This is a genomic window from Rhodovulum sp. ES.010, assembly GCF_900142935.1.
In the GTDB taxonomy this organism is placed as follows: domain Bacteria; phylum Pseudomonadota; class Alphaproteobacteria; order Rhodobacterales; family Rhodobacteraceae; genus Rhodovulum.
Window position 1 is genome coordinate 2289036 of sequence record NZ_FSRS01000001.1, and the last position, 53605, is coordinate 2342640.

The following is a 53605-nucleotide window of genomic DNA, read 5'->3' on the forward strand; positions in this document are numbered from 1 at the left end:
CGCACCGGGAGCAACATGCCGCAGGGCGGCGAAAGCCCTTGATCGCTGGGCTCAGGCGGGTTCGGCGCCGGGCCGCGGCAACCCTTCGAGCACCCGCAACGGGCGCGGAAGCTCGTCCCGCACGGACAAGCCCGTCGGGCGGTAGACCCGCTTGGTTGCCTCCACCATCAGCACGCCGCCCGCGTAATAGGCAGAGATGCGACGCCCCGCATTTTCCCACATCGGCGCGGTCTTGAGCCAGAATCGCCGCGCCGTGGGCGGGGAAAACAAGGCGGCGCGGTGGGTCTGCGGCTCGAAGGCATGGCGGCGCAGCTGCGCTTCGAGCTGGCCGTTGGAATAGGGCCGGCCAAAGCCGAACGGCGTGCCGTCGCGGCGCGCCCAGAGCCCGGAGCGGTTCGGCACGATGAACAGCGCCCGTCCGCCGGGGCCGAGGACGCGCGACGCCTCTTCCAGCACGGCGGCCGGGTTCTCGCTGGTCTCCAGCCCGTGGAGCAGAACCAGCTTGTCGACGAAGCCGTCGGGCAGCGGCCAGGCGGTTTCCTCCGACAGCACCGAGATGTTGGGCTCGCCGGCCGGCCAGGGCATCACCCCCTGCTGGCCCGGCATCAGCGCGATCACCCGGCGCGAGTCGGCCAGGAACGGCCGCAAGAGCGGCACCGCGAAGCCGAAGCCCACCACGTTCTGCCCGCGCGCCTCGGGCCAGAGGTCCAGCACCTGGTCACGGATTGCCCGCTGCGCGACGCGCCCCAGATTGGTGCGGTAGTAGAAGTTCCTCAGGTCCAGGACGTCGAGGTGCATTGCGTCGGGCGCTGCCTCCGGGCCAGGGTGTCGGGGATAAAGATAGCCATGCGGAGCGAGATTGCCATGCCCCTCGAGATCGTCACCGTGCCGTGCCTCAGCGACAATTACGCCTACCTTCTGCATGACGCGGACAGCGGCGCGACGGCGGTGGTTGATGCGCCCGAGGCGGAGCCGGTCGAGGCCGCGCTGGCCGCGCGCGGCTGGCGGCTGACCGACATCCTGATCACCCATCACCATCATGACCATATCGGCGGCGTCGAGGCGCTGCGCGACGCGCACGGCGCCCGCGTCGTGGGGGCGGCGGCCGATGCCCACCGCCTGCCCCCGCTGGACCTGGCGGTCGCCGAGGGCGACAGCGTGGCGGTGGGCGGCGAGACGGGCCGCGTGCTCGACGTCTCGGGCCACACGGTCGGGCACATCGCCTATCACTTTCCTGGCACCGGCGCGGTGTTCACCGCCGACAGCCTGATGGCGCTGGGCTGCGGGCGGGTGTTCGAGGGCACGCCGGAGATGATGTGGCAAAGCCTGTCCAGGCTCGCGGCCCTGCCCGCCGACACGCTGGTCTATTCGGGCCACGAATACACCGCGAAGAACGCCGAATTCGCCCTGACCGTCGAGCCGGACAACCCCGCACTGAACGCCCGCGCCGAGGAGATCGGGCGGCTGCGCGCCGAGGGCACGCCCACCGTGCCGGCGCGGCTGTCCGAGGAGATAGAGACGAATCCGTTCCTGCGCGCGGACCGGCCCGAGGTCAAGGCGGCCGTCGGCCTCGCCGATGCGTCCGACGCGGAGGTCTTCGCCGAGATCCGGGCGCGGAAGGACCGCTTCTGAGCGAAGGGCGAGCGCCGAAAAACAGGGCGTTTGCGTGACGGCGGCCAAGATTTGAACAGAAAAAACTTGAAGCGTCGTCACAAACACCAAAACTTAATCCCGAGAGGCCACGGTCAGGACAGGGCGAAGCCCCGTCGGCCACAGGAAGAAAGGAGCACGTCTCGTGCCTTCGTTTTCGAACACACTCGAGCAAGCCATCCACGCCGCGCTCGCGCTGGCCAACGCCCGACGGCACGAGCTTGCCACGCTTGAACATCTGTTGCTGGCCCTGATCGACGAGCCCGACGCGGCCAAGGTGATGCAGGCCTGCTCGGTCGACCTCGAGGAGCTTCGCAAGACCCTGTCGGAATTCATCGAGGACGAGTTGTCGACCCTGGTGACCGACATCGAGGGCTCCGAGGCGGTGCCGACCGCCGCGTTCCAGCGCGTGATCCAGCGCGCCGCGATCCACGTGCAGTCCTCGGGCCGGACCGAGGTGACGGGGGCCAACGTGCTGGTCGCGATCTTCGCCGAACGGGAATCGAACGCGGCCTATTTCCTGCAGGAACAGGACATGACGCGCTACGACGCGGTGAACTTCATCGCCCATGGCGTCGCCAAGGACCCCTCCTTCGGGGAGCATCGCCCGATCACCGGCGCCAGCGAGTTCGAGGAGGAGGCGCAATCCCCGGGCCAAGGCGAGTCGGGCGAGGCGCGGGAATCCGCGCTGGCCAAGTACTGCGTCGACCTCAACGCCAAGTCGCGCAAGGGCGACGTCGACCCGCTGATCGGCCGCGAGCACGAGGTGGAGCGCTGCATCCAGGTGCTGTGCCGCCGCCGCAAGAACAACCCGCTGCTGGTCGGCGACCCGGGCGTGGGCAAGACCGCCATCGCAGAGGGTCTCGCGCGCAAGATCGTCTCGGGCGAAACCCCCGAGGTGCTGTCGAACGCGACCATCTTCGCGCTCGACATGGGCGCGCTGCTGGCCGGGACGCGCTATCGCGGCGATTTCGAGGAGCGGCTGAAGGCTGTCGTCTCGGAACTGGAAGAGCACCCCGACGCGATCCTCTTCATCGACGAGATCCACACGGTGATCGGCGCGGGCGCCACGTCGGGCGGCGCGATGGACGCCTCCAACCTGCTGAAACCCGCGCTGCAGGGCGGCAAGCTGCGCTGCATGGGCTCCACCACCTACAAGGAGTTCCGCCAGCATTTCGAGAAGGACCGCGCGCTCAGCCGCCGGTTCCAGAAGATCGACGTGACCGAGCCCTCGGTCGATGATGCTGTGAAGATCCTCAAGGGTCTCAAGCCCTATTTCGAGCAGCATCACGAGATCAAGTATACCTCGGACGCGATCAAGACGGCGGTGGAACTGTCCGCGCGTTACATCCACGACCGCAAGCTGCCCGACAAGGCCATCGACGTGATCGACGAGGCCGGCGCGGCGCAGCACCTGGTCGCGGAATCCAAGCGGCGCAAGACCATCGGCACCAAGGAGATCGAGGCGGTCGTCGCCAAGATCGCCCGGATCCCTCCGAAGAACGTCAGCAAGGACGACGCCAAGGTACTCAAGGACCTGGAAGGCACGCTCAAGCGCGTGGTCTTCGGCCAGGACAAGGCCATCGAGGCGCTCTCGGCCTCGATCAAGCTGGCCCGCGCGGGCCTGCGCGAACCCGAGAAGCCCATCGGCAACTACCTGTTCGCCGGTCCCACGGGCGTCGGCAAGACCGAGGTCGCCAAGCAGCTGGCCAGCACGCTGGGCGTCGAACTGCTGCGCTTCGACATGTCGGAATACATGGAGAAGCACGCGGTCTCGCGCCTGATCGGCGCGCCCCCGGGCTATGTCGGCTTCGACCAGGGGGGCCTCCTGACCGACGGGGTCGACCAGAACCCGCATTGCGTGCTGCTGCTCGACGAAATCGAGAAGGCGCACCCGGACGTGTTCAACATCCTGCTGCAGGTGATGGATCACGGCAAGCTGACCGACCACAACGGTCGGCAGGTGGATTTCCGCAACGTGGTGCTGATCATGACCTCGAACGCCGGCGCCACCGAACAGGCCAAGGCCGCCATCGGCTTCGGCCGCGACCGGCGCGAGGGCGAGGATACCGCCGCCATCGAGCGGACCTTCACACCCGAGTTCCGCAACCGTCTGGACGCGGTCATCAGCTTCCAGCCGCTGCCGAAATCCGTCATCCTGCAGGTCGTCGAGAAGTTCGTCCTGCAACTCGAGGCGCAGCTTCTGGACCGCAACGTCACCATCGAGCTCACCAAGCCGGCGGCGGAATGGCTGGCCGAGAAGGGCTACGACGACAAGATGGGCGCGCGCCCGCTGGGCCGCGTGATCCAGGAGACGATCAAGAAGCCGCTGGCCGAGGAGTTGCTGTTCGGCAAGCTCGCCAAGGGCGGTGTCGTGAAGGTCGGCATCAAGGATGGCGAGATCGACCTGCAGGTCGACGAGCCCGAGAAGCGCCGGCTCGACTCGAAGAAGCCGCCGCTGCTCACCGCCGAGTGATCTTCCGCGCCCTCCAGGCGCTCGCTCTGTCCCTCGCGGCTCCGCCAGCCGCGGGGGACATTCTTTTGGCGCTGCCGATCGACTGCTGGCCCGGCTATGACTGCAACCTCGCCGCCCATGTCGACCGCGATCCCGGCCCCGGGGCGGCCGACTACACCTGCGGCCCCCTCAGCCGCGACGGTCTCGTGCGGACGGAGTTCGCGGCCCCGCCCGGCACGGCAATCCTCGCCCCCGCCCCCGGCAGCGTCATCGCGACACGCGACGGGCGGCCGGACGGCCCGAACGCGGCCCCCGCGCGCCCCGGAGATTGCGGAAACGGCGTGATCCTCGACCACGGCGCCGGCTGGCAGACGCGCTACTGCCACCTCGCCCCCGGCAGCGTCGCGGTGCCTGTGGGCCGGCGCGTCGCGCGGGGCACGCGGCTGGGGCGCGTCGGCACCAGCGGCGCGGCGGCGCGTCCCATGCTGGGCTTCGAGCTGCGCCACCGCGGCCGCGCCGTGGACCCCTTCGCCCCGGACGATCCCGTCATCTGCGACGCGCCGCGCGGGCGCACGCTCTGGCAGGATCCGCCCCCCTATCCGCGCCCGGGCGGCGCGTTCTAGCGCTCCGTCAGCTTGAGTTCGATCCGGCGGTTCTGCGCGCGCGCCTCGGCGCTGTCGCCCTCTGCCACGGGCTGGAACTCGCCGAACCCCGCCGCCGCGAGGCGTCCGGGCGGAAAGCCCAGGTCGTCGACCATGTAGCGCACGACCGACAGCGCGCGGGCCTGGCTGAGTTCCCAGTTGTCGGCGAATTCCGCCCCCTCGGCCAGCGGCACATCGTCGGTATGGCCGTCGACGCGCAGGATCCAGTCGATGTCCCTTGGAATCTGGTCCGCCACGTCGCGCAGGATCGCGACGACATTGGCGATCTGGGCGCGCCCGTCGGGCGACAGCGTCGCCTCGGCGGGGCGGAACAGCACCTCGGAGGAGAAGACGAAACGATCGCCCACGATCCGCACGCCCTCGCGCCCCGCCAGCAGGCGCCGCAACTGGCCGAAGAATTCCGAGCGATAGTTCTCGAGGTTCTTCTTCTCCTCTTCGAGCCGGCGCGCCTCTTCCTCCAGCCGCCGGCGCTCGGCCTCCTCCAGCTCGGCGCGCCGGCGTTCCTCGGCCGCCGCCCGGGCCAGCGCGGCGTTGAGCCGTGTACCAAGCGAGTCGATCTGCACCTGGGCCGCGGCCTCGCGCTCCTCGGCGTCGTCCAGAAGCGCCTGAAGGCTGCCCAGGTCACGGCGCAGCGCGGCGACCTGCCGGTTCAGCAGGGCGACACGGCGCTGGCTCTCGGCGGAGGCGGCCTCCTCCTCGGCAAGCAGGCGGTTGGCCTGGTCCAGCAGCGCGGAGCGGCGCTCGGCCTCGCTCAACCGCCGTACCGCCAGCGCCTCGGCCTCGGCCTCGGCCGCGCGGGCCGCTTCCGCCGCGGCCTCGGCGGCCTGCCGTTCGGCCTGCGCCTCGTCGCGCGCGCGATCCGCCGCGGCCAGCAGGGTCAGCGTCTCTTCCGCCCGGCGCCGTTCGTCCTCCAGCGCGAGCGTCATCGCCGTCAATTCGTCATCCGCGCCGGCCAGCCGCTCCCGGAGGGCCTGGGCTGCGGCCGCCTCGGCCAGGCGCGCGGCCTCTTCCTCGGACAGGGCCTCTTCCAGCGCCGTGACCTTGCCCGCCAGCGCGGCGCGCGCCTCGTCGCTTTCGGCGGCCTCCGCGCGCAACTCGGCGATCAGCGCCTCCAGCGCCTCGCGCCGGGCCGCCGCCAGCCGCGCGGCCTCGGCCTGGGCGTCCACCTCCGACCGTGTCGCTGCCAACGCCTGCGAGAGCCGGTCGCGTTCCGCCGCCAGTTCGGTGCGCCGCGCCTCCAGGGCCGCGACCTCCTCGGCGAGCGTCGCACCCCGGTCGCGCGCGGTGTCGCGCTGCGCCACCAACTCGGCCACCCGCACCTCGAACTCCGTGATCGAGGCGCGCGCAGACTCGAGATCGGCCTCCTGCGCCGCGACACGGCCGCGAAGCGACTCGATCAGCGCGGCGCGTTCCTCGGCCTCGGCGCGGGCCGCGCCGAGCGCCGAGCCGAGTTCGCCCACCTCCGCCTCCAGGTCCGCCGTCCGCCGCCGTTCCATGCCCAGCGCATCGGCCAGCGCCGTGACTTCGGCGTTCAGTTGCGAGAGTTCGCTTTCCTGCCCGGTGATCGTCTCGCGCAGCATCTCCTGCACGATCATGAAGATCGACAGGACGAACATCAGCACCAGCAAGAGCGCCGTCATCGCGTCGACGAAACCCGGCCAGATCGACGCCTGGAACCGTTGCCCGCTGCGCCGCGTCAGGGCCACCGCGTCAACTCCACCGCTCGCCCTCGGGCGACAGCTTCGACAGCGCCCGGCCCAGCGCCGCGAGATCGCCACGCAGGTCGGTCACGGTTTCCTGCCGTCCGGCGGAGATTTCCTCGAGGATGCGCAGCAACTGCACGTCGATCGAGCGCAGCCGCATGCGCGCCTCGGCATCGGCCATCGCGCCCTCCTCGCCCATCCGCGACTCGATGGCCGCCGCCGCGCGTTCCTGGCCCTCCGCGACCCGGTTCAGCGCGGCGGTCACGGCCTCGCTCTGGCCGAGCTGGCCCTCGAGCGCGCGGCCCAGCGTCTCGACCGCGTTGGCCAGATCGCCGACCCGCCCCTCCAGCGCCTGCCGTCCATCGTCGGCACGGGAAAACAGCGCGTGCAGCCCCTCCATCTGCTCGGCCAACTGGTCGAGCGTGGCCGCCAGCAGCCCCGTCTCGACCCCCGCCTCGGACTCGCCGTCGCCGGAGGTGAAGCCGAGCCGGGTGATCGAGGACAGCCATTCCTCGAGCTCGCGGTAAAAGCGGTTCTGGCCGTGCCCCGCGAAAAGCTCCAGGAGTCCCACCACCAGCGAGCCCGCAAGCCCCAGGAGCGACGAGGCGAAGGCGGTGCCCATGCCGCCAAGCTGCGCCTCGAGCCCGGTCATCAGCCGGCCGAACACCTCGACCCCGCTTTCGCCTTGTTGCGGCGCGAGCGACTGGATCGTTTCGACCACCGCAGGCACGACCGTGGCAAGCCCGTAGAAAGTGCCCAGAAGGCCGAGGAAGATCAGCAGGTTGACGATGTAGCGCGTGATGTCGCGCGCCTCCTCGATGCGGGTCGCGACGGACTCGAGGATCGAGCGCGCCGAGGCCGCGCCGATCTGCATCCGCCGCCCGCGCCGCTTGCGCATGAGCGCGGCGAGCGGCGCAAGGAGCCGCGGCGCGCGGGTGACCTCGTGCCCCGGCGTGCCGGCGGCGAAATCCTCGATCCAGCGCACCGAGGCGATCAGCTGGACGACCTGAAGGAAGCAGGCCAGCACGCCGATCACGAAGACGAGGAAGATCGCGCCGTTGAGATAGGGGTTGGCGAGGAAGACCGGCGCGACCTGCGGATAGGCCAGATACGCCCCGGTCGAGAACAGCACGATCGAGGTGAGCATCAGCAGGATCTGGCGCAGCGGTCGGGAAAACTGCGGCTCGGCCTCGCGGTCGGTCATGTCCATGGGTGGGCCTACCCGTTGTGTTCGCCCCAAACTCTAGGGGATCATCCCCGGTCGAACAACAATCATTGCCCTTTCAGCGTCCGGACCCGCGCCGCCAGCCACGACAGGTCCGGGTCCTCGATCCCCAGCTCGATGAGGTGCTCGACGGTATTGAAAAGATATTCGTCGTTCGGCCCCATGCCGCCGGCCGCCCGCGCGATGATCTGCGCCTGATCCTCCAGCGGCAGGCCGCCGCAATACTGCACGTGGTCGGGATCGATCACATAGGCCAGAGAGGTCAGCCCGTCGCTTGCGTCCTCGAAGACCACGTCGAGCTCCGTCTCGAAATAGGCCGACGAGATCAGCTCGCGCTCGCGCAGATAGGCCAGCGTCGCCGCCTCGCTGCCGGGTTCGGCACGCAGCACCACGCCATGGCAGGCCGCCCCCGCCGCCGCGTCGAGCGCGAGCACGAGACCCGGCTCGGTCTCGGTGCCGCGGTGGTGGATCGAGCGCATGCAGAAGCTGCGGTGCCAGCCGTCGAGCCGCGCCAGCCGCCGCTCGGCGACCGGAAATCCCGGATTCCACAAAAGCGAGCCGTAGCCGAAGACCCAAAGTGCGTCGCGCATCCTGCTGGTCCTTGTCTCCCGACCCCTGTAAACCTCATTCGGGGGACAGGCGAAAGGGGGCCAGATGCGGCTTCTGTTGACCTTGGCGATCGCGGCGGCGGTGCTGTGGACAGCCTACTGGGCGCTTGCCGCGCGTGGCCTGGAACGCGGGCTGGCCGGATGGATCGAAACCCGGCGCGCCGAGGGCTGGGCGGCCGACTACGCCACCATCGAGGTCACGGGCTATCCGCTGCGCTTCGACACGGCGCTGAGCGGACTGATGCTCGCCGACCCGGACACCGGCCTTGCCTGGACAGCACCCACGTTCCGCATCGAGGCCGAAAGCCACCGGCCGCAGCGGGTCACGGCGATCTGGCCCGCCTCCCAGCAGATCGCGACGCCCGACCAGAAGATCGCGCTGGGCGCGGGCCGGATGGAGGGGCGGCTGGGCTTCCGGCCCGGCGTGGCGCTGGAACTGGCCGAGGGCGCCTTCACGCTGGAGCGGGTGTCGCTCGCCTCGACGGCGGACTGGAACGCCGCGCTCGCCCGGGCCGACCTGGCGGTGCAGGCTGTGGAGGGGCGGCCCGCGACCTACGCGGTGGACTTCAACGCCGAGGAGATGCGCCCGCCCGCCCCCCTCGTCGCGCTGCTGGACCGGGCGGGCCTGCTTCCCGAGGTCTTCCAGCACATGCGCGTCGACGCGGTGCTGGCCTTCGACGCGCCGTGGGATCGCACCGCGATCGAGGATCGCCGGCCGCAGATCACCGCGGTCGATATCGGCAAGCTCGACGCGCGCTGGGGCGATCTGGCGCTTGAGGCGGCGGGCGAGCTGGACGTGAACGCGGACGGCCGGCCGGCGGGGACGCTGACGGTGCGGGCGACGAACTGGCGCGAGATGGTGGAGATCGCGCGCGCCTCGGGGCGGCTGCCCGAGGGGCTGGCCGACCGCGTCGAGCAGGGGTTGGGGCTTCTCGCGGGGCTTTCGGGGCGGCCCGAAACGCTGGACGTGGCCTTGCGCTTCGCCGCCGGGCAGACCTGGCTGGGCCCGGTGCCGCTCGGCCCCGCCCCGGATTTCACGATCCGCTAGGCGCGGTCCACGCGGCTGGCGCCTCGGGGGCGCCGTTCGGCCCCGCCCCTAGCGGCAGTAGGCCCCGCTGCGGTAACGCGCCGTGTCGAGGTGGAAATGGTTCTGGTGGAAGCGGTCCGAGTCCGGCCCGAGCACCGTTCCGAACGGCCCGCAGGCCGCCTTGTGCATGGCCCGCAACAGCCGCCCCTGTTTCGGGTCGCGCCAACCGTTGAGCACGCTGATCGACGCCCCGTTCCGCAGGTTGATCGCGGCGACATCGACAGCCCGCCCGCGCCCGTGTTCGGAGAGCTTCGCGCCGGGCTGGTTGTTGCGCGTGCGGCAGGCGTAGTCGGCGACCACCTTGATCGAAGCGACGCCGCCGCCCGTCCGCCCGACCACCGGCTTCACGCCGCTCGCCACCCAGGCGCGCAGCGCGCGGGCCGTGGTGCAGTCCACCGTCGCGGGCCGGGTCAGCGGCACGCCATCCACCGCCGTCACGCGCACGGGTCGTTCGACGCCGCAGCCCCGTATGCGGCCCGCGATCGGTGCCAGCACCTCGCCCCGGATGGCCGGATCGCCGCAGATCGCGCCGCGCTTGCGGGTCAGGACCGCAGACGGTTGTGTGCGGATTCCCGCCGATGTCGCCGCGACGAGCGTGGGAAGCGCGGGCCGCGGCACCGGCCGGAGCGAACGGCCCAGCGCCGGCAGCACGGCGTGCGACAGACCTTTGGCCTGCGCGGGGCGCGGTTCGGGGCGCGGGGAGGCTTCGGTGGCGGCCGCCGCAGCGGACCCCGCAAGCAGCGAGAAACTCAGCAGAATTGGCAAGAGACGCGTCATGAATGCACCTTCGTCCGGCCGAAATCCGGGGCGTCGGTGTCCTGCCCGGCCTCGATGATGCCGCGCCGGATCGCCCTTGTCCTCGTGAAATACTCGAAAAGTTGCTCGCCGTCACCTGTGCGGATCGCGCGTTGCAGCGCGAAGAGCTCCTCGGTGAACCGGCCGAGAATTTCCAAGGTCGCGTCCTTGTTGGTCAGGAACACGTCGCGCCACATGGTCGGGTCCGAGGCGGCGATCCGGGTGAAGTCGCGGAAGCCGGCGGCCGAATACTTGATGACCTCGCTGTCGGTGACGCGCCGCAGGTCGTCGGCGACGCCGACCATCGTGTAGGCGATGAGGTGCGGCGCATGGCTGGTCACGGCCAGGACGAGGTCGTGGTGGTCGGGGTCCATCTCGTCGACATGGGCGCCGATCCCCTCCCAGAGCGCCCGCAGGCGGGCGACCGCGTTCCGGTCGCTTCCGTTGACGGGCACCAGCAGGCACCAGCGGTTGTCGAAGAGTTCGGCAAAGCCCGAGCGCGGCCCCGAATGCTCGGTGCCCGCGAGCGGGTGGCCGGGGATGAAATGCACGCCCTCGGGGATATGCGGCGCGACCGTATCGATCACCGCCCGCTTGACCGAGCCGACATCGGTCACGGTCGCGCCGGGTTTCAGATGCGGCGCGATCTCTTCGGCAAGCGCCGCCATCGCACCGACCGGCACGGCCAGAACCACGAGATCGGCGCCCTCGACGGCCTCGGCGGCGGTGTCCACCACCCGGTCGACCAGCCCGATCTCGGCGGCGGTGGCGCGGGTCTCGGCCGAGCGCGCGGTGCCCACGACCTCGCCCGCCAGCCCCGCGCGGCGCATCGCCAGCGCCATCGACCCCGCGATGAGCCCCAGCCCGATCAGCGCGACGCGATCGTAAAGCGGGCTCATCGCGCACGCTCCACGAATTGCGCGATGGCATGGACCACCCGGCGGCAGGCGGGCTCGTCTCCCACGGTGATGCGCAGGCAGTTCGGCAGCTGGTAGCCGGCCACCTGCCGCACGATGAGCCCCTGCGATTTCAGGAACGCGTCGCAGGCGGCGGCCTCGTCCGGGTCGGCGAAGCGCGGCAGCACGAAATTGGCGAAGCTCGCGTCGGTCGGGACACCGATCCCGTTCAGCGCCTCGACCATCCAGGCGCGCAGCCGCGCGTTCTCGGCCCGGCAGCGGTCGGTGTAGTCGGTGTCGCGCAGCGCCGCCTCGGCGGTGTCGAGCTGCGTGGTCGACAGGTTGAACGGCCCGCGCACGCGGTTCAGCACCGCGATCACCTCGTCCGGCCCGTAGCCCCAGCCGATGCGCAGGCCGCCGAGCCCGTGGATCTTGGAAAACGTGCGGGTCATCACGACGTTCTCGCGCGCCTCGACCAGCGCCTTGCCGCCATCGAAGCCGTCGACGAATTCCGCATAGGCGCCGTCGAGGACCACCAGCGCGCCGTCGGGCACGCCGTCGGCGAGCCGCGCGGTGTCTTCCGCCGGAATCATCGTGCCGGTGGGATTCGCCGGGTTCGCGATGAACACCAGCCGCGTCGCCTCGGTGCAGGCGGCGAGGATCGCGTCGACATCGACGGTACGGTCCCGCTCGGGCACCTCGACGGGCGTGGCGCCGGCCGCGAGCGCCGAGATGCGGTACATAGAGAAGCCGTGCGCGGTATAGATCACCTCGCTGCCGGGGCCGGCATAGGCCTGGCAGAGGAAGGTGATGATCTCGTCCGAGCCCACCCCGCAGATCACGCGGGCCGGGTCCAGCCCGTGCACCTCGCCGATGGCCGCGCGCAGTTCGGCATGGTCGGTCGAGGGGTAGCGATGCAACGATCCGGCCGTGCGCGCGAAGGCGGCCTTGGCCCGCTCCGAGGGGCCGAAGGGGTTTTCGTTCGACGACAGCTTGACCACGTCGTCGCGGCCGGCGATCCGGGACTGTCCGCCCACATAGGGGGCGATCTCCAGGATCCCGGGCTGGGGCGTGATGCGGTTCATGGGTCTCTCCTTGGCGGGCATCCCTAGCCGAAGGGTCCTTTCAAGGCCAGTCCGAAGAGCGGGGCGCGGGCGCCGCAGACGCGAAACGGCCCGCCCTGCATCCAGGACGGGCCGCCAATGGCCGTTCGGATGCGCCGACGCCTAGTTCTGCGCGTAGAATTCGATGACGAGGTTCGGTTCCATCATGACCGGGTAGGGCACGTCCGACAGGCCGGGCGTGCGCACGAACGTCGCGGTCATCTTGGAATGGTCGGCCTCGAGATAATCGGGCACGTCGCGTTCGGCCAGTTGCACGGCCTCGAGCACGGCGGCCATCTGCTTGGACTTCTCGCGGACCTCGACCACGTCGCCTTCCTTGACGCGGTAGGAGGGGATGTTCACGCGCTTGCCGTTCACCAGCACGTGGCCGTGGTTCACGAATTGCCGCGCGGCGAAGATCGTGGGCACGAACTTGGCGCGGTAGACCACGGCGTCGAGCCGGCGCTCCAGCAGGCCGATGAGGATTTCACCGGTATCGCCGCGGACCCGCTCGGCCTCGGCGAAGATGCGGCGGAACTGCTTCTCGGTCAGGTCGCCGTAATAGCCCTTGAGCTTCTGCTTGGCGCGCAGCTGGATGCCGAAGTCGGACAGCTTGCCCTTGCGGCGCTGGCCGTGCTGGCCGGGGCCGTATTCGCGGCGGTTGACCGGGGATTTCGGACGGCCCCAGATGTTCTCGCCCATCCGGCGGTCGATCTTGTACTTGGCAGACGTGCGTTTGGTCACGGCTGATCTCCTTCAAAAGGGCACCGCCCAAGGGCGGCCATGAAGGGCGTTGTCCTTTGGCCTTTCGGCCCGACAGGCATCCCCTTGCGGGGGCCACCAACACCAATGAAAGACCCGGCCGCGGGGGCCGGGATGGGCCGCTTATACGGATGCGCGCGAAGGTGTCAATGCCCCCTGTCCGACCGGCGCGGCCGCGCGGACGCCCCGGCGCCCGCTACCCCTCGGGCACGACCAGCCCGCGGAAATCGCCCGCCGCCACCTCGCGCACGATCTCGGCGAACCGGCGATACCCCGCCTCGTCGCCCGCCGTTGCCCGCCAGGCCAGGCCGATGGACCGCACGAAGCGGTCGCGGCGGAAGGTCAGGACCGCGACATCGTTGCCGCGACCGGTGATTTCGGACTGGACGTAGAGCGCGGGCAGGAAGGCCAGCCCCATGTCCATCGCCGCCATCTGGCGCAGTGCGTCCAGGCTCGTGCCCTCGTAATCCTGCAGCAGATTCGCGCCCACCTCCCGGCACAGGGCCTCGATCTGGCCGTGCAGGGTGAAGGCGCGGGAGAGCGAGAGCACCGTCTGGCCCGCAAGGTCGGCATCCGTGACGCGCGCCGCACGGGCGAGCGGATGGGTCCGCGCGACGGCGAGTTTCAGGGGCTCGCGGAACAGCCGCTCGACCGTGACGTCCGAGGACTGCAAAGGCAACTGGGTCAGGATCAGGTCGTGGCGCCCGGCCAGCAGGTCCTCGAGCAGGCGCCGGGGCGCCCCCTCGTGGATGTAGAGCCGCAACTCGGGGAAGCGTTCGTGCAGGCGGCGGACGACGTTGGGCAGGATGTAGGGGCCGAAGGTCGCCGTCGCGCCCAGGCGGATCGTGCCGGCCATGCCGGTGCGCATCCGTTCCGACATGTCGCCGAGCGTGCCCACATCGCCGATGATGCGCGCCGCGCGGGCCAGCACCTCGCGCCCGGCGGGCGTCAGCACGGCGCCCGCGCGCCCGCGCTCGACCAGCACCAGGCCGAGGACCTCCTCGAGGTTGGCGATCTGCAGGCTGAGCGAAGGTTGCGTGATGCCCAGCCGTTCGGCCGCCTTCCGGTAATGGCCGGATTCCGCGAGGGTCACGAAATAGCGCAACTGCTTGAAGGTAGGTTCCCGGCTCATCAGGGGCCCCGTGCGCGGCGTTTCCGATAGGTTTTTCCAATCGGACTCAACAAGAGCATAGGATACCATCCGCATCCGACCACCCCCACATTGTCGGTAAGGCGGGATCGCCATCACCGCAGGGAGGTTCCATGCTCGACCAGTCCGGCCTGACCCAGATCGCCGCCGCAACCGGGGGCCCGGCGGCCGGGCATGTGGGCGAGATCCATGTGGCCCGAGCGCGCGACACCCGGCGAGAGCGTGCCGCATTGGCGCTGCCGGTTCCTGGCCACGCCGCACGAGGCGGAGATCGCGCGCGAGATACCGCGCCTGCTCCACCGTATCGACGGCAGCCTGCGCTGGCCCAATGTCGAGACGATCGAACGCTACAATGGACTGCCGGCCTATGCCGGCGCCACGCCGCACGACTGATTTCTCAACCGCCACGGATGGATAGGAGGCTTGGACATGCCCAGACAGATCGCCGGAGACGGCCTCGGCGCACGGATCGAGACCTTGCGCGCCCGACACCGCGCGCTGGACGAGGAGGTGCGCGCCGAGTATCGCCGCCCCCTGCCCGACCTTGCCCGGCTGACCGCGCTCAAGCGCGAACGTCTGCGGCTCAAGGACACGCTGTCGGACTATGACGGGGCGCTTCGCACCATTGCGCGGGCGCAGCGTACGACGGCGTGAAAGCCGACGGAACGGTGCCGCCCCCCACCGGCACTGTTCCGTCGCACCGTTTCCCTCCACATGGAAGGCCATGACTCATGTATTTCGGCTCCCCCTTCGATCTGCTGGCTGCCGGCCGGATGTTCCACAGCGCCGAGATCGACGAATTGCAGGAGGCGATGGACTGGGCGACGCCCAATGTCGGCCATGTCCCGTCGCCCCCGGACCACTCCGACCCGCAGGTCACGCCGATATTCCGGCACCGCGCGTCGCCCGAGGACCGTCTCGTGGGGTGACGCGGGGCGCGCCGGTTGCCGGGCCCGTTCAGCCGTCGGCGTGGTCGTGATCGTGCGGCGGCGCGGGGGCGAGCCGGCCTTCCACATAGGCCCGCGCCGCTTCGGCCGGGTCGGTCTCGGCAGTGGCCACCGCGGCGATGCCGCGGGCGGCCATGCGCCGATGGAACCCCTCCCCGACACTTCCGGCGATGATGGCCTCGGCCTCGTAGAGCGGGTGATGTCCCTCGCCATGGAAGTCGTGCAGCGCCATCCCCCTGGGCAGATCGATCCGGTCCACCTCGCGGGCGGGCGCGTCCGGGTGCGCCTCGAAGACGAAGAACCGGCGCGTCCGGCCGGCATGGGACGTCACGGTGCGAAAATTCTGGCTGGCAACGGCAATGCGCATGAATCCTCGGCCTCTGTTGTGATTGCCCGCCGCGTCGCCCGGTCATCGGGGCCGCAGTCGGCGGGAGACGGCTTCATGGGACACGATCCGGCCGGAAAGTCTGTGACTTCGTCACCGGGTCCCTTGCCGAACCCCGCCCGAGGCGTCGCCCGACGATCGCGCGGTCGGGGGCAAGGGCCCCGTCCACGTGCACGCGCCCGCCATCGGCCCGCGCATCGGGGCCGGCGAGCGCGCCCGCCCGATCACGCCTCGTCTTCCAGGCTCGCACGGGCGAGCGTCAGGTCGTCGGGGCGCCCGACATCGAGCCAGGGCTCGTGCATCGGGAAGGCGACGGTGCGCCGGCCCGCCTCGCGCAGCCGGTCGAACAGCGTGGGCATGTCGCAGGGGCTGTTCCGCTCCAGGTGGTCGAGAGCATCGGGCAGGAAGGCATAGATGCCGGCATTGATATGGCTACGGATCACCGGTTTCTCGACGAAGCCCGCGATGTCCACCCCGTCCATCTCGACCACGCCGAACGGATTGGCCCATTCGTAGACCCGAACCGCCATCACCGCCGCGGCCTCGTGCCGGGCGCGGAATTCCAGCACCTCGCCATAGTCGATATCGGTCAGAACGTCGCCATTGGTGACGAGGAACGGCAGCTCGGGCCGCGGATCGAGCAGCGCGAGCGCCCCGGCGGTGCCGAGGGGCGCGTCCTCGGTGACGTAGTCGATGCGGACGCCAAGGGCCGCGCCGTCGCCGAAATGGTCGCGGATCATCTGGCCGAGATAGTTGAGCGAGATCACGAAGCGGCTGATCCCCTGGCTCCGCGCGCGCTCCACGATATGCTGCAGAAGCGGCTTGCCGGCCACGGGCAGCATCGGCTTGGGGCAGCTTTCGGTATAGGGGCGCAGGCGGGTGCCCTTGCCGCCGGCCATGATGACCATGACATTGTCGCGCTCGGGCGGGGTGTCGAGCGTGTCCCAGAGGTGCAGGCCGACGGGGCGGCCCGCGGGGTCGACCACGGGGACCTGCTGCACCTTGTTTGCGACCATCAGCGCGCGCACGATCTCGCGGTCGGTGCCCTCGGGCACCACCAGCGGGTTGGGGTTCGCGATCTCGCTGACCGCGTCCTCCATCGACAGCCCGCGCAACAGCCCGCGGCGCAGGTCCCCGTCGGTGACCGACCCGTAAAGCCGCCCGTCCGCATGCACGCACAGCACAAGCCGGATGCCGACCGCGTTGAGATTCTCGATGGTCTCGGTCAGCGTCGCGGTCTTCGGCAACAGCGCGCGGCGCCAGCGGGCTTCGAGATCGGTCATCGGGCGCGCTCCTTCTCGGTCGGGTCGACCCCGGCGGCCGTGATCGCCCCGATCCGGGGACGGCCGCCGCATGTGATCGGCAGGGCAATCTCGGCCACCCTCATGCCGATGCGCCCCCGAGATGCGCCGAGGAGGGCAGGTTCACGATCCGCGCGGCGAGATCGGCGGTCACCGGAAGCTCCGCGCGCGGGGCGTCGGCATAGATCGGCAGGCTGTGCAGCGGCTCCCAGACCGGACGCGCCATGATGCCGGCGGCGTTCAGCGTCTCCAGAACCGTATCGCGGGCGTCGGCCACACCGGGCGCCAGGACCAGCGCGTTCAGCCAGTAGTTGGACCGGCATCCCGCGGGTTCGGCGAAAACCGCGACATGGTCGTGGCCCGCGAAGGCGTCCATGTAGGCGCGGGCCAGGCGGCGTTTCCGCGCCAGGCGGTCGTCGAGCTGGGCCAGTTGCGCCACGCCGAGGGCCGCGTTCAGGTTGGGCATCCGGTAGTTATAGCCGATCTCGTCGTGAAGGAACGCCCAAGCGTGCGCCACCTTGGCCGTGGTGGTCAGATGCCTGGCATGCCGGGCGAGATCGGCGTCGTCGGTGACGATGGCCCCCCCGCCGCCGGTGGTGACGATCTTGTTGCCGTTGAAGCTGAGCGCGCCCACGCGCGCGAGCCCGCCGCAGGGCCTGTCGCCGTAGCGGCTGCCCAGCGACTCGGCGGCGTCCTCGACCACCGGGATGCCGTATTCGGCCGCAAGGGCGTTCAACGCGTCCATCTCGACCGGATGGCCGAAGACGTGCATCGGCACGAGCGCGGCCAGCGGGCGGCCCGTTTCCCGGTTGACCGTCCGCCCCTCGCGGGTCTCGGCGATCCGCTCGAGATGGCACTTCAGCGCCGCGGGGTCGATCCCGAGGGTGCAAGGCGCGGCATCGACGAAATGCGGCACCGCGCCGAGGTGGTGGGCGGCGTTCGCGGTTGCGATGAAGGTGAGGCTGGGCATCAGCACCTCGTCGCCGGGACCCACGCCGACGATCCGCAGCGCGACCTCCAGCGCGGCGGTGCCGTTGACGACGGCCACGGCGTGCCGGGTGCCGCAGGCGCGGGCGACCGCCTGCTCGAAGACGTCGACATAGCGCCCAACCGAGGACACCCAGCCGGTGCGGATGCAGTCGACCACCAGCGCTTCTTCCTCGCCGCGGAACTCCGGCGCATGCAACGGCACGGGGCCTTCGGACCGGCCCAGAACGGCGTGCAGCGTTTCGCGGATGTCGTTGGCGAGGGCGTCGGGGTCGACCATGCCGGACTCAGATATTGTAGCGGTCGGCCTTGTAGACCGCGAGATTGGCGGGGTCCTGGAACCACTCGGCGGTCTTGGCGAGCCCCCGAAGGAAGCCCGCGCGCCCGCCATGGGCCGGGTTCCAGCCGAACAGCCGCCTGGCCTTGTCGGTGCCCGCGAAAAGACGCTCGACCTCCGAGGCGGCGGGGCGCAGGCGCGCGTCGTCCTGCACGATCTCGACCTCGGCCCCCATCGCCTCGGCAATCGCGGCGGCGGTGTCGCCGATGGAGATCTCGAAGCCCGCGCCGATATTGGTCACCTGCCCCACCGCCGCGTCGCATTCGGCCGCCTGGATGAAGCCTTGCGCCACGTCGTGAACGAAGCTGAAATCCCGCGTCGGCGCCAGCGCGCCCAGGCGGATTTGCCGGCTGCCCCCGGCGATCTGGGTGACGATCGTGGGGATGACCGCGCGCGCCGACTGCCGGGGGCCATAGGTGTTGAACGGACGCAGCACCGCCACCGGCAGGTCGAAGGACTGGTGAAAGGACAGCGCCATCTGGTCCGCGCCCACCTTGGTCGCGGCATAGGGCGATTGCGCGTTCAGGGGGTGGTCTTCGGTGATCGGCACGAACTGCGCGGTGCCGTAGGTTTCCGAGGTCGAGGTGCAGACGACCCGCGCCACGTCGTTGCGCCGCGCGGCCTGCAGCACGTTGAGCGTGCCGGTCACGTTGGTCTGCACATAGGCGTCCGGCGCCTGGTAGCTGAACGGGATCGCGATCAGCGCCGCGAGGTGCAGCACCGCGTCGCAGCCCTGCATCGCGGCATCGACGGCATGGGGGTCGCGCACATCGCCCGCGACCACGTCGAACCTGCCGAGCACATCCGCGTCGGCGTGATCGAGCCATCCCCAGCTGTTGAACGAATTGTAGCAGACGAAGGCGCGCACGTCCGAGCCGTGGCGCACCAGTGCCTCGACGAGATGCGAGCCGATGAAGCCATCGGCGCCGGTGACGAGGACCTTGCTGTTCGAGATATCCATGGACGCCCCATCTGACCCGCCTTGGTCCTTCAATCTCGGGCGACGCTTGTCAAGCAGGGTGTGTGTCCCGATCCGCCGACATCCCGGCGGCGTCCCTGTCCGAAGGGCGGACCGCAGCAACCCCGCAGGGGGCCGTCGGGCGCTGCATCCGCGCCGCGGCGCGGACTGGTGACAGACGCGATCCCGCGACCGCGGCCCCGGCCCCGGCGCGCCCCGAACAAATAAGCGGCGACGGTCAGGGAGGAGAAGGACCGTCGCCGCTTTCGAAAATGGCTTCCATCAGGGAGGAGACGAAAGCCTTGAAGGCGAAATGGACCTTTCGGGCCCGCGGGGCAACGGCCAAATCGCCAACCCAGACATGCACTGGCCGCAAGGCTGTGGCGTGCGCCGCCTGCGTGGCCGCTGACGCAGCGCGGGCGCCCCGCCGCCTGCGCCCGTCATGCGCCGCCGCCAGGCCCCCGCGAAACGCAGAACGCCGGCGCGCGGCCGGCGTTCGTCATGCGCGTCATGTGCGCGGTTCACTCGGCCGCGGCGCGGGCCTCGTCCAGCCAGGCGTTCCAGGTGTCCTGGTTGGCTGCGATCCACGCGTCGGCGTGGCGTTCGATCGCCTCTTCGGAGTCCTGGCCCTCGCGCATCAGCAGGTTCTGCGCCGAGATGTCGTTGGCCGAAAGCTCCATGATCTCGAACAGCTTGGCCGCCGCGGGGTTTTCCTCGGCGAAGTCGCGGTTGGCGATGATGCGCTGGTCGTTGGCCTGGAAGCCGTAGTTCATGCCGTTGGGCAGCGCGGTGTCGATATCCGCGCGCTCGCCGGGCAGCGAGGAGAACGGCACCTGAAGCCACACCACGTCCTCGCCGGGGACCAGCACGCCCGACACCCAGTAGGGCGTCCAGGTGTAGTAGAAGATCGACTCGCCCTTCTCGTAGCGGGTGATTGTGTCGGCGATGATCGCCGAGTAGGAGCCCTGGTTGTGGGTGACGTTGTCGCGCAGCTCGAACGCGTCGAGCTGGTGCTCGATGACCTGCTCGCAGCCCCAGCCGGGGGTGCAGCCCGTGAGATCGGCCTTGCCGTCGCCATCGTTGTCGAACAGCTTGGCGATTTCCGGGTCCTGCAGCTGGCCGATATTGGTGATGCCGTATTCGTCGGCGGTGGCCTTGTCGATCAGGTAGCCCTGCAGCGCGCCGGGGGAATAGACGCCCTCGCGGTAGATCTTCTCCGAGCCGCCGGCCTCCCCGAAGAAGTCCGTATGCAGCGGGTCCCAGTGGTCGGCCAGGAAGGTGCCGTCGCCATTGGCGATGGCCACATGGGCGGCGGCGTATTCCAGTTCCTTGATGTCTTCCACCTCGTAGCCGAGGTCCTCGAGCGCCTTCATCACCAGAACCGTCTGGAAGGTCTCTTCGGCGATCGACGACTTCAGCGGGATGACGTTCACGCCCTCGCCCGGCATTTCCTGGGCAAGCGCGGACCCCGCGGCGAGGCCGAACCCGGCAACCGCCAGGGCGGCGAGGCTTGTGCGGGTGACAGTCGGAAACATGTGAACTCCTCTTGGGTCTTGTCGCGGCCGGTCGGGCCGCGCACGTGGATCATTGCGGAACCGGCCGGCGCCGGATCGGCCTATTCGGCCGGTTCCGTCCCTGCGGCCGACGCGCGGCGCGCCGACTTGCCGAACACCAGCCGGCGCACCTGGCCGACCGGACCGGTTTCGTACCAGGCGATATTGCCGCGGTCGCGTTTCGACACGCCCATCGCCTGGGTCATGCGGTCGATGATGATCGCCAGCAGCACGATGCCCAGCCCGCCGACGGTCGCCAGCCCCATGTCGAGCCGGCCGATGCCGCGCAGCACCATCTGGCCAAGGCCGCCCACCGCGATCATCGAGGCGATCACCACCATCGAAAGGGCCAGCATCAGGGTCTGGTTCACGCCCGCCATGATGGTGGGCATCGCCACGGGAAGCTGCACCTTGCGCAGCAGTTGTGCATCCGAGGCGCCGAAGCTCTTGGCCGCCTCGATCAGGTCGGCGGGCACCTGGCGGATGCCGAGGTTGGTCAGCCGGATAAGCGGCGGCAGCGCGAAGATGATCGTCACCACCACGCCGGGCACGTTGCCGATGCCGAAGAGCATCACGATGGGCACGAGGTAGACGAAGGCGGGCGTCGTCTGCATCGCGTCGAGGATCGGTCGCACCAGCGTGGCCGCCCGGTCGTTCCGGGCCAACCAGATGCCGGTGGGCAACCCGATCAGGATGCAGAAGAACACCGATGTGAACACCAGCGCCAGCGTGACCATCGCCTCGTCCCAGGCGCCGATCAGGCCGACGAAGATAAACGAGAGCACCGCCCCGATGCCGAGCCGCGGACCGGCGGTCTGCCAGGCCAGTAGCCCGATCAGCAGGACCATGACCAGCGCGGGGACGCTGAGTAGCGTCGCCTCGATGGTGGACAGCACGCCGTCGACGGGCCAGCGGATCGCCTGGAAGACCGGGCGGAAATTGTCGACCACGAAATCGAGCGCGGTTTCCACCCAGGATTCCAGCGGGATGACCGCGTGGTCGAACGGATGGAGGATATCGAAGGACTGGGCCTCCGCCTCCGCAGCGCCCGAAAGCCAGTCCGGCGTCGCGGTCTCCGGCGCCGTGCCGGACCCGCCGCCCCAGGGGTTCGAGGCGGACTCGTCCCCCGCCGGCGGGGTGGAGTCGGCCGTGCCGCCCCAGGGGTCCTCGGCCTGGGCGAGTTGGAAGGTGCGGTCCTGCATGGCTTCAGTCATCCGTTGCCTCCCTCGACAGGGCCCCGAGCAGAATGGCGCGCGAGACCACCCCGAGATACCGCCCCTGGTCGTCGACCACGGGCAAGCCGCAGGGTGCCGCGTTCACCTCGGCGATCACGTCGCCGATGTTCCTGTCCGCCGCGAGCGGTTCGAGGTCCGGCAGGTAGGCGCGCGAGAGCCGCGCATCCACCGCCTTCATTTCCCGCTCCAGGCTGGTGGCAGAGACCACGCCGAGGAACTTGTGCGCGCCGTCGACGACATAGGCGTAATCCCGGTCGGCCGCGGCGATCCGTTCGCGCGCCGCGCGCAGGTTCCCGCCCCGTTCGATGATCGTGACCTGGTGTTTCGACGCGATGTCGCCGACGGTGATGACGCTGCTGACATCGACGCCCCGGAAGAAGGACCGGACGTAGTCGTTCGCCGGGTTGCTCAGGATTTCGTCCGGCTTGCCGACCTGAACCACGCGCCCGCCCTCCATGATCGCGATGCGATCGCCGATGCGCATCGCCTCGTCGAGGTCGTGGGAGATGAAGATGATGGTCCGCTTTTCCTTTTCCTGCAGTTCCAGCAGTTCGTCCTGCATCTCGGACCGGATCAGCGGGTCGAGCGCCGAGAACGCCTCGTCCATCAGTAGGATCGTGGGATCGTTGGCCAGCGCGCGCGCCAGCCCCACCCGCTGCTGCATGCCGCCCGACAGCTCGTTGGGATAGCTCTGCTCGTTGGCGGCCAGCCCGACCTGTTCCAGCGCGGCGCGGGCGCGCTCCTCGCGCTGGTCCTTGGGGATGCTGGAAAGCTCCAGCCCGAACGCCGTGTTCTGCAGCACCGTCATGTGCGGCATCAGCGCGAAGGACTGGAACACCATCGAGATGTGCTTGCGGCGGAACTCGTTGAGGTCCTTCTCGCTCATCTTCGCGATGTCGGCGCCCTTCACCACGATCTCGCCGGCCGAGGGATCGATCAGTCGGTTCAGCATGCGCACCAGCGTGGACTTGCCGGAGCCCGAGAGCCCCATCACGACGAAGATCTCGCCCTCCTGCACCTCGAAGCTGGCATCGCAGACCCCGATCGTCATGCCCGTCTTGTCGAAGACGGCGTCCTTGTCGAGCCCCTTGCGATACAGCTCGATCGCATGTTGTGGGTGGTGGCCGAAGACCTTGAACAGACTGTTGACCGAAAGCGCGGGGCTTGAGTCCAAAACGGGTTCCTTCCTTCGTGAACGGGACCCTACCTGCCCCCGAGCCCGCCGGGGTGTCAACCTCTGGAGGCCGGTTTTCGACATCCGCTTGTCGCTTTCGCACCATGGAAGGCAGGTTGCTCAGGCATCGGGCGGTCCGTGCCCGATGCCGGCCGGCGGCCGCCGCCGGAGGTGCCGGCCCCTGCCCCACCACCCGGACGACCCGCGGCCCAACCGTGCGCCACAGCGGTGGAAATGGACGGAACCACAGTCGGACTGCGGCCGGATTTTCATGTCTCCGCCCGCGGTCGATGCGGCAACGCCCCGGCACCGAGCCGGGCGGGCAAGCGGCGGATGGTGAGCGCACGGCTTTCGGAACAGTTAACAAGATGTTTATCGAATCGCCCGCAAATGGTAAACAATAGGTGTGTAGTCGGGGTCGACGCCCAAAGAGGGGAGCTTCTGTTGACCCAATTCATTTCCAGTGCATTTTTCTTTTTCGCCTTGGGATGGATCGTTCTCGTGAAGCCGGCGCTCTCGCAAACCGATTTCAAGGAAATTCCAGGCCGCCTGGAAATCGAATTGCATGACCCGGCAACATCGCCCAGAACGAAGATCGAACGCCTCGAAGACATATCGAACGAGGCATTTCGTGCATATGCGGATGGCGCGCTTGGAGCGGTGCGAAGCGCTCTTGGGACCGGCGCGGGCGGTGAAATCCGGTTCGTGCGCATCCCGGTGGTGGCACCGGGCCGCCGCCCGCTTGCCCTGCCGGACATGGGCGCCGCGCCGTCAGCGGCGCAGTGTTCCGTCAGCAGCCCCTGGGCGGAAATCGCGATCCGACGGCACGACGAGCAGACCCGCCTCTCTGCGGTTCTGATCTGGAATGAAAGGCAGCTGCTTGTCGACATCCGGACCGGCGACGCGCCCGTTCCGCCCGCGCCGCGTCGGCCCTATTCTCAAGACGAGTTCGAGCGACACGCGCAACGCTACGGCGCGGCACTGCCCGCGCGCAAGACCGAGGAACTGCTGCGCAGCGAACTCCCGGCGGATCTTGCGGTGCTTTTCCGGCGGGCACCGCAATCGACCTTGCTGCCATTCTCGGCAACGGCCCGTGCCGAAATGCAACGGATCGCCGCCGAAAGCGTCTCGCGACAGGTCGAGATCGTTGCCCGTCTTGCCACCCTGTGCGCGCCGGGCACAGCCGGCCATTTCGAGTTTTCGCACATTTCTGAAGTAACGAGCGGATCATGGAAAGAACACCGTTAAGACCTCCAATGCATTGAAAGGATCGATCTCATGTCATTGGCAGACGTTCTGAGCGCAACGACGATTACGGGTTTCAGCGCGGCGGAGAAGGCGACCATCGAGGCCGCGATAACGAGCACCTACAACAACTCCGCCACCGCCCGGACGATGTACGAGAACTGGGTTTCGGGGGGCAACACCATCTCCGTCTCGCACGTGGCGGGCGTGTTCCAAGCCTACCCTGGCACCGGGCGGGTCGAAATCGACATCCCCTTCATCAGCAACCTCTACTACATCGACGACAACGGAAACTCGGTGAAGTATCCGTTCGAACTCGCCCTCGTTCACGAGTTCGTCCACGCGCTGGAGGGCTTGCTCGACAACTACGATGCCCCGGACGGGGACTATCGCGGCGACACGGTGATCTTCACCAACGACATCCATGACGAGATGGGCTACGCCAACCGGAATTCCTATATCAGCGCGAATTTCGACACCGTCATCAAGCCCTCCTTCGCCTATACCGGCGGCGTCGAGATCGACCGCTCGTTCGCCAATGACGCCTCGTGGAGCGCGACCGGCAACCTCTTCAAGGGCACGCTGTTCTCGGACGACCTGCTGATCGGCGGGGCCTCGGCCAACGTGCTGGAGGGCAACCTGGGGAACGACTTCCTGTTCGGCGGCGGCGGCGACGACACGCTCAACGGGGGCCTGGGTGGAACCGATACCGTGGTGCTGTCGGGCAAGCCGGTCGACTACGACATCCGTCTCAATCCCGATGGCACCTGGACGTCCGAACACGTGCGCGGCGCGAAGGACGAAGGCACCGACACGTTCCAGAACCTCGAACGCGTGCGCTTTGCCGATCCCGACAGCACCTTCAACCTCGTGAAGAGCGGTCTCACCTGGCAGACGGATTTCGCCTTCGTCATCGACCAGACCGGCAGCATGGGGGACGACATCGCAGCGGTGAAGGCGGCGGCGACGGGCGTGGTCAACGCGCTGTACGCGGATGCGACGATCGACGCCCGCATCGGCATCGTCGGCTTCCGCGACAACACCATCGGCGAGCCGACCTCGGTCATCCTGCCCTTCACGGACCAGGATGATTTCGCGGCGCGCCAGGCCGCGGCCGTCGGCGCGATCAACGGGATCTCGGTGAGCGGGGGCGGCGATTTTCCGGAAACGGCCTTCGACGGCCTGCTGACCGCCCTCGACGGCTCGATGGGCGACTGGCGTGTCGGGGCCGGGGTGAAGAAGGTCGCGCTGTTCACCGATGCAAGCGCCAAGGACGCGATCCTGCTGCCGGCGGTGCTGACCTACGCGCTGTCCATCGGCGCGACGATCACCGGCAGCGCCAGCGCCGCGTTCGGAGAGATCGCGACGGTCGACACGTTCGAACTCACCTTCGGCGAGTCGATCGGCGCCTTCCCGGAAGGCGAAGGCGAAACCCTGCCGCCCTTCGTGCCGTCGGGCGACCCGATAGAACCGCCCGGCGGAACCGCGATCGTCCAGGTCACGACCATCTTCATCGACACCTTCATCTCGCCGGATCCGAACTTCCAGGAGCTGGCCGACGAAACCGGGGGGGCGGTCGTGCGGGCCTCCAACCCGACGGAAGTGGTCGAGCGCCTGCTGGAGGTCATCACCACGACCAACTACATTCTCACCGTCGACAGCGGCGTGGTCGAGGAAGGCGACAGCGGGTCCACACCCATCGGCTTCACCATCAGCCGCGACCGCTCGGACAGCGCCGCGACGGTCACGTTCGAGACAACAGGCGACGCCTCGCCCGCCGATGTGAGCGGCGCCCCGGCCACGATCGACTTCGACATCGGCGAGGTGTCCAAGACCTTCACGGTCGACGTCCTGGGCGACACCGAGGTGGAAAGCGACGAAACCTTCGGTCTCCGCATCACGGAGGTCATCGGCACCGGAAGCGCCTCGTTCTCGTCGGTCGCCACCTCTTTCGTGATCGAGGACGACGACGGCGGCGGCCTGAACGAGGTGCTCGGCACGGAAGACAGCGACGCGCTGGTCGGCACCGACGCGGCCGATGCCCTCCGCAGCCTTGCAGGACAATACGACAGGATGAGCGGCGGGGCGGAGGCCGATCAGTTCATTTTCGGCGCAGAGACGAACAATGGCGTGCGCGAACGCGATGTCATCCTCGACTACGAGGTCGGGATCGACGCCATCGTTCTGGAAGCCGGCGCGTCCGTCGCAGCGGTCCGCGAAACGTCGAGCCAGGTCGTCGTGTTCCTCGACGGAGACCGGGACGCGGTCTACGTGCGCGGCGACGGCGTGACCGCCGACAACATCACCTTCGTGACCGACGACATATTCGATCTGACGTGACTGAACGGGCGAGTTGGGAGAAGATCATATGAAACGACATATTTCGGCGGCTCTCGTCACCGCGGGTCTGGCTTTCGGCGCACTGCAGGCGCAGGCGGCATCGCTGGGCCTGCCAACCGGCGCTCCGAGCCTTTCATCCAGCGCGGCTTTCATCGACTACATCGAGTTCGCGCCGGACGGCGACCTCTCGACGTTCGGCGCGGCGGTGGACTCCACCGACGGCGTGTCGCCCACCGGGCTGACCGAGATCGGCTTCGGGGTGGGGTTCTCGCTGGCCGATCCGACCGCGGAGGCGACGGGGGGCTTCGATGTCTTCGACGAGGACGGGCTGTTCCTCGCCGGCGACCTTCTGGCCGTCGGCTTCACCGAGGACGTGATCGAGTTCCGGTTCGGCAACCTGAGCGGCTCCGGCGCGGGGGCGTTCGGGTCGTCGGTTCTGGCGCTGATCGCCTTCGACGATCCGCTGGGCGCCAATCCGTTCGACTCGTTTGCGGATGGCGACTTCTACTCTGCCTCGATCACCATTTCGAACGTGGTCCCGCTGCCTGCCGGTCTCGCCCTGCTGCTCGGCGGTCTGGGGGGCATGGCTCTGCTCCGACGTCGTCCCGGAGGGTGACGGGCACGGGACTGGCCGGGAAGCCGGCCTCCGGCGCGGCCCCCTCGCCACGGTGGCCACGCGGCGCTGGCCCGCGTGACGTTCTGGGTAGGGCGGCATGGCGACCCCGGAAGGACTCGAACCCTCAACCTGGCGATTAGAAGTCGCCTGCTCTATCCCGTTGAGCTACGGGGCCGCGTGCGACGGTTTTGCCCGCCCGGCCCCCCATGTGCAAGCGCTCAGTGGGTCCAGGCCCCGCGGCGGTTGGAGGCGAAATTCTCGGCGTAACCCTGCGGGCGCACGTTCGGCTTGCGCTTCTTGGGGCGGATCACGACCGCATCGATCCCGTACCGGCGCGCGTAGTCCTCGGCCGCGGCCCGGCTGTCGAAGGTCAGGCGCACCTGCGCCTGGGTGTCGTCGGAACTCGTCCAGCCCATCAGCGGGTCGATCTCGCGCGGGGTCTCGGGCGCAAATTCCAGCACCCAGTGATGGGTCTTGGCCTGGCCGGACTGCATCGCGGTCCTGGCGGGCTGGTAGATGCGGGCGCGCATGGACATCCTCCCCAAGGATCGTTTCACCTGTTATGGGGGCTCGGACGGGGCGCCGCAAGGGGCCGCATACCGCAGGATACGGGCGCACCCCCTTGAACGCCGCGCGCCCGGGGACAACTCTGGGACACCTGCCCGAGGATGTGCCCCATGCCCTACTCCACCGAACCCTCCGCCCTGAACGCCCCCGCCGCGCCGGTCCGTGAGCGCGAAAAACTGGAGGGCGGCAAACGGTTCGTCATGCATACCGAATTCAATGCCGCGGGCGACCAGCCCACGGCCATCGCCGAGCTGTCCCAGGGCGTGACGGCGGGCGAGCGCGAACAGGTGCTGCTGGGGGCGACCGGCACCGGCAAAACCTTCACCATGGCCAAGGTGATCGAAGAGACCCAGCGCCCGGCGATCATCCTCGCCCCCAACAAGACGCTGGCCGCGCAGCTTTACGGGGAGTTCAAGCGCTTCTTCCCGGAAAACTCGGTCGAGTATTTCGTGAGCTACTACGACTACTACCAGCCCGAGGCCTATGTGCCGCGCTCGGACACCTATATCGAGAAGGAATCCCAGATCAACGAGCAGATCGACCGGATGCGCCACTCGGCCACCCGCGCGCTGCTGGAGCGCGACGACGTGATCATCGTGGCCTCGGTGTCCTGCATCTACGGCATCGGCTCGGTGGAAACCTACGGCGCGATGACCCAGGATCTGCAGGTCGGCCACGACTACGACCAGCGCAAGGTGATCGCGGACCTCGTCGCCCAGCAATACCGGCGCAACGACCAGGCGTTCCAGCGCGGCAGCTTCCGCGTGCGGGGCGACGTGCTGGAACTGTGGCCCGCGCACCTGGAGGACCGCGCCTGGCGGATGTCCTTCTTCGGCGAGGAACTGGAAAGCATCACCGAGTTCGACCCGCTGACGGGCCAGAAGACCGGCGATTTCGAGCGCATCCGGGTCTATGCCAACTCGCATTACGTGACGCCCAAGCCGACGCTGCAACAGGCGATCCAGGCGATCCGCAAGGAGCTGCGGCAGCGGCTGGACCAGCTGGTGGCCGAGGGCAAGCTGCTGGAGGCGCAGCGTCTGGAGCAGCGCACGAATTTCGACCTGGAGATGCTGGAGGCCACCGGCGTCTGCAACGGGATCGAGAACTACTCCCGCTATCTGACGGGGCGCGCGCCGGGCGAGCCGCCGCCCACCCTGTTCGAGTTCATCCCCGACAACGCCATTGTTTTCGCTGACGAATCCCACGTCTCGGTGCCGCAGATCGGCGGCATGTACCGGGGCGACTACCGGCGCAAGTTCACGCTGGCCGAACACGGGTTCCGCCTGCCGTCCTGTACCGACAACCGGCCGCTGAAGTTCGAGGAATGGGACGCGATGCGGCCCCAGTCCGTCTTCGTCTCGGCCACACCGGGGCCGTGGGAGCTCGACCAGACGGGGGGCGTCTTCACCGAACAGGTGATCCGGCCCACGGGGCTGTTGGACCCGCCGGTGGAGATCCGCCCCGTCGAGATGCAGGTGGACGATCTCCTGGACGAGGTGCGGCAGGTCGCGGCCAGGGGCTACCGCACGCTCTGCACCACGCTGACCAAGCGCATGGCCGAGGACCTGACCGAGTACCTGCACGAACAGGGCATCAAGGTCCGCTACATGCATTCCGACATCGACACCATCGAACGCATCGAGATCCTGCGCGATTTGCGGCTGGGCGCGTTCGACGTGCTGATCGGCATCAACCTGCTGCGCGAGGGGCTGGACATTCCCGAATGCGGGCTTGTGGCCATTCTGGACGCCGACAAGGAGGGGTTCCTGCGCTCGGAAACCTCGCTGATCCAGACCATCGGGCGGGCGGCGCGGAACGCCGACGGGCGCGTCATCATGTATGCCGACCGGATCACCGGCAGCATGGAGCGTGCGCTCCGCGAGACCGAGCGGCGGCGGGAAAAACAGATTGCCTACAACGAGTTGCACGGGATCACGCCGGCGACGGTCAAGAAGAACGTCGAGGACATCCTGGCCGGGCTCTACCAGGGCGACGTCGACATGAACCGGGTGACGGCCAAGATCGACAAGATGCACGGCGCCAACCTGGAGGCGCATCTGGACGGGCTGCGGACGTCGATGCGCAAGGCCGCCGAGAACCTGGAATTCGAGGAGGCCGCCCGTCTGCGCGACGAGATCAAGCGGCTGGAGGCGGTGGACCTGGCGATCTCCGACGACCCGCTGGCCCGGCAGTCGGCGGTCGAGGAGGCCGTGGAGGCGTCGGTCGGCTCCAAGGGGCGGTCGACGGCGGGGCGCGCCGGGCAGCGCGGCGGGAAGCGGGGGCGGCGGTAGGACGGGCCTGAGTCCGTCGAAACGCCCGACTCACGGTTAACGCCCTTGTTTTGCAAGGGTTCGGCGATCGGAAACCCATCGGGTTTTCATCGGACTTCCATCGGACTTTTGTCGGACCCGGGGGGCGGTTAACATGGCGTGCGGAGTGCAACGGGGGAAGGTGAGGTGGCATCCACCTGACGCGTGATGGCAGTCGAGGAAATCGCGGAGACGTCCGTCGGCGCAAAGGGGCGGCCCACGCCGAACCGGACCTGGAAAAAGGTGAGTGAAGGAGACAATCACACGACCCTAAGAGATTGATGCAAGAGATGATATCGGCATGTGTAAGGACCACCCCAAGATCTTTGAGAAGACCGAACTCGACAGCCCAAAAGAGCTACTGCGCGCAATCTCGCCACTACTTAACAATGGAAAACTAAGGGACTACATATTTCGCGGACATGGGAACTCAGAATACAAACTGATCCCAAAGGCCCTTAGATTGGACCAACGGGCAAAGCTCCAAGTCGCCAGCGGCCTTGGTGCGCCAATTGGCAATCAGATAGAATGGACCCACTGGCAAATCGAGATCGAAAACTATGCTTTACGCCGGTTCTATCGGCTATCAGATCGTCTCGGCCTGTACATTCCGAATGCCCCTACGCTTCGGAGGACTATTAACAGTTTTTTCGACCTGGAGGCAGCTACACTAAGAGGCCCCCAGCGATGGCTGCCGGAGGAATACTTGGAAATTGCTGGACTTGCCCAGCACTACGGGCTTCCAACGCGGTTGTTGGACTGGTCTTACGACCCTCTAACAGGCTGCTGAAAAACCTCGCTCTGGACGTCGGTTGAGGGACGTGATTCACCCCTTGGGCGGTTGCCGGAGGGGTTGGGATGCGGGGCGCGGACGAGACGAGCGGGTCGCTGTTCAGCTATGTTGACATCGAGGCGCGGATCCCGGCGCGGCATCCGTTGCGGCAGATCCGGCGGGTCGTGAACGAGGCTTTGGCCAGCCTCGATGCCGAGTTCGAGACGCTCTACGCCCCGGAGGGCCGGCCCTCGATCCCGCCGGAGCGGCTGATCCGGGCGAGCCTTCTACAGATCCTGTTCTCGGTACGCTCGGAGCGGCAGTTGATGGAGCAGATGGATTACAACCTCATGTTCCGCTGGTTCGTGGGCCTGGGGATCGACGACGCGGTCTGGGTCCCCACCGTCTTCACGAAGAACCGTGACCGGCTGCTGACCACCGACATGGCGCGCAAGGTGATGGGCGCGATCCTGGCTCACCGGGAGGTCGCACCGCTGCTGTCAGACGAGCACTTCTCGGTGGACGGCACGCTGATCAAGGCCTGGGCTTCCATGAAGAGCTTCCAGCCGAAGACCGAGGGCAGCCCGCCCGGCGCGGACGGGCCGGGTGACCCGCCGGGGGACACCGATCAGGATACCAGCCCCGACACCGCCCCTGCCCAGCCCGAAGCCGAGACCGTCCCGATGCCCAGCCCCAGCCGCCGCCACCGCAACGCCGAAGTCGACTTCCGCGGCGAGAAGCGCTCCAACGCCACCCATGCCTCGATCACCGACCCCGACGCGCGGCTGTTCCGCAAGTCGCAGGGGACGGGCGCGCTGCTCTGTTACATGGGGCATGCGCTGATGGAAAACCGCAATGGCTTCGTCGTCCAGGCCGACCTGACCCGCGCCGATGGCCATGCCGAACGCCGCGCCGCGCTCGACATGATCCACCGCCATTCCCCCGGCTCGACCCGCCGCCTCACGCTGGGCGCCGACAAGGGCTACGACAGCGCAGATTTCGTCGCCGATCTGCGACAGGCCCACGTCACGCCGCATGTCGCCCAGAAGGCCCGACACTCCGCCATCGACGGCAGAACCACCCGCCACCCCGGCTACGCCCTGTCCCAGACGCGCCGCAAGAAGATCGAAGAGCCCTTCGGCTGGGCCAAGACCGTCGGCGGCATGGCCCAGACCGTATACCGCGGCCTCGACCGCGTCGCCGCCCGCTTCACCTTCACCATGGCCGCCTGCAACCTCGCCAGACTGCCGAAGCTGCTGGCCGCCTGACGCCAAAGGCAGGGCCGAGACCAAGCACACAGAACAGACGACGCCGGCCTCACGGGTGAGGGTCAGGGAAATCCGTCCGGCCGCAAGAGAATTTCAGCGGCCTGCTAATTGCGGCCTATTTCGCGGCACAAACAGACCCTCACCAAGGCCAAACCTCGGTGTGGGCACTGAACATGGGGATGCTCTTGGGTGAACGTCATACCCAAGAAGGAATGCCAGTAGAATTTGTGACGCCGTATTACGGAGGAAACCAAAATCTCGCCGCTCAAAAGGGTTTATTTTCACACTGGATTTCACCCCGACTTAGCTTTGCTGACCTCGCTCAGAGCGTGGGAAAGGGGCCGGAAGAAATTGAGATTGTTGAACGAATTTGCCTGAAAGAAAAGATCGTCGGCACCTACGAGAGACAGAAACGCAAGGTTACACATAATCTAATCAAGGAGTTTCAGATGCCATCGTCAGAAGCGCCCGCCCTGAGGAGGCTTCTCTGCGAATCAGGCTATACTACCTCACGAGTATTTCCCAGTTACAACGGCGTGGTTGACCAGATGTTAAATGATCCAACTGACTGAAACTGTGAATCGGAAAAGCTACGCAATTTAAAGGCTTCGTGCCAGAGATCTCAAACTCGCGCTGATCACTTGACCGGTTCCCACAAGGCTCGCACTATGCCCCGCCTCATCATCCTCCTCGGGATCGCCCTCATCCTCCTCGGCCTCCTCTGGGGGCCGCTGTCGCGGCTGGGGCTGGGGCGGTTGCCGGGGATATCGTGATCGAGCGGGAGTCGGTCCGGCTCTATGTCCCCGTCACCAGCGCGATCCTCGTCTCGGCGGTGCTGACGGGGGTGGTCGCGCTGGGGCGGGTGGTGCTCGGGCGGTAGCCTAGAAGTCGAAGATCTCTTCGAGGAAGCTGCCGCGGCGCTTGCGGCGGCCGCCGGGATAGTCCCTGGACCCGCCCATCCGGTCCGACCCGATGGCGGGCTGCGCCGCCGCCGCGCTGCGCTCGACGATCTTGTCCAGCTCGCCGCGGTCGAGCCAGATGCCGCGGCATTCGGGGCAATAGTCGATCTCGACCCCGCTGCGCTCGGTCATCACGAGTTCGGTGCCGTCGATGGGGCATTTCATGCGCGCTCTCCCTGTTCGCCTGCGTTTCCGGTGAGATGGGGTGCGCGCGGCCGGCTACCAGCCCCAGGTGCCCGGCCCGCCCTTCACGATTCCTTCAAGGTTGGCCGTCACCCAGCCGCCGTAGACATCGCCGGGCTGGGGAATGACCTCTTCCCCGCCCACGAAGCAGGCCTCCATCTGCCCGGCATAGAAGGCGACGTGATCGGCCAGCGCGGCGAAGCGGGGATGGGGCGCGGGGTAGGTCCAGGCGGCCTTGTGCGCCACGCGCCCCCCGGCGGAGACGTCGAAATAGGAGGCGCGTCCCTTCCATTCGCAGAAGCTGCGGCCGGCGCAGGGCACCAGGGCGCCCTCGGCCACGTCCCCGGCCGGGATGTAATAGGTGGGCGCGTGGTGGGTTTCGAGCACGCGCAGCCCGCGCGCGGAGTCGACGATCGTCGACCCGCCGAAGACCACGCGCAGCCGCGCCCCGGCGGGTTCCAGAACGGGCGGGCGGGGATAGTCCTGCACGTTTTCGAGCGGCAAAGCCATTTCCATGACGTAGCGCGGAGGCGGGCGGGGCCAAGCGATTGACGGGGGCCGGCCCACGGTCCACCGTGGCGCGGTGACGAGGGCGATCCTGATCCTTGGCGCGGCGCTGCGCGCCGATGGCCGGCCCGGCCCCGCGCTGATCCGGCGCGCGCGGCACGGCGCGGCGCTGTGGCAGCGCGCCCCGGCGGCGCTGGTGGTGGCGAGCGGGGCGGCGGGCGAGGCCGAGGCGATCGCGGCGATCTGCCGGGCGGCGGGGGTGCCCGAGGCGCGGATCGTGCTGGAGCGGGAGGCGCGCAACACCGCGCAGAACATCGCCTTTTCCGCGCCGCTGCTGGCCGCGCATGGCGTGACGGGGGTGACGCTGGTGACCGATTACTACCACCTGCCGCGGGCGCGCCTGCTGGCGCGGCGCGCGGGGCTTGCGGTCGCGCCGGCCGCGCCGCGGCACGGGGTGGGCCGCCCGCTGCGGCACCTGTGGACGCTCCTGCGCGAAGCGGCGGCCTATCTGGCGGCGCTTCTCGGCCTCAGCGGTAGACGTCGACCGTGACGTAGGCGCCCCGGCCGCCCTGCCCCCAGACCTGGACGAGGACCGTCGCGCCGCCGGCCACGATGTCGCGCGCGGCCGCCGGCGCGATCCAGCCCTGCATCAGCATCCGCTCCATGATCGCGCGGTTCTGGAAATCGCCGAAGAACGCGTCGCCCTGGTCGCCCGGGTCGCGCAGCCCGTAGCGGTGGACGTTCGCGCGGTCCTGGCGCAGGATCTGCCACGGCTCGGTCAGCCGCACGCCGCGCGAGTTGAACAGGTCCTGGCGGCCGATGACGGCCACGTAGTCCTCGAGAAGGGTCTGGGCACGGGCCGCGGGGCCGGCCAGGCACAGGGCGAGGCCGAGAACGGCCAGGCGCATCGGAAACGTCATCGGCGGGTCTCCCGAACGGCACGAACGGCGGAATCCTAGGGCACGGGCCGCCGCGCGCCTTGATCCCCGTCAAGACGGGACCCGCTAGTTGAAGGCGCCGAAGACGTCGTACATCACCGGCTCGAAGCTCTTGCAGAGTTCCGAGATGCGGCGGTTGCGGGCGCGCATCTCGTCGGAGCGCAGCATCGCCTGGAAATCCTCGCGCCGCTTCCACTGCGAGTAGTTGGCGATGCGGGTCTGGGCATCGTTCACATGCAGCCCCGCGCCGATGAAGCCGGGCTGCCGCGAGATGAAGTTGGTATAGGCGTCTTCCAGTTCGTCGAGCAGGTCCTGGCAGGTGCCGGGCGTCACCTCGAAGGTGGTGATGACGGTCTGCAGATCGGCATCGCGGGAAATCGTCGGCATGGGAAACTCCCTTGGGACTGGTTGGAAACGCTAGCGCAGCACGACGACCGAGCAGGGCGCGTGGCGCACGACGCGGGCGGCGGTGGAGCCGAGGAAATAGTCCTGCAGCCCCGGACGGTGGGAATGCATCACGATGCAGTCGACGCCGTGCCGCTCGGCATAGTCGACGATGGTCATGCCGGCATGGCCGGTCACAACCCGCACGTCGACATCGGAGGCCGCTTCCAGCTCTCCGGTCAGGTCGTGGCGGATCGACTCGCGGGTCTGCGCCTCCTGCCCCTCGGGCAGGTATTGCGCGACATAGGGCGGAATCGCTTCGGCGACCGTCAGCGCGGTGATCCGCCCGCCCTCGGCCCGCAGGCGGCGGGCCACCTCCAGCACCTCGTCGAGATGGGGGCCGTGATCCACGGCGACGGGAACGAGGATGTTCTTGTACACGGGTTTCGCCCTCCCTTGATCCGGTCAGGATCGCAGAGTGGCGCGCGGGCCTCCTTGACGCAAGTCATCCCCGTGCCGCAGCGAGCACCTCGCGCGCCAGGTCGGCGATCTCGGCGGCGGCCGGCCCCTTGCGGCCGGTTTCCTGCACGCCCTGCCCGTGGCCCAGCGTCTCGGCATAGGCGACGCGGTTGGCCAGCCGCGCCGCGGCCAGCGTGGCCGACAGCCCGGCGGCGGTTTCGGCCACCTCGGCGGCGAGGCGGGTGTTGGCCTTGATCCGGTTGAGCACCACCAGCGCCGCCTTGTCCTCGCGCCGGGCGAGGTCGAGCACGCCCTCGGTGGCCCACAGGTCGACATGGCTGACCGCGACGGGCACCAGCACCAGATCGGCGGCGCGCAGCGCCGGGCGCAGGTCGCTGTCGGCCTTGGGGGGCGTGTCGACCAGCACCACGTCATGGGCGCGGGCGAGCTTGGCGGTCTCGTATTCGACGCCCCAGGCCGAGGCGGTGGAGAATTCCATGTCGGGCGCCTCGCGCCCCTCGATCCGGGCCATGAACCAGCGCCCGAGGCTGCCCTGCGGGTCGGTGTCGATCAGCGCGACCCCCATGCCCTCGCGGGCGAAGGCCACGGCGAGATTGGCCGCGAGCGTCGTCTTGCCCGAGCCGCCCTTCTGCTGGGCGATGGTGATGATCGTGCCGGCCATGTCCGCCCCCGCCTCGCCTGCGCTGCGGCGCAGCATAGCGCGGGACGCAGGGCGGTTTCCAGTGCTATTCGGGGACGTGCTTGCCGACCGCCCAGCCGGTGCCGCCCAAAAGCCGCGCGGCGGTCTCCACCGGCAGGTCCTCGAGCGCCGAGCCCATCGAGTCGTTCCAGCGGTTGAGATAGCCGAACAGCGCGACGACCCCCATGATCTCGACGATGTCGCCGTCGGACCAGTGCGCCTTCAGGCGGGTCTCGATCTCGGGCGTCACCCCGTTCGGCACCTCGGCCGCGGCCCGGGCGAAGGCGAGCGCGGCCTTTTCCGCCCCGGTGAAATGCGGGGAGTCCTCGAAATCGCAGACGTCGCGCAGCCGGTCCTCGGTGGACCCGAAGCGTTCGGCGCCCAGGATCGTGTGCGCCTGGCAGTAGCGGCAACCGGAGGTGAAGCTGGTGACATAGCCGATCAGCCGCTTGAATTCGGGCGTGACGGCGCCGTGGCAGGTCATCACCGCGATGTTGAGCGCGGTGAAGGCGCGCGCGATCCCGGGCCGGTGCGCCATCGTGCGGACCGAGTTCGGCACGACGCCGAGCGGGCCCTTGAAGAATTGCACCTCGTCGCGCAGCTCCGGCGCCATCTCGTCTTCGTGCAGCGGTGCGACCAGCGCCATGGCGTTCCTCCCTCCGGGTTTCGTGGCAAGGCAAGCGCGCCGCGGCGGAAAAGGCAAGCGGCGCGCGGCTTGGTAAACGGATGGTTAACGTTTTCCGGCCGAGAGTGGCGGAAAACGGGTGCGGGATGCGACCGACCGTCTTGACAGCGCTGGCCCTCTGGCTCGCCGCGGCACCGCTGGCGCAGGCGGGCGCGTGGCTGCGCGAGGACGGCGCGGCGCTGCTGTCGTTTTCCCACGAGATCACGCAGCCGCGCGAGGGCGGCGACACCTTCGGCTACAGCACGCTCTACGGCGAATACGGGCTGACCGGGCGGGTCACCGTCGGGTTCGATATCGGCAAGGGCGATGCGTCGAGCGACTGGACGGCGCTGCTGTTCCTGCGGACGGGCCGCGAACTTGGCCGGCTGCCGGGGCGGGTCGCGCTGGAACTGGGCGTCGGCGCGGCCGGCATTCGCGAGATCGGCACCGAGGCGGTGCTGCAACCCGCGCTGAGTTGGGGCCACAGCTTCGAGACGGGCCTGGGCTGGGCCTGGGTCAATCTCGACGCCAAGGGGCTTTTCCACCTCGCCCCGAGTTCGGAGGCGGACCCCGGCACCATCGCCGGCCTGCCGCTGGCGATGCGCGAGGGCGTCAAGCTCGACCTCGCGCTGGGGCTGAACCTCGACGACCGCACCCGGCTGACCCTGGAAACGCGCTTCGAGCGGCCCGTGGACGGGGACGACACGCTGCGCCTGGTGCCGGGGATCGCACGGCGCCTGGGCGCGCGAAGCTGGATCACCCTGAGCGGGATCGTCGGGCTGCGGGATGACGAAACGATCGGCCTGATCCTCGGCAGCCGGATCGAATTCTGAGACCGGGAGGGGCCGATTCGGAACCATCCGCGACGATTCCGGGGCATTTGCGCCGCGCCGGAGACAATCCGGGGGGCATGCCGGGCATTGCCGCGCCCGCCGGGAGGAATAGCCGGTAAAATTTGACAGACATGCCGCCCTGCGCGTCAATGGGCCTCGTCCTCTGCAACCCGGGTGGGGGCCCGTGCAGATGTGACCGGACCGGAAGGACTGATCGCATGGGGTCCCTTGACCATCCTCACGCCCGCCGCGCAGGCGCCGCGGGCTATCCTGCCGCCGCCGGACAGATCGGGGCGCGCCCGCTGCTGCGCCGCTACGAGGTGACCGGAACGAGCGCCGATGGCCGGCGGCAGACTTTCGTGCGCGCGATGCCCGCCGATCCCCATCTCGACGAGGCCTTCGCCGCCTTCTCGCACGGCACGCTGATCGCGACGGCGGACGGGCCGGTCGCCGTCGAGGACCTGCAACCGGGGATGGCCCTGGCGACGGTCGACGCCGGGCCGCGGCGGCTGATGTGGATCGGCTCGACCGTGCTGGCCCCCAACGCCGAGGGCCGACCGCAGGACACGCCCGTGCTGACGCGGGTGACCGCCGACAGCCTGGGGCTGGGCCGGCCGATGCCCGACCTGGTGCTGGGCCCGCGGGCGCGGATGCTGTTCCGCCACCCGGCCTGCCGCGACCTTGTCGGCAGCGATGCCGCGTTCGCCCCGGCCTCGTCCTTCGTGGACGGGGTCGCGCTGATCGCGCTTCGGGCGGTGCGGCCGACGCGCGTGTTCCACCTGGCGCTGGAAAGCCAGCACATCCTGCGCGCCAACGGCGTGGAGGTCGAGAGCTACCACCCCGGCGAGAGCGCCGACAAGGTGATGGATTACGCCGCGCGGCTGAAATTCCTGGCGCTGTTTCCCCATCTCGACGGCTTCGACGGGTTCGGGCCGATGCCGCTGCCGCGGCTCACCGCGTTCGAGATGGATGCGATGCGGGCGGCCTGAGACCGGCGCTCAGGCCCAACGGCCCAGGCGTTCTTCCAGCACGTCGAAGGGCACGCCCGGCTGGTCCTTGGCGCAGCGGATCACCAGCGAGGTCTTGACGCTGGCCACGTTCTCGGCCGCGGTCAGTTCCTCGGTCAGGAATCTCTGGAAGGTCGAGAGGTCGGGGGCGACGCATTTCAGGATGAAATCCACCTCGCCGTTCAGCATGTGGCACTCGCGCACCAGCGGCCAGGCGCGGCAGCGGTTCTCGAACTTCGTCAGGTCCGCCTCGGCCTGGCTCTGCAGGCCCACCATGGCGAAGACCTGCACCTCGAAGCCCAGCGCGCGGCTGTCGACATCGGCATGGTAGCCGCGGACCAAGCCGGCCTCCTCCAGCGTGCGGACGCGGCGCAGGCAGGGCGGGGCCGAGATTCCGACGCGCCGGGCCAGTTCCACGTTGGTCATGCGGCCATCGGCCTGCAATTCGGCCAGGATCTTGCGGTCGATCGCGTCGAGTCTGGTGCCAGGCATCCTGCTCCCCTCGGATTTTTGCGGATAATAGGCACGCGCCGATCTGCGCGCAATAAAGTTTCGCCTTTGCGCAATATTTTGACGCGCACCGGAGGGGCCGGGATGCGGCGGATGGGCACGCCGGGTCTTTCAAGCGGGCGATGCCGCGTCTATATCGGGCGCCGGGCCCGGCCCGTTCACCACGAAGGAGACATGCCATGGGCGAGACGCGCCACGCGAAGGTTCTGATCATCGGCTCGGGTCCGGCGGGCTACACCGCCGGCGTCTATGCCGCGCGCGCGATGCTCGACCCGGTGCTGGTGCAGGGCATCCAGCCGGGCGGGCAACTGACGATCACCACCGAGGTGGAGAACTGGCCGGGCGAGGCCGAGATCCAGGGCCCCGAGCTGATGCAGAAGATGGAGGCCCACGCCAGGGCGATGGGCACCGAGATCGTGTCGGACCACATCTCGAGCGTCGATCTGTCCAAACGGCCGTTCACCGCCGTCGCCGACAGCGGCACCACCTTCACCTGCGACGCGCTGATCCTGGCGACCGGGGCGCAGGCGAAATGGCTGGGGCTGCCCTCGGAAGAGAAGTTCAAGGGCTTCGGCGTCTCGGCCTGTGCCACCTGCGACGGGTTCTTCTATCGCGGCCAGGAGGTCGCGGTGATCGGCGGCGGCAACGCCGCGGTGGAAGAGGCGCTGTTCCTGACCAATTTCGCCTCCAAGGTCACGCTGGTGCATCGCCGCGACGAGCTGCGCGCCGAAAAGGTGCTGCAGCACCGGCTGCTGAAGAACCCCAAGGTCGAGGTCCTGTGGGACCACGCGCTCGACGAGGTGGTCGGCACCGACGATCCCAAGGGGGTCGAGGGGATCCGCGTGCGCCATGTCCACACCGGCGCGGTGAGCGAACTGCCGGTCAAGGGCGTCTTCATCGCCATCGGCCACGCGCCCGCCTCGGAACTGGTGGCCGACCAGCTGGAGACGCATATGGGCGGCTATGTCGTGACCAAGCCCGATTCCACCGCCACCTCGATCCCCGGCGTCTTCGCCGCGGGCGACCTGACCGACCATGTCTACCGCCAGGCCGTGACGTCGGCGGGCATGGGCTGCATGGCCGCGCTGGAGGCCGAGAAGTTCCTGGCCGAGGCCGGCATCGACGAGGGCAAGGACGTGACCGAACCGCTCGGCTACGGCGCGCCGGTCGACGCCGCGTCCTGAAGCGGCGCGCGGCCCGCCCGCGCGCCGCAGCCGGCCGCACGGGTCCCCGGCGCGCGGGACCCGTGCCCCGACCGGGCACTGTTGCCCACAATCCGCGCCGCGCGCGCCCATTGTCTGGGGGCGGTTCGCATTTCGGTTGAACCGTGCTGCGCTTGCACGGTAAGGCGCGCGCGACGCCGGCGCCGCCCGGCCCGTTCGGCTTTGCCCCAAGGAGTCAGGTTTCCCGATGTCGCTTTCCAACCTTACCCCGATCCCCGAACTCTACGTGTCCCCCGAGAGCGCCCAGAAGCTCAAGTCCGAGGCGGGCGACCTGAAGAGCTGGGACCTGACGCCGCGCCAGATCTGCGACCTGGAGTTGCTGATGAACGGCGGCTTCCACCCGCTCAAGGGCTTTCTGGGCGAAGAGGATTACGACAGCGTCGTCGAGAAGATGCGGCTGGCCGATGGCACGCTGTGGCCGATGCCGATCACGCTGGACGTGTCCGAGGAGTTCGCCGCCGGGCTGGAGGTGGGCCAGGACATCGCGCTGCGCGACCAGGAGGGCGTGATCCTCGCGATCCTGTCGGTCACCGACTGCTGGACGCCCGACAAGCACCGCGAGGCCGAAAAGGTGTTCGGCGCCGACGACCTGGCGCATCCGGCGGTGAACTACCTGCACCACAGCGCGGGCAAGGTCTATCTGGGCGGGCCGGTGACCGGCATCCAGCAGCCGGTGCATTACGATTTCCGCGGCCGCCGCGACACGCCGAACGAGCTGCGCGCCCATTTCCGCAAGCTGGGCTGGCGCCGCATCGTGGCGTTCCAGACCCGCAACCCGCTGCACCGGGCGCATCAGGAACTGACCTTCCGCGCCGCCAAGGAAGCGCAGGCGAACCTGCTGATCCACCCCGTGGTCGGCATGACGAAACCGGGCGACGTGGACCATTTCACCCGCGTGCGCTGCTACGAGGCGGTGCTGGACAAGTATCCGCAGGCGACCACCACGATGAGCCTTCTGAACCTGGCGATGCGGATGGCCGGCCCGCGCGAGGCGGTCTGGCACGGGCTGATCCGCAAGAACCACGGCGTGACCCATTTCATCGTCGGCCGCGACCATGCCGGCCCCGGCAAGAACAGCGCGGGCGAGGATTTCTACGGCCCTTATGACGCGCAGGAGCTGTTCAAGGAATACCAGGACGAGATCGGCATCGAGATGGTGCCCTTCAAGCACATGGTCTATGTGCAGGAACGCGCGCAATACGAGCCCGCCGACGAGATCGAGGAGGGCGTGACCGTCCTGAACATATCGGGGACGGAACTGCGCCGCCGTCTGGCCGAGGGGCTGGAGATCCCCGACTGGTTCTCGTTCCCCGAGGTGGTGAACGAGCTGCGCAAGACCCGCCCGCCCCGGGCGCAACAGGGCTTCACCGTGTTCTTCACGGGGCTGTCGGGGTCGGGCAAGTCCACCATCGCCAACGCGCTGATGGTCAAGCTGATGGAGATGGGCGGGCGTCCGGTCACGCTGCTTGACGGGGACGTGGTGCGGAAACACCTGTCCTCGGAACTGGGCTTTTCCAAGGAACACCGCGACATCAACATCCGCCGGATCGGCTATGTCGCGAGCGAGATCACCAAGAACGGCGGCATCGCGCTGTGTGCGCCCATCGCGCCCTACACCGCGACGCGGCGCGCCGTGCGCGAGATGATCGAGCAATACGGCGCCTTCTGCGAGGTGCATGTCGCCACGCCTCTGGAAGAATGCGAACGCCGCGACCGCAAGGGGCTCTACAAGCTCGCGCGCGAGGGCAAGATCAAGGAGTTCACCGGGATTTCCGACCCCTACGAGGAACCCGAGACCCCGGAACTCCGCGTCGACACCTCCGGGGTGGACGTGGACAACTGCGCCCACCAGGTGCTGCTGAAGCTGGAACAGCTGGGGCTGATCTCGGGCAACTGGGGCCGCGTCTCGCTGTAGCGGGGCCGGGCGGCGCGGGGCGCGCGATGCTCGTCGTCAGCCTGACCTCGATCCCGCCGCGCTTCTCGGGCCTCGGGCCGGTGCTGGAGTCGATCCTCGCCCAGCGCCGCCGCCCGGACCGGGTGATCCTGGCCCTGCCCCGCGCCTATCGGCGGTTCCCCGGCGCGGTGGAGGCGCCGCCGCTGCCCGAAGGCGTCGAACTGGTGTGGAGCGCGCGCGATCTCGGCCCCGCCACGAAGGTCCTGCCGGCCGCCCGCACCGTCGGCCCCGACGCGGACCTTGTCTATTGCGACGACGATTGCCTTTACGGCCCCGGCTGGACCGCCGCGCTTGTGGCTGCGCGGCAGGGGCGCGAGGTGGTCGCGGCCTCCGGCTTTCCGGTGACCTGTCTGCGCCGCCGCTCGCCGGGGCTGGGCGAGGCCGATATCGCGCAGGGCTTTTCGGGGGTTCTGATCTCGCCGGACATGATCCCGCCCGAGGCGCATGACATCCCCGCGCCCGCCTGGGCGGTCGACGATATCTGGCTGTCGGGGCAGTACGCGGCGCAGGGCCTGCCGATCCGCCTGGCGCCGGCGGCGCGGGCCGCGTGCGTGCCGCTGGCGCGGCCGGCCGCGCTGCAGGACGCGCGGATCGGCGGCCGCACCCGCGCCGAGGCCAACGCCGCGGCCGCGCAGACGATCCATGCCCGGCACGGCCTGTGGCCGCCGAGCGATTAGCGGAGGTCTACGGAGACGGGCCGCGGGGAGGCCGGTCAGGCCGCGCCGCCCGCGCGACGGCCCGCCGGCTCAATGCACGTGGACGGGCGCGAGGTCGTTCTGCCGCGCCAGCACGAAGGCCATGTCGCGGTCGCGCACAAGGGCCAGCCGCTCGCCGCTGGCGTCGTGCACCGCGTAGAGCTCGTCCAGCCCCTCGGCCTCTTGCCGCACCTCTTCGGGCAGATCGGCCACCCGCACGGGACGCACATAGACGATGCGCTCGCCCGCTTCGGGCAGGAAGTCGTACTCGGTATCCATCGGTTTCCCTCCTGTTGCCTAGGCCTTTCGGATATCGATCTTCTGAACGACGCTTTCGGGCACCGCGCGTTGCAAATCCACGTGCAGAAGACCGTTCTCCATCGTCGCGCCCGAGACCTCGACACCGTCGGCCAGCACGAAGCTGCGCTGGAACTGGCGCGCGGCGATGCCGCGATGCAGGAAGACGCGGTCGGCCGCGTCCTCGGCCTGCCGGCCGCGGATCACCAACTGGCGATCCTCCACCGTGATCGAGAGATCGTCCTCGCGGAAGCCCGCCACCGCGAGCGTGATGCGGTAGCTCGTCTCCGAGGTCTGCTCGATGTTGAAGGGAGGATACCCCTCGTTCCCGGACTTTGCGGTCCGTTCCACGAGGCGTTCGAGTTGCTCGAATCCCAGCAGGAAGGGATGCGAGCCGAGGGTGAGTTTCGTCATGTGTGCAAGCCCTTGAACAAGCGACCTGGTCTTTGGGATGACCCCGCGGCGGCGGCAGTCTGCACAAAATATGGGGGCCGCCCCGCCGCCCCGCAAGACCGGCTTCCCGCCTCGCCCGAAAAAGGCTATGTTAACACTCTCGGAACATGCGCCGACTCATCCCGGGAGACCGATGAACATCGCCAGTGAAATGAACTCCGAAGAGGTTCTGCAGGTGAAGCTGGAGGTCCTGCGCCGCAAGCACAGCGATCTCGACGAAGCGATCCGGGCGCTTCAGGAGCGGGGGACGGTCGATTCCCTCACGCTAATGCGGCTCAAGCGCGAAAAACTGGCGCTGAAGGACCAGATCGCGCTGGTCGAGGACCAGCTGACGCCCGACATCATTGCGTAGGCCCCGCGCACGGCTATAGTGCCCGCTCGCACGGATGAGGGGGCGCATATGGCGGATGTGGACGTGGGCATCATCATGGGCAGCCAGTCGGACTGGCCCACGATGAAGGAGGCGGCGGAAATCCTCGACACGCTGGGGGTGGCCTTCGAGGCGCGCATCGTCTCGGCCCACCGCACGCCGGACCGGCTGTGGGACTATGGCAAGGGCGCCGTCGCGCGTGGGCTGAAGGTCATCGTCGCGGGCGCGGGGGGCGCGGCGCACCTGCCCGGCATGATCGCGTCCAAGACCCGCCTGCCGGTGATCGGGGTGCCGGTCCAGACCCGCGCGCTGTCGGGGGTCGACAGCCTGTATTCCATCGTCCAGATGCCGCGCGGCTTTCCGGTCGCCACCATGGCGATCGGCGCGGCCGGCGCGGCCAATGCGGGGCTGATGGCCGCCGAAATCCTGGCCGTGTCCGATCCCGCGCTCGCCGAGCGGCTGGAGCGCTGGCGCGCCGAGCTGTCGGCCTCGATCCCCGAGGTGCCCGCCGATGACTGACGCGCTCGCCCCCGGCGCCACGATCGGGATTCTCGGCGGCGGCCAGCTGGGCCGGATGCTGTCGGCCGCCGCCGCCCGCCTCGGCTTCCGCTGCCATGTCTACGAACCCGGCGCCGAACCGCCCGCGGCCGATGTCGCCCATCGCGTCACCACCGCCGCCTATGACGACACGCAGGCGCTGGCCGGGTTCGCGGCCTCGGTCGACGTCGTGACCTACGAGTTCGAGAACATCCCCACCGCCGCGCTGGACGCGCTTGAGGCCGCGGTGCCGATCCGCCCGAACCGCCGCACCCTGGCCGTCAGCCAGGACAGGCTGACCGAAAAGGCCTTCCTTTCCGAGCGCGGCATCGGCACCGCGCCCTTCGCCGCCGTCGACGACGAGGTGGACCTGGCCGAGGCGATGGAGGAGATCGGCCTGCCCGCGATCCTCAAGACCCGCCGCTTCGGCTATGACGGCAAGGGCCAGGCGCGGATCGCGCAGCCCGAGGACGCCGCCGCCGCGCTGGCCGCGATGGCGGGCGCGCCGGCGATCTACGAGGGATTCGTCGACTTCACCCAGGAGATCTCGGTGATCGCCGCGCGCGGGCTTTCGGGCGAGGTCGCCTGCTACGATCCCGGCACCAATGTCCACCGCGAGGGCATCCTGCGGACCACGACCGTGCCCGCGCCGCTGTCGACCGCCCAGCGCACCGACGCGGTGCTGCTGGCGGGCCGCATCCTCAACGCGCTCGACTATGTCGGCGTGATGGGGGTGGAGCTGTTCGTCACGCCCGGGGGCCTGTTGGTCAACGAGATCGCGCCGCGCGTCCACAATTCCGGGCACTGGACGCAGAACGGCTGTGTCATCGACCAGTTCGAACAGCATGTCCGCGCCATCGCGGGCTGGCCGCTGGGCGACGGCACGCGCCATTCCGACATCGAGATGGAGAACCTGATCGGCGACGATGTCGACAAGGTGCCGGCGCTGGCGCGCGATCCGGCGGTGGCGCTCCACCTCTATGGCAAGGCCGAGACGCGGGCGGGGCGCAAGATGGGGCACGCGAACCGCCGCCTCGGGCCGGCCTCACTCTAGAAGCCGCTCCAGCGCCCGGCCGAAGCCGAGTTCCGGCCGGAACCGCCCGGTTCGCAGGAAGGCGAGCGTCTGCGCGATCACGCGGGGGTCGTTCATCATGAAGGTGTGGCTGACCGGCAGCGTCAGGTGCGCGGCCATCCCCTGAACCCGTGTCGAGGCGACCGAGACCTTGCCGTCGTCCGGCCCCGGGATCAGCGCGGAGTAGAGCGGGTTGAGGCTTCGGTTGCCGGCGATGACCCCCAGCGGGAAGTCCACCGGCCCCAGCCGGTTCGGCAGGCTGCGCGGCCCGGTGCCCAGTTGCAGGCCGGCCGGGCCGTTGACCCAGGCGAACGCCTCGTAGTCGCCCAGCGCGTCGACGAGTTCCGAGCCGGAATTGGGCGGCGCCAGCATCACCACCCGCCCGAGGGTCTCGGGCCGGGTGTCGGTGAGCCACAGGCGCACCAGGATGCCGCCCATGGAATGCGTGACGACATGCACCCGCGCCACCGGCCCGCACGCGGCGAAGGCCCGCGGCAGGACGGCCGTCAGCTCGCCGATCGGCGCCTCTGTCGAGGGGTAGCCGGCATTGACCACGCGAAACCCCTGATGCGCCAGCGCCCGTTCCATCAGGAACAGCGAGTCCGGGCTGCGCGCGAGCCCGTGCAGCAGCACCACGCAATCGGCGCGCGCGGGGGACGCGAGGGCCAGCAGCAGCAGCAGACAGGACAGCCGCAGCATGGCGACCGTCCGGGCCGTGCCGCGCGCGGGTCCGAGAGGGTGGCGTGTGGCCCCGCCCGCCGGTCGCCGCCCGGCGCCCTGTCCCGGCGCGCGCGCGACACCGTCACGGCAGGCCGGTGCGGCACCGAAACGGCGGCCCGCCCCGGGCCCGCTCATGGGCGCGGCACGCGGCGGTCCCGGCGTCTCACGCGCCGAAGGCCCGCGGGTAGACGAGGCGTGCAACCGGCGGCTCCCCCTCGACACTCGGCTCATGGAGCCCGGTATATTCCAGCGGGTAGGGCGAGACCAGGCGCGCGGCCCGGCCGACCGAAAAGCCGAAACGCGCGTAGTATCCGGGCTCGCCCAGCACGACCACCGGCGCCTCGGCGACCTCGAGCGCGGCGTGGATCAGCCGGCTGCCGAGGCCGAGACCCTGCGAGGCCGGGGCCACCGCGACCGGGGCCAGCGCCAGCCAGCCCTCGGGCTCGACCATGCGCACAAGGGCGAGATAGGCGCGCACCTCCTCGGCCCCGGTGACGATCACCATCTCGCGCGCCATCGCGCCATCGGCCCGCAGCGCCTCGACGAGCCGCGCCTCGTCGGGGCGGCCGAAGGCGTCGGTCAACAGCCGGGCGATGGCGCCGTAGTCGGTTGCGGTGGCCGGACGAATGGTCATGGGACGAGCCTAGCAAAGCACGCCGCGCGGTGCGGGGCCCAGATTGCCGCAGCCCCCCGGGGGCCGCGCCCGGGGCCAAACGGCCCTCGCCCCCCGCGCGCGGGCGGGATAGGAAGAGCGGCATGGAAACAGTCCCCCCGCTCGACATCTTCCTCGCCGCGCCGCCCGGACTCGAAGAGAGCCTGGCGGAGGAGGCCCGCGAAAAGGGCTTCGACGCGCCCGCCGCGGTTCCGGGCGGCGTCACCACGCGCGGCGACTGGCCCGAGGTGTGGCGCGCCAATCTCGACCTCCGGGGCGCGACGCGGGTGCTGGTGCGGATCGCCGCGTTCCGCGCCTTCCACCTCGCGCAGCTGGACAAGCGGGCCCGCAAGGTGCCCTGGGCCGAGGTGCTGCGCCCGGACGTGCCGGTGCGCGTCGAGGCCACTTGCCGCGGCTCGAAGATCTACCATGCCGGGGCCGCCGCCCAGCGCATCGAACGGGCCGTCGCCGGGGACCTCGGCGCCCCCGTGGCGGCGGAGGCGCCGATTCGGCTCATGGTGCGGATCGAGGACAATCTCTGCACGATCAGCGTCGACAGCTCGGGCGAGCCGCTGCACCGGCGCGGGCACAAGCAGGCCACCGGCAAGGCGCCCCTGCGCGAGACGCTGGCGGCGCATTTCCTGCGGCAATGCGGCTATCGCGGCACCGAACCGGTGCTGGACCCGATGTGCGGCTCGGGCACAGTCGTGATCGAGGCGGCCGAGATCGCGGCGGGGCTGTCGCCGGGCCGGTCGCGCGGCTTCGCCTTCGAGAACCTGGCGCGTTTCGACCCCGCGGCGTGGGCCACGCTGCGCGGCGCCCGCGCGCCCGCCCCGCCGCCCTTCAGGTTCCACGGCTTCGACCGCGACGCCGGGGCCGTCGCGGCAAGTCGCGACAACGCGGAAAGGGCCGGTGTCGCGGGGGTCACCGCCTTCGCCCGGCAACCGATCTCGGCGCTGGCCCGGCCCGACGGCCCGCCGGGCCTGGTGATGGTGAACCCGCCCTATGGCGGGCGGATCGGCAACCGCAAGCTGCTCTACGCGCTTTACGGCACGCTGGGCGAGGTCCTGAAGGCGCGGTTCTCCGGCTGGCGCGTCGGGCTCGTCACCAGCGAGCCCGCGCTGGCGCGCGCCACCGGGCTGCCGGGCCTGGAGTCCGGCCCGCCGGTGCCGCATGGCGGGCTGAAGGTTCAGCTTTTCCGCACCGGGCCGCTGCCCTGATCACTCGGCGCTGGCCACCTGCACCCCGGCCATCCGGGCCATGACCTGTTCGTAGGTCCGCCCCACCGGCGTCGGACGCAGGTTGTCGTCGACGAGGTTGATCTTCGGCGTGCGGCCTTTCCACGGATAGGGGTTCGCCGCGAACCAGGCGTAGCGTTCGACGAAGGGCAGCCGCTCCATCATCGCCATCGCGGAGGCGGCAAAGGCGGCGTTCCTGTCATAGCTTGCGCGCCCCGGCCGGCTCCAGTCGATAAAGGCGAATTCCGTCACCCAGATCGGCCGGCGGTATTCGCGGTGAACCTGCGTGAGCCAGCGCCGGAAGGCGTCCACGTCGCCATCGGTGGTGTAGTAGTGCACGGCCATGAAATCGACGCGCAGGCCGCGCCGCTCGACCTCGGCCATGAAGCGGCCCTGCCAGGAGTTCGGCCCCAGCGTCTCGTGCGTCGAGGTGGAGGGGCTGCCAAGCCGCAGGCCCCGCGCCTCCAGCCTGGGCCAGAGGGCGATCGCCTCGGCGACGGACATGCCCGCCTGGTGGGGGCCGCCATAGCCGTCCGGCTCGTTGAAGCCCAGCAGCGCGGAGACGCGGCGATCCGAGCGGATCGGGGCGTTCACGTCTTTCGCGCTGTGGATCATCGGCACGAATTCGACATCGCGGCGGTGCCGCTGACGCGACCAGATCTGGTCCGTTCGCCAGTTGTAGTACCAGCCGAGCCCCGGCGTTTCCTCGATCCACCGGATCATCGTGTAGCGCGGATTCTCCCACGCACCGACCCCGGCCTTCTGCGCCAGCGCCGGATTCGACAGCAAAAATACCCCCACCACGATTAGGAGAAGAGTCCTGACCATGATACACCTCGCACACCATCGACGAGGCTATCGGGGTCATGAGTTCACAATGTGTCAGGATTCGTGATTATCCGGGTAACGATCTGGGCAGAGATAAGACGGCAGGACCAGTCCCCGCGCCCGGTCTCCGCCCTTTGACGGCGCGCGCCGCCCCGGGGCCCGGGCGGGTTTTCCACGCGACCAGGACGACCGCCGTTCCGCGCCCCTCCGCGCGCGGCGCTCAGAACCGGTCGAGCAGGCGTCGGAGATATTCCAGTTCGAGATCGGGGCGTTCCTGTTCGCCCGAGCGGCGGCGGATCTCGTCGAGAAGCTCGCGCGCGCGGCCGTAGACGTCCTCGCCCTGCAGCATCTGCTCGTCGGAGCCGACCCGGCCCATCGCGCCCTGTTCGCGGCCCAGCGGGTCGCGGCGGTCGCCGGCCTGGGCCTGGCCCATGCCCTCGCCCTGCTGACCCGGCTGCTGGTTCTGCGCGATCGCCTCGCCGAGATTGCGCATCCCCTCGCGGAGCGCCTCCATCGCCTCGGCCTGGCTGTCGAGCGCCCCGGCGAGGTCGTCGCCCCTGAGCGCGTCCTCTGCGTCGTCCATGGCCCGGCCGGCGCGGTCGAGGGATTCGCGCGCCGCCTCGCCCTCGGGCGAATTGCCGAGACCGGGCAGGCCCTGCTGCTGACGCTCCAACTCGCGGCGGAGGGCGCGTTGCCGGTCGGCGAGGCTCTGGCCCAGATCACCCTCCTGGCCCTGGGTGCCGGGCTGTTGCCCCTGGCCTTGGCCCTGCCCCTGGCCGAATTGCTGGCCCTGACCTTGCTGACCCTGGCCCTGCTGGCCTTGTTGCCCCTGTTGCCCTTGCTGACCCTGCTGACCTTGTTGGCCCTGCTGGCCGGGGTTGAACTGGTCCTGAAGGTTGCGGAACGCCTCGTCGCTGAGGCCCTGCTGATCGCGCAGGGTCTCGGCCAGACCTTCCATCGCCTGCTGGCCGGGGCTTTGCTGGCCGCCCTGACCCTGGGTGACCTGCATGTTCTCCATCATCTGGCGCAGCATCTCGAGCAGTTGCTGCGCCTCGGCCATGCGGCCCTCTTCCATGAGTTGCTGGAGCCGGTCGAGCATCTGCTGCAACTGGTCGCCGGTGATCTCCTGCATGTTCTGCTGGTTCTCGGCCTGCTGCTGGCCGTCCTGCTGCTGTTGCTGGGCGAGCTGGCGCATGTAGTCCTGCATCGCCTCGCGCAACTCCTCCATGAGCTCGGCGATCTCCTCGTTGGTGGCGCCGTTCTTCATCGCCTCGGCCAGCCGCTCCTGCGCCCGGCGCAGGCGTTCGGCGGCATCCGACAGGTCGCCCTCCTCGATCAGCACGGCGATGTTCCACAGCGCCTCTGCGATCTCGGCCTGCGCCTCTTCGGTCAGCCCGGCACCGACCCCGGACTCCAGCCGGCGGATCGCCACGCGCAGTTGCAGATAGGCGCCCTCGTCGCGGAACACCTCGTCGGGCCGGTGGCTGACCGCGCGCAAGAGCCGGGCCACGCGCGGGCCGTTGTCGCGCGTCCACAGCAGGTCGCGGCGCTGCTCGATCACGGCGCGGGCCAGCGGGTCGAAGAAGCGCCGGCCGGGCAGGGTCATCGCCTCGGGGGCGCTCTGCCCCTCCTGCCCCATCGCGTCCTCGGCGCTCAACACGATCTCGACCGGAAGGCCCGACCAGGGGTGCCTGGACAGGTTTTCGACCAGCACCTCGCCGAAATCGCTGCGGTCGCCGGTGATCGTCATCGGCAGGTCCAGCACCAGCGGCGCGCGCGGGTCGGGCGCGGGCACCAGGCCGTAGCGGCGTTCGACGGCGTCGAGGTCGAGCGTTATCTCCGCGCGCCCGGCGACGACGCCGTAATCGTCCCGCGCCGCGAAGGGCTGGCGCATCTCGCCGTTCGCCTCGACCTGCACCTCGCCGTCCAGCGCGATCTCGGGGGGCGTGTCGGGGGTCAGCACGATCTGCCAGCTGCGCCCGCCCGGCCCCTCGATGGCAAGCTCGCCGGGGCGCACCACGTCGAAGCTTTGCGCCATGGCGTCGGCGCCCTCGGGGCCGGTCTCGGCGACCGGGCGGCCCGACACCGTTTCACGCACGTCGAGCGCCCCGACCTCGCCATAGAGCCGCAGGGTCAGGCGGCTGCCATGGGGCACGGTCAGCGTCGCCTGCTCGATGTCGTTGAGGTAGAGGCTGGGCTTGGCGGTGTAGGCGGGCGGCTCCACCCAGCCTTCCCAGGCCGGGCCGGAGGCGAGCGCGGCCCCGCCCTGGCCCGCGACCTCGCCCACGCTGGCGACACGCCAGAGCGAGCCGAAGATCAGCGCGACGGTGAAGGCGGTGAGCGCCACGTAACGCAGTGCGTAGGGATCGCGCGCAGACATCCGCAGGTCGGGCGAGACGGCCCTGGCCGCGCGGGCGCGGTCGGCCATGCGGGTCACATGGGCGCGCCAGACCGCCTCGGAGGCGCTGTCGCCGGCGCCGATCGCCTGGCTGTCGGACAGCGCCGCGATCGGCCGGCCGGGCAGCGTCCGGTCCAGCCGGGCGAGCGCCTCGGCCCGGCTCGGCCAGTGAAAGCCGCGCACGCCCAGCACCAGGACCGTGAGCGCCGCGACCGCCGACAGCCCGAGCCCGGCCAGCACCCAGCCGCGCGGCACCATCTCGTGCACGCCGAAGGCCAGCAGCGCGCAGACGATCAGCAGAAGGCTCGCCAGCGGCCAGAAGGCACGGGCCAGCCGTTCGGCCACCATGCCGGCCCGCGTCAGACGCAGCGGCCAGCGCAATTTGCGGAGGGCGGTTTCGGGGCTCGGCGTCCGGTCGGTCATGCTCCCATCCCGTGGCAGACCGGCGGCAGTGCCGGTCAGAGCCACTCGGGAATGGTATCGCGGTTTATCATCTCGTCAAAGGACGGGCGCGGGCGAATGACGGCGACGTGATCCCCGTGAACGAGCACTTCGGGCACCAGCGGGCGCATGTTGTATTCCGAGGCCATCACGGCGCCATAGGCCCCGGCCGAGCGGAACGCGACCAGCTCGCCCTCCGCCAGGGGCGGCAGCATCCGGCTTTTCGCGAAGGTGTCGCCGCTTTCGCAGACCGGGCCGACGATGTCGAACGGGGTCCGCTCGACGCCCGCCTCGGGCTCGACCACGGGCACGATATCGTGATGGGCGGCATACATCGCCGGGCGCACGAGGTCGTTCATCGCGGCGTCGAGGATCAGGAAGTTCCGGCCCTCGCCTTCCTTCAGGTAGATCACCCGCGCCACCAGGATGCCGGCATTGCCCGCGATCAGGCGGCCCGGCTCGATCTCGATCTCGCAGCCGAGGTCGCCCACGACGCGGCGGACCATCGCGCCGTATTCCAGCGGCAGCGGCGGCGCGGCGTTCGACCGTTCGTAGGGGATGCCCAGGCCCCCGCCGAGGTCGAGCCGGGTGATCTCGTGCCCGTCGGCGCGCAGCGCCTGCGTCAGCTCGGCGACCTTGCCGTAGGCCATCTCGAAGGGTTCGAGCGAGGTCAGCTGGCTGCCGATATGGACGTCGATGCCGACGACCTTGAGCCCCTTGAGCGTCGCGGCATGGGCATAGACCTCGCGCGCCCGCGCGATGGGGATGCCGAACTTGTTCTCGGCCTTGCCGGTGGCGATCTTCTCGTGCGTCTGGGCGTCGACATCGGGGTTCACCCGCACGGTGATCGGCGCGACGGCGCCCATCGACAGCGCCACCTCGTTCAGCGCGGCCATCTCGGGTTCGGACTCGACGTTGAACTGGCGGATGCCGCCTTCGAGCGCGAGGCGCATCTCTTCGCGCGTCTTGCCGACGCCGGAAAACACGATCCGCTCGCCCGGGATGCCGGCGGCGCGCGCCTTGCGGTATTCGCCGCCCGAGACCACGTCGACCCCCGCGCCGAGATCGCCCATCAGCTTGACCACGGCGAGGTTGGAATTGGCCTTCATCGCGTAGCAGACCAGGTGATCGGTGCCCGCCAGCGCCTCGTCGAACAGGCGGTAATGCCGGGTCAGGGTGGCCGCCGAATAGCAGTAGAACGGCGTGCCGACCCGGGCCGCGATCTCGGGCAGGGGAACGTCCTCGGCGTGGAGGACGCCGTCGCGGTAGAGGAAATGATCCATTCGGGGGCTCCGGCGTCAGGCGGTCCCGGCCTTTGCGGGCCGCGAGCGGAGGAAAAGGTAGAGCGGCAGCGCGCAGGACACCCCGATCCCGATGGCGAGGATCGCGACCGGCCCCAGCCAGTCGCGGCGCTTGATGCTGTCGGCGACGATCCAGACCACCAGCGCGATGGCGGTGATCGTCAGGTCCCAGACCAGCCCGGTGGTGCTGTC

At 69.3% G+C, this 53605-nt stretch carries 59 protein-coding genes and 1 tRNA gene (1 of these 60 running past the window's edge); 26 read left to right on the forward strand and 34 right to left on the reverse strand.

The genetic code is table 11. The annotated features are described in order from the left end of the window. Nucleotides 1–51: 51 nt before the first annotated feature. The gene (locus BUR28_RS11155; protein ID WP_074220192.1) at nt 52–798 is read right to left on the reverse strand and encodes a class I SAM-dependent methyltransferase; all 747 of its coding nucleotides are present in this window, start codon (nt 796–798) and stop codon (nt 52–54) included. 66 nt (nt 799–864) lie between these two features. Between BUR28_RS11155 and gloB the strand changes: the two genes are divergently transcribed. The 3 genes from gloB to BUR28_RS11170 all read left to right on the forward strand — a co-directional run bounded on the left by gloB (nt 865) and on the right by BUR28_RS11170 (nt 4728). Next, nucleotides 865–1632, forward strand: a complete 768-nt coding sequence (gene gloB / locus BUR28_RS11160) for a hydroxyacylglutathione hydrolase (RefSeq protein WP_139307557.1) — start codon at nt 865–867, stop codon at nt 1630–1632. 163 nt (nt 1633–1795) lie between these two features. Continuing rightward, nucleotides 1796–4126 (forward strand): ATP-dependent Clp protease ATP-binding subunit ClpA, encoded by a 2331-nt coding sequence (clpA, locus tag BUR28_RS11165; protein WP_074220193.1) that lies wholly within the window; start codon nt 1796–1798, stop codon nt 4124–4126. A 65-nt stretch (nt 4127–4191) separates the two neighbouring features. Then, complete coding sequence (locus tag BUR28_RS11170) at nt 4192–4728, forward strand: M23 family metallopeptidase (protein ID WP_175566939.1); 537 nt, start codon at nt 4192–4194, stop codon at nt 4726–4728. Here BUR28_RS11170 and BUR28_RS11175 read toward each other — a convergent pair. From BUR28_RS11175 to BUR28_RS11185, 3 genes are all read right to left on the reverse strand, one after another. Continuing rightward, nucleotides 4725–6473, reverse strand: a complete 1749-nt coding sequence (locus BUR28_RS11175) for a peptidoglycan -binding protein (RefSeq protein WP_074220195.1) — start codon at nt 6471–6473, stop codon at nt 4725–4727. The genes BUR28_RS11170 and BUR28_RS11175 overlap by 4 nt on opposite strands. Nucleotides 6474–6477: 4 nt before the next feature. Continuing rightward, the gene (locus tag BUR28_RS11180) at nt 6478–7680 is read right to left on the reverse strand and encodes a biopolymer transporter ExbB (RefSeq protein ID WP_074220196.1); all 1203 of its coding nucleotides are present in this window, start codon (nt 7678–7680) and stop codon (nt 6478–6480) included. Nucleotides 7681–7742: 62 nt separating this feature from the next. Then, nucleotides 7743–8285 carry a gamma-glutamylcyclotransferase gene (locus tag BUR28_RS11185; RefSeq protein ID WP_074220197.1) on the reverse strand — a complete coding sequence of 181 codons (543 nt, stop codon included), beginning with the start codon at nt 8283–8285 and terminating at the stop codon, nt 7743–7745. Nucleotides 8286–8349: 64 nt separating this feature from the next. Between BUR28_RS11185 and BUR28_RS11190 the strand changes: the two genes are divergently transcribed. After that, nucleotides 8350–9351, forward strand: a complete 1002-nt coding sequence (locus BUR28_RS11190; protein WP_074220198.1) for a DUF2125 domain-containing protein — start codon at nt 8350–8352, stop codon at nt 9349–9351. A gap of 48 nt (nt 9352–9399) precedes the next feature. On the opposite strand, the gene BUR28_RS11195 is transcribed toward BUR28_RS11190, so the two are convergent. The 5 genes from BUR28_RS11195 to BUR28_RS11215 form a co-directional block, all read right to left on the reverse strand. Beyond that, nucleotides 9400–10167 carry an extensin-like domain-containing protein gene (locus BUR28_RS11195; protein WP_074220199.1) on the reverse strand — a complete coding sequence of 256 codons (768 nt, stop codon included), beginning with the start codon at nt 10165–10167 and terminating at the stop codon, nt 9400–9402. Next, complete coding sequence (locus BUR28_RS11200) at nt 10164–11084, reverse strand: prephenate/arogenate dehydrogenase family protein (protein WP_074220200.1); 921 nt, start codon at nt 11082–11084, stop codon at nt 10164–10166. Before BUR28_RS11200 ends, BUR28_RS11195 begins: the two co-directional genes overlap by 4 nt. Then, nucleotides 11081–12166, reverse strand: a complete 1086-nt coding sequence (gene hisC / locus BUR28_RS11205) for a histidinol-phosphate transaminase (RefSeq protein ID WP_074220201.1) — start codon at nt 12164–12166, stop codon at nt 11081–11083. Before hisC ends, BUR28_RS11200 begins: the two co-directional genes overlap by 4 nt. 141 nt (nt 12167–12307) lie before the next feature. Next, nucleotides 12308–12928, reverse strand: coding sequence for a 30S ribosomal protein S4 (gene rpsD, locus BUR28_RS11210; RefSeq protein WP_074220202.1), 621 nt, complete (start codon nt 12926–12928; stop codon nt 12308–12310). 214 nt (nt 12929–13142) lie between these two features. Continuing rightward, nucleotides 13143–14078: a hydrogen peroxide-inducible genes activator gene (locus BUR28_RS11215; protein ID WP_074220203.1), complete on the reverse strand. Its 936-nt coding sequence runs from the start codon at nt 14076–14078 to the stop codon at nt 13143–13145. A 192-nt stretch (nt 14079–14270) separates the two neighbouring features. Here BUR28_RS11215 and BUR28_RS11220 point away from each other — a divergent pair, with 192 nt between their 5' ends. The 3 genes from BUR28_RS11220 to BUR28_RS11230 all read left to right on the forward strand — a co-directional run bounded on the left by BUR28_RS11220 (nt 14271) and on the right by BUR28_RS11230 (nt 15025). Further along, nucleotides 14271–14489, forward strand: coding sequence for a hypothetical protein (locus BUR28_RS11220; RefSeq protein WP_175566940.1), 219 nt, complete (start codon nt 14271–14273; stop codon nt 14487–14489). 36 nt (nt 14490–14525) lie between these two features. Then, entirely contained in the window at nt 14526–14750 is a 225-nt protein-coding gene (locus BUR28_RS11225; RefSeq protein ID WP_074220205.1) for a YdcH family protein, read from the forward strand. A gap of 77 nt (nt 14751–14827) precedes the next feature. After that, nucleotides 14828–15025, forward strand: coding sequence for a hypothetical protein (locus BUR28_RS11230; protein ID WP_074220206.1), 198 nt, complete (start codon nt 14828–14830; stop codon nt 15023–15025). A gap of 28 nt (nt 15026–15053) precedes the next feature. Here BUR28_RS11230 and BUR28_RS11235 read toward each other — a convergent pair whose 3' ends face one another. The 7 genes from BUR28_RS11235 to proV all read right to left on the reverse strand — a co-directional run bounded on the left by BUR28_RS11235 (nt 15054) and on the right by proV (nt 22973). Further along, nucleotides 15054–15410 carry a NifB/NifX family molybdenum-iron cluster-binding protein gene (locus BUR28_RS11235; protein WP_074220207.1) on the reverse strand — a complete coding sequence of 119 codons (357 nt, stop codon included), beginning with the start codon at nt 15408–15410 and terminating at the stop codon, nt 15054–15056. A 242-nt stretch (nt 15411–15652) separates the two neighbouring features. Continuing rightward, nucleotides 15653–16711 (reverse strand): nucleotidyltransferase family protein, encoded by a 1059-nt coding sequence (locus BUR28_RS11240; RefSeq protein WP_074220208.1) that lies wholly within the window; start codon nt 16709–16711, stop codon nt 15653–15655. 100 nt (nt 16712–16811) lie between these two features. After that, nucleotides 16812–17996, reverse strand: a complete 1185-nt coding sequence (locus BUR28_RS11245; RefSeq protein ID WP_074220209.1) for a LegC family aminotransferase — start codon at nt 17994–17996, stop codon at nt 16812–16814. A gap of 7 nt (nt 17997–18003) precedes the next feature. Then, nucleotides 18004–19014, reverse strand: coding sequence for an NAD-dependent 4,6-dehydratase LegB (locus tag BUR28_RS11250; RefSeq protein ID WP_074220210.1), 1011 nt, complete (start codon nt 19012–19014; stop codon nt 18004–18006). 518 nt (nt 19015–19532) lie between these two features. Continuing rightward, nucleotides 19533–20546: a glycine betaine/L-proline ABC transporter substrate-binding protein ProX gene (gene proX, locus BUR28_RS11255; protein WP_074220211.1), complete on the reverse strand. Its 1014-nt coding sequence runs from the start codon at nt 20544–20546 to the stop codon at nt 19533–19535. An 80-nt stretch (nt 20547–20626) separates the two neighbouring features. Then, on the reverse strand, nt 20627–21778 hold the full coding sequence (gene proW / locus BUR28_RS11260; RefSeq protein WP_139307558.1) for a glycine betaine/L-proline ABC transporter permease ProW: 1152 nt from the start codon (nt 21776–21778) through the stop codon (nt 20627–20629). Beyond that, entirely contained in the window at nt 21771–22973 is a 1203-nt protein-coding gene (gene proV, locus BUR28_RS11265) for a glycine betaine/L-proline ABC transporter ATP-binding protein ProV (protein WP_074220213.1), read from the reverse strand. Before proV ends, proW begins: the two co-directional genes overlap by 8 nt. Before the next feature lie 444 nt (nt 22974–23417). On the opposite strand from proV, the gene BUR28_RS11270 reads away from it, so the two are divergent. From BUR28_RS11270 to BUR28_RS11280, 3 genes are read left to right on the forward strand one after another with little or no spacing between them, the layout of a single operon-like run. Further along, nucleotides 23418–24221 (forward strand): hypothetical protein, encoded by an 804-nt coding sequence (locus tag BUR28_RS11270; protein WP_074220214.1) that lies wholly within the window; start codon nt 23418–23420, stop codon nt 24219–24221. A gap of 30 nt (nt 24222–24251) precedes the next feature. Next, a complete protein-coding gene (locus tag BUR28_RS11275; RefSeq protein ID WP_074220215.1) occupies nt 24252–26558 on the forward strand; it encodes a VWA domain-containing protein in 2307 nt (768 codons plus the stop codon). A 28-nt stretch (nt 26559–26586) separates the two neighbouring features. Continuing rightward, the gene (locus tag BUR28_RS11280) at nt 26587–27174 is read left to right on the forward strand and encodes a VPLPA-CTERM sorting domain-containing protein (protein ID WP_074220216.1); all 588 of its coding nucleotides are present in this window, start codon (nt 26587–26589) and stop codon (nt 27172–27174) included. Between the two features lie 98 nt (nt 27175–27272). On the opposite strand, the gene BUR28_RS11285 is transcribed toward BUR28_RS11280, so the two are convergent. Both BUR28_RS11285 and BUR28_RS11290 read right to left on the reverse strand, forming a co-directional pair. Continuing rightward, a tRNA-Arg gene (locus tag BUR28_RS11285) sits at nt 27273–27349 on the reverse strand. A gap of 43 nt (nt 27350–27392) precedes the next feature. Next, a complete protein-coding gene (locus BUR28_RS11290) occupies nt 27393–27704 on the reverse strand; it encodes an ETC complex I subunit (protein ID WP_074220217.1) in 312 nt (103 codons plus the stop codon). A 147-nt stretch (nt 27705–27851) separates the two neighbouring features. Between BUR28_RS11290 and uvrB the strand changes: the two genes are divergently transcribed. The 6 genes from uvrB to BUR28_RS20430 all read left to right on the forward strand — a co-directional run bounded on the left by uvrB (nt 27852) and on the right by BUR28_RS20430 (nt 32970). Continuing rightward, nucleotides 27852–30032, forward strand: coding sequence for an excinuclease ABC subunit UvrB (gene uvrB, locus BUR28_RS11295; RefSeq protein WP_074220218.1), 2181 nt, complete (start codon nt 27852–27854; stop codon nt 30030–30032). A 319-nt stretch (nt 30033–30351) separates the two neighbouring features. Continuing rightward, nucleotides 30352–30840 carry an FRG domain-containing protein gene (locus BUR28_RS20805; protein ID WP_074220219.1) on the forward strand — a complete coding sequence of 163 codons (489 nt, stop codon included), beginning with the start codon at nt 30352–30354 and terminating at the stop codon, nt 30838–30840. Between the two features lie 68 nt (nt 30841–30908). Further along, nucleotides 30909–32090, forward strand: a complete 1182-nt coding sequence (locus BUR28_RS11305) for an IS5 family transposase (RefSeq protein WP_074218829.1) — start codon at nt 30909–30911, stop codon at nt 32088–32090. Nucleotides 32091–32248: 158 nt separating this feature from the next. Next, a complete protein-coding gene (locus tag BUR28_RS19500) occupies nt 32249–32662 on the forward strand; it encodes a hypothetical protein (protein ID WP_139307559.1) in 414 nt (137 codons plus the stop codon). Between the two features lie 96 nt (nt 32663–32758). Then, complete coding sequence (locus tag BUR28_RS20425; protein WP_217693520.1) at nt 32759–32863, forward strand: DUF2905 family protein; 105 nt, start codon at nt 32759–32761, stop codon at nt 32861–32863. After that, nucleotides 32860–32970, forward strand: a complete 111-nt coding sequence (locus tag BUR28_RS20430) for a DUF2905 family protein (protein ID WP_217693521.1) — start codon at nt 32860–32862, stop codon at nt 32968–32970. Before BUR28_RS20425 ends, BUR28_RS20430 begins: the two co-directional genes overlap by 4 nt. Before the next feature lies 1 nt (nt 32971). Here BUR28_RS20430 and BUR28_RS11315 read toward each other — a convergent pair whose 3' ends face one another. Both BUR28_RS11315 and BUR28_RS11320 read right to left on the reverse strand, forming a co-directional pair. Then, nucleotides 32972–33214 carry a TFIIB-type zinc ribbon-containing protein gene (locus BUR28_RS11315; RefSeq protein WP_074220220.1) on the reverse strand — a complete coding sequence of 81 codons (243 nt, stop codon included), beginning with the start codon at nt 33212–33214 and terminating at the stop codon, nt 32972–32974. Between the two features lie 54 nt (nt 33215–33268). Further along, on the reverse strand, nt 33269–33742 hold the full coding sequence (locus tag BUR28_RS11320) for a DUF427 domain-containing protein (protein WP_217693522.1): 474 nt from the start codon (nt 33740–33742) through the stop codon (nt 33269–33271). Between the two features lie 73 nt (nt 33743–33815). Here BUR28_RS11320 and BUR28_RS11325 point away from each other — a divergent pair, with 73 nt between their 5' ends. Continuing rightward, a complete protein-coding gene (locus tag BUR28_RS11325) occupies nt 33816–34289 on the forward strand; it encodes a YdcF family protein (RefSeq protein WP_074220222.1) in 474 nt (157 codons plus the stop codon). Here the strand turns inward: BUR28_RS11325 and BUR28_RS11330 are convergent. From BUR28_RS11330 to BUR28_RS11350, 5 genes are all read right to left on the reverse strand, one after another. After that, nucleotides 34267–34659 (reverse strand): hypothetical protein, encoded by a 393-nt coding sequence (locus BUR28_RS11330; protein WP_254813733.1) that lies wholly within the window; start codon nt 34657–34659, stop codon nt 34267–34269. The two genes, BUR28_RS11325 and BUR28_RS11330, sit on opposite strands and share 23 nt — an antisense overlap. An 84-nt stretch (nt 34660–34743) precedes the next feature. Next, complete coding sequence (locus BUR28_RS11335; protein WP_074220223.1) at nt 34744–35064, reverse strand: antibiotic biosynthesis monooxygenase family protein; 321 nt, start codon at nt 35062–35064, stop codon at nt 34744–34746. Nucleotides 35065–35094: 30 nt separating this feature from the next. Next, nucleotides 35095–35502 carry a universal stress protein gene (locus BUR28_RS11340; protein WP_074220224.1) on the reverse strand — a complete coding sequence of 136 codons (408 nt, stop codon included), beginning with the start codon at nt 35500–35502 and terminating at the stop codon, nt 35095–35097. A gap of 64 nt (nt 35503–35566) precedes the next feature. Next, nucleotides 35567–36202, reverse strand: a complete 636-nt coding sequence (gene parA, locus BUR28_RS11345) for a ParA family partition ATPase (protein ID WP_074221615.1) — start codon at nt 36200–36202, stop codon at nt 35567–35569. Nucleotides 36203–36266: 64 nt separating this feature from the next. After that, nucleotides 36267–36866: a carboxymuconolactone decarboxylase family protein gene (locus BUR28_RS11350; protein ID WP_074220225.1), complete on the reverse strand. Its 600-nt coding sequence runs from the start codon at nt 36864–36866 to the stop codon at nt 36267–36269. A 125-nt stretch (nt 36867–36991) separates the two neighbouring features. Between BUR28_RS11350 and BUR28_RS11355 the strand changes: the two genes are divergently transcribed. Next, a complete protein-coding gene (locus BUR28_RS11355) occupies nt 36992–37717 on the forward strand; it encodes a hypothetical protein (protein ID WP_074220226.1) in 726 nt (241 codons plus the stop codon). Nucleotides 37718–37935: 218 nt separating this feature from the next. After that, entirely contained in the window at nt 37936–38706 is a 771-nt protein-coding gene (locus tag BUR28_RS11360; RefSeq protein WP_175566941.1) for a Hint domain-containing protein, read from the forward strand. A 9-nt stretch (nt 38707–38715) separates the two neighbouring features. Here BUR28_RS11360 and BUR28_RS11365 read toward each other — a convergent pair whose 3' ends face one another. Next, complete coding sequence (locus tag BUR28_RS11365) at nt 38716–39216, reverse strand: Lrp/AsnC family transcriptional regulator (RefSeq protein ID WP_074220227.1); 501 nt, start codon at nt 39214–39216, stop codon at nt 38716–38718. Between the two features lie 197 nt (nt 39217–39413). On the opposite strand from BUR28_RS11365, the gene trxB reads away from it, so the two are divergent. The 3 genes from trxB to BUR28_RS20105 all read left to right on the forward strand — a co-directional run bounded on the left by trxB (nt 39414) and on the right by BUR28_RS20105 (nt 43088). Then, on the forward strand, nt 39414–40418 hold the full coding sequence (trxB, locus tag BUR28_RS11370) for a thioredoxin-disulfide reductase (RefSeq protein WP_074220228.1): 1005 nt from the start codon (nt 39414–39416) through the stop codon (nt 40416–40418). Nucleotides 40419–40644: 226 nt separating this feature from the next. Then, on the forward strand, nt 40645–42372 hold the full coding sequence (locus tag BUR28_RS11375; RefSeq protein WP_074220229.1) for a bifunctional sulfate adenylyltransferase/adenylylsulfate kinase: 1728 nt from the start codon (nt 40645–40647) through the stop codon (nt 42370–42372). Nucleotides 42373–42398: 26 nt separating this feature from the next. Beyond that, nucleotides 42399–43088, forward strand: coding sequence for a glycosyltransferase family A protein (locus tag BUR28_RS20105; RefSeq protein WP_074220230.1), 690 nt, complete (start codon nt 42399–42401; stop codon nt 43086–43088). A 69-nt stretch (nt 43089–43157) separates the two neighbouring features. Here BUR28_RS20105 and BUR28_RS11385 read toward each other — a convergent pair whose 3' ends face one another. Then, nucleotides 43158–43385 carry a DUF1150 family protein gene (locus tag BUR28_RS11385; protein WP_074220231.1) on the reverse strand — a complete coding sequence of 76 codons (228 nt, stop codon included), beginning with the start codon at nt 43383–43385 and terminating at the stop codon, nt 43158–43160. Nucleotides 43386–43403: 18 nt separating this feature from the next. Continuing rightward, the gene (locus BUR28_RS11390; protein WP_074220232.1) at nt 43404–43817 is read right to left on the reverse strand and encodes an Hsp20 family protein; all 414 of its coding nucleotides are present in this window, start codon (nt 43815–43817) and stop codon (nt 43404–43406) included. Between the two features lie 172 nt (nt 43818–43989). On the opposite strand from BUR28_RS11390, the gene BUR28_RS11395 reads away from it, so the two are divergent. Genes BUR28_RS11395 through BUR28_RS11405 form a run of 3 tightly spaced genes read left to right on the forward strand, consistent with a single transcriptional unit; the run spans nt 43990 to nt 45817 of the window. After that, a complete protein-coding gene (locus BUR28_RS11395) occupies nt 43990–44208 on the forward strand; it encodes a YdcH family protein (RefSeq protein WP_074220233.1) in 219 nt (72 codons plus the stop codon). 48 nt (nt 44209–44256) lie between these two features. Then, nucleotides 44257–44745, forward strand: coding sequence for a 5-(carboxyamino)imidazole ribonucleotide mutase (purE, locus tag BUR28_RS11400; RefSeq protein ID WP_074220234.1), 489 nt, complete (start codon nt 44257–44259; stop codon nt 44743–44745). Beyond that, entirely contained in the window at nt 44738–45817 is a 1080-nt protein-coding gene (locus tag BUR28_RS11405; protein ID WP_074220235.1) for a 5-(carboxyamino)imidazole ribonucleotide synthase, read from the forward strand. Before purE ends, BUR28_RS11405 begins: the two co-directional genes overlap by 8 nt. Here the strand turns inward: BUR28_RS11405 and BUR28_RS11410 are convergent. Then, nucleotides 45809–46534, reverse strand: a complete 726-nt coding sequence (locus BUR28_RS11410) for a lipase family protein (RefSeq protein ID WP_074220236.1) — start codon at nt 46532–46534, stop codon at nt 45809–45811. The genes BUR28_RS11405 and BUR28_RS11410 overlap by 9 nt on opposite strands. 184 nt (nt 46535–46718) lie before the next feature. Next, nucleotides 46719–47189 (reverse strand): GNAT family N-acetyltransferase, encoded by a 471-nt coding sequence (locus tag BUR28_RS11415; RefSeq protein ID WP_074220237.1) that lies wholly within the window; start codon nt 47187–47189, stop codon nt 46719–46721. Between the two features lie 122 nt (nt 47190–47311). Between BUR28_RS11415 and BUR28_RS11420 the strand changes: the two genes are divergently transcribed. Continuing rightward, complete coding sequence (locus BUR28_RS11420) at nt 47312–48427, forward strand: THUMP domain-containing class I SAM-dependent RNA methyltransferase (RefSeq protein ID WP_074220238.1); 1116 nt, start codon at nt 47312–47314, stop codon at nt 48425–48427. Here BUR28_RS11420 and BUR28_RS11425 read toward each other — a convergent pair whose 3' ends face one another. From BUR28_RS11425 to BUR28_RS11440, 4 genes are all read right to left on the reverse strand, one after another. Continuing rightward, nucleotides 48428–49249, reverse strand: coding sequence for a glycosyl hydrolase (locus tag BUR28_RS11425; protein ID WP_254813734.1), 822 nt, complete (start codon nt 49247–49249; stop codon nt 48428–48430). It lies immediately after the preceding gene. Between the two features lie 244 nt (nt 49250–49493). Further along, nucleotides 49494–52094, reverse strand: coding sequence for a TIGR02302 family protein (locus BUR28_RS11430; RefSeq protein WP_074220240.1), 2601 nt, complete (start codon nt 52092–52094; stop codon nt 49494–49496). A 35-nt stretch (nt 52095–52129) separates the two neighbouring features. Beyond that, nucleotides 52130–53395: a diaminopimelate decarboxylase gene (gene lysA / locus BUR28_RS11435; RefSeq protein WP_074220241.1), complete on the reverse strand. Its 1266-nt coding sequence runs from the start codon at nt 53393–53395 to the stop codon at nt 52130–52132. 15 nt (nt 53396–53410) lie between these two features. After that, on the reverse strand, nt 53411–53605 hold the 3' portion of the coding sequence (locus tag BUR28_RS11440; protein WP_074220242.1) for a DUF2834 domain-containing protein. It continues 132 nt past the right edge of the window; only the last 195 of its 327 coding nucleotides appear in the window; its start codon lies beyond the right edge, outside the window; its stop codon occupies nt 53411–53413.

What these genes read in the sequence shown, in the direction of transcription:
- BUR28_RS11155 (WP_074220192.1), bottom strand. Translation starts at nt 798, where the DNA reads ATGCACCTCGACGTCCTGGACCTGAGGAACTTCTACTACCGCACCAAT.
- gloB (WP_139307557.1), top strand. Translation starts at nt 865, where the DNA reads ATGCCCCTCGAGATCGTCACCGTGCCGTGCCTCAGCGACAATTACGCC.
- BUR28_RS11180 (WP_074220196.1), bottom strand. Translation starts at nt 7,680, where the DNA reads ATGGACATGACCGACCGCGAGGCCGAGCCGCAGTTTTCCCGACCGCTG.
- BUR28_RS11185 (WP_074220197.1), bottom strand. Translation starts at nt 8,285, where the DNA reads ATGCGCGACGCACTTTGGGTCTTCGGCTACGGCTCGCTTTTGTGGAAT.
- BUR28_RS11190 (WP_074220198.1), top strand. Translation starts at nt 8,350, where the DNA reads ATGCGGCTTCTGTTGACCTTGGCGATCGCGGCGGCGGTGCTGTGGACA.
- BUR28_RS11195 (WP_074220199.1), bottom strand. Translation starts at nt 10,167, where the DNA reads ATGACGCGTCTCTTGCCAATTCTGCTGAGTTTCTCGCTGCTTGCGGGG.
- BUR28_RS11200 (WP_074220200.1), bottom strand. Translation starts at nt 11,084, where the DNA reads ATGAGCCCGCTTTACGATCGCGTCGCGCTGATCGGGCTGGGGCTCATC.
- hisC (WP_074220201.1), bottom strand. Translation starts at nt 12,166, where the DNA reads ATGAACCGCATCACGCCCCAGCCCGGGATCCTGGAGATCGCCCCCTAT.
- BUR28_RS11215 (WP_074220203.1), bottom strand. Translation starts at nt 14,078, where the DNA reads ATGAGCCGGGAACCTACCTTCAAGCAGTTGCGCTATTTCGTGACCCTC.
- BUR28_RS11220 (WP_175566940.1), top strand. Translation starts at nt 14,271, where the DNA reads ATGTGGGCGAGATCCATGTGGCCCGAGCGCGCGACACCCGGCGAGAGC.
- BUR28_RS11225 (WP_074220205.1), top strand. Translation starts at nt 14,526, where the DNA reads ATGCCCAGACAGATCGCCGGAGACGGCCTCGGCGCACGGATCGAGACC.
- BUR28_RS11230 (WP_074220206.1), top strand. Translation starts at nt 14,828, where the DNA reads ATGTATTTCGGCTCCCCCTTCGATCTGCTGGCTGCCGGCCGGATGTTC.
- BUR28_RS11235 (WP_074220207.1), bottom strand. Translation starts at nt 15,410, where the DNA reads ATGCGCATTGCCGTTGCCAGCCAGAATTTTCGCACCGTGACGTCCCAT.
- BUR28_RS11240 (WP_074220208.1), bottom strand. Translation starts at nt 16,711, where the DNA reads ATGACCGATCTCGAAGCCCGCTGGCGCCGCGCGCTGTTGCCGAAGACC.
- BUR28_RS11245 (WP_074220209.1), bottom strand. Translation starts at nt 17,996, where the DNA reads ATGGTCGACCCCGACGCCCTCGCCAACGACATCCGCGAAACGCTGCAC.
- BUR28_RS11250 (WP_074220210.1), bottom strand. Translation starts at nt 19,014, where the DNA reads ATGGATATCTCGAACAGCAAGGTCCTCGTCACCGGCGCCGATGGCTTC.
- proX (WP_074220211.1), bottom strand. Translation starts at nt 20,546, where the DNA reads ATGTTTCCGACTGTCACCCGCACAAGCCTCGCCGCCCTGGCGGTTGCC.
- proW (WP_139307558.1), bottom strand. Translation starts at nt 21,778, where the DNA reads ATGACTGAAGCCATGCAGGACCGCACCTTCCAACTCGCCCAGGCCGAG.
- BUR28_RS11275 (WP_074220215.1), top strand. Translation starts at nt 24,252, where the DNA reads ATGTCATTGGCAGACGTTCTGAGCGCAACGACGATTACGGGTTTCAGC.
- BUR28_RS11280 (WP_074220216.1), top strand. Translation starts at nt 26,587, where the DNA reads ATGAAACGACATATTTCGGCGGCTCTCGTCACCGCGGGTCTGGCTTTC.
- BUR28_RS11290 (WP_074220217.1), bottom strand. Translation starts at nt 27,704, where the DNA reads ATGCGCGCCCGCATCTACCAGCCCGCCAGGACCGCGATGCAGTCCGGC.
- uvrB (WP_074220218.1), top strand. Translation starts at nt 27,852, where the DNA reads ATGCCCTACTCCACCGAACCCTCCGCCCTGAACGCCCCCGCCGCGCCG.
- BUR28_RS20805 (WP_074220219.1), top strand. Translation starts at nt 30,352, where the DNA reads ATGTGTAAGGACCACCCCAAGATCTTTGAGAAGACCGAACTCGACAGC.
- BUR28_RS11305 (WP_074218829.1), top strand. Translation starts at nt 30,909, where the DNA reads ATGCGGGGCGCGGACGAGACGAGCGGGTCGCTGTTCAGCTATGTTGAC.
- BUR28_RS20425 (WP_217693520.1), top strand. Translation starts at nt 32,759, where the DNA reads ATGCCCCGCCTCATCATCCTCCTCGGGATCGCCCTCATCCTCCTCGGC.
- BUR28_RS11315 (WP_074220220.1), bottom strand. Translation starts at nt 33,214, where the DNA reads ATGAAATGCCCCATCGACGGCACCGAACTCGTGATGACCGAGCGCAGC.
- BUR28_RS11320 (WP_217693522.1), bottom strand. Translation starts at nt 33,742, where the DNA reads ATGGCTTTGCCGCTCGAAAACGTGCAGGACTATCCCCGCCCGCCCGTT.
- BUR28_RS11330 (WP_254813733.1), bottom strand. Translation starts at nt 34,659, where the DNA reads ATGACGTTTCCGATGCGCCTGGCCGTTCTCGGCCTCGCCCTGTGCCTG.
- BUR28_RS11335 (WP_074220223.1), bottom strand. Translation starts at nt 35,064, where the DNA reads ATGCCGACGATTTCCCGCGATGCCGATCTGCAGACCGTCATCACCACC.
- parA (WP_074221615.1), bottom strand. Translation starts at nt 36,202, where the DNA reads ATGGCCGGCACGATCATCACCATCGCCCAGCAGAAGGGCGGCTCGGGC.
- BUR28_RS11350 (WP_074220225.1), bottom strand. Translation starts at nt 36,866, where the DNA reads ATGGCGCTGGTCGCACCGCTGCACGAAGACGAGATGGCGCCGGAGCTG.
- BUR28_RS11355 (WP_074220226.1), top strand. Translation starts at nt 36,992, where the DNA reads ATGCGACCGACCGTCTTGACAGCGCTGGCCCTCTGGCTCGCCGCGGCA.
- BUR28_RS11360 (WP_175566941.1), top strand. Translation starts at nt 37,936, where the DNA reads ATGGGGTCCCTTGACCATCCTCACGCCCGCCGCGCAGGCGCCGCGGGC.
- BUR28_RS11365 (WP_074220227.1), bottom strand. Translation starts at nt 39,216, where the DNA reads ATGCCTGGCACCAGACTCGACGCGATCGACCGCAAGATCCTGGCCGAA.
- trxB (WP_074220228.1), top strand. Translation starts at nt 39,414, where the DNA reads ATGGGCGAGACGCGCCACGCGAAGGTTCTGATCATCGGCTCGGGTCCG.
- BUR28_RS11375 (WP_074220229.1), top strand. Translation starts at nt 40,645, where the DNA reads ATGTCGCTTTCCAACCTTACCCCGATCCCCGAACTCTACGTGTCCCCC.
- BUR28_RS20105 (WP_074220230.1), top strand. Translation starts at nt 42,399, where the DNA reads ATGCTCGTCGTCAGCCTGACCTCGATCCCGCCGCGCTTCTCGGGCCTC.
- BUR28_RS11385 (WP_074220231.1), bottom strand. Translation starts at nt 43,385, where the DNA reads ATGGATACCGAGTACGACTTCCTGCCCGAAGCGGGCGAGCGCATCGTC.
- BUR28_RS11390 (WP_074220232.1), bottom strand. Translation starts at nt 43,817, where the DNA reads ATGACGAAACTCACCCTCGGCTCGCATCCCTTCCTGCTGGGATTCGAG.
- BUR28_RS11395 (WP_074220233.1), top strand. Translation starts at nt 43,990, where the DNA reads ATGAACATCGCCAGTGAAATGAACTCCGAAGAGGTTCTGCAGGTGAAG.
- purE (WP_074220234.1), top strand. Translation starts at nt 44,257, where the DNA reads ATGGCGGATGTGGACGTGGGCATCATCATGGGCAGCCAGTCGGACTGG.
- BUR28_RS11405 (WP_074220235.1), top strand. Translation starts at nt 44,738, where the DNA reads ATGACTGACGCGCTCGCCCCCGGCGCCACGATCGGGATTCTCGGCGGC.
- BUR28_RS11410 (WP_074220236.1), bottom strand. Translation starts at nt 46,534, where the DNA reads ATGCTGCGGCTGTCCTGTCTGCTGCTGCTGCTGGCCCTCGCGTCCCCC.
- BUR28_RS11415 (WP_074220237.1), bottom strand. Translation starts at nt 47,189, where the DNA reads ATGACCATTCGTCCGGCCACCGCAACCGACTACGGCGCCATCGCCCGG.
- BUR28_RS11420 (WP_074220238.1), top strand. Translation starts at nt 47,312, where the DNA reads ATGGAAACAGTCCCCCCGCTCGACATCTTCCTCGCCGCGCCGCCCGGA.
- BUR28_RS11430 (WP_074220240.1), bottom strand. Translation starts at nt 52,094, where the DNA reads ATGACCGACCGGACGCCGAGCCCCGAAACCGCCCTCCGCAAATTGCGC.
- lysA (WP_074220241.1), bottom strand. Translation starts at nt 53,395, where the DNA reads ATGGATCATTTCCTCTACCGCGACGGCGTCCTCCACGCCGAGGACGTT.